This is a genomic window from Enterobacter sp. Ag1 (genome assembly GCA_000277545.1).
GTDB lineage: Bacteria > Pseudomonadota > Gammaproteobacteria > Enterobacterales > Enterobacteriaceae > Cedecea.
In genome coordinates, this window is record AKXM01000031.1 from 1 (window position 1) to 57,671 (window position 57,671).

A 57,671-nucleotide genomic window follows, 5' to 3' on the forward strand; every position below is an offset into this window, starting at 1 on the left:
ATTGTTAAAGAGCAGTGAGTCAGTCGCTTTCGCTTGCTAACTCGAGGTGGCGTATATTACGCTTTCCTCTTTCAGAGTCAAGCGTTTATTTTCGCTTTCGTCTGACTGACTACCGGGTTGTGAAGCCGCTTTCGAAGCCGCTTCGCCGTGTCAGTGGAGGCGCATTATAGGGAGTTCTCAGAGCCTGACAACCCCTAATTTGAAAAAACTTTCTGACCGCTCACTTTCCAGGCAAAAAGAATAAAACCCAGCCAGCAATGGCTGTTTTACAAACAAAAACGAGCCCAAATGGGCTCGTTTTTTACGTTGAGTGACTTACTGCACAGCCACAATGCGGTCGTCTTTGACTTCCAGCTTGATTGTTTTTCCAGGAATCAGCTCACCGGAAAGGATTTGCTGAGCCAATGGGTTTTCAATTTGCTGCTGAATAGCGCGTTTCAACGGACGAGCACCGTAGACCGGGTCGTAACCGTTCTCGCTGATGAGCTTCAATGCGTCGTCAGAGATACTTACGCCATAGCCACGCTCTTCCAGCCGTTTGTACAGACGCTGCAGCTGAATCTGAGCAATAGAAGCAATGTGGCGCTCCCCAAGAGGATGGAAGACAACAACCTCATCAATACGGTTAATGAACTCCGGACGGAAGCTTTGACTAACAACGCCCAGCACCAGATCCTTCATATGGCCGTAATCCAGTTCACCGAAACGCTCCTGAATTAAGTCTGAACCAAGGTTAGAGGTCATAATGACAACCGTATTACGGAAATCAACAGTACGGCCCTGCCCATCGGTAAGACGGCCGTCGTCCAGAACCTGCAACAGAATGTTAAACACATCCGGATGCGCTTTCTCTACCTCATCCAGCAGAATAACGGAATAAGGACGGCGACGAACGGCTTCCGTCAAATAGCCACCTTCTTCATAACCGACATAACCCGGAGGCGCACCCACTAGCCGCGATACGGAGTGTTTCTCCATAAACTCGGACATGTCGATACGCACCATCGCATCGTCACTGTCGAACATAAAGTTCGCTAACGCTTTGCACAACTCAGTCTTACCTACCCCGGTTGGCCCCAGGAACAGGAACGAACCTATTGGGCGATTAGGATCGGACAATCCAGCACGGCTACGACGAATCGCGTTAGAGACAGCTTCGACGGCTTCATCCTGGCCAATCACACGCTGATGAAGCTCTTTTTCCATACGTAATAGCTTGTCGCGCTCACCTTCCAGCATTCTGGCTACCGGGATCCCGGTCCAGCGAGCCAGGACTTCAGCGATTTCTGCATCCGTCACTTTATTACGCAGCAGACGCATGGTTTTCCCTTCGCTTTGGGTTGCCGCGGCCAGCTGTTTTTCCAGCTCTGGAATTTTGCCGTACTGCAATTCAGACATCCGCCCAAGGTCACCCACGCGGCGAGCCTGCTCGATTGCTATTTTCGCCTGTTCAAGCTCAGCCTTAATGGTCTGCGTACCTGACAGCGAGGCTTTCTCCGCCTTCCACTCTTCTTCGAGCTCCGAATACTGACGCTCTTTATCTTCCAGCTCTTCATTCAACATGCTGAGGCGTTTCTGACTGGCTTCATCAGATTCTTTCTTCAACGCCTGTTGTTCCAGCTTGAGCTGAATAATACGGCGGTCAAGACGATCAAGCTCTTCCGGCTTGGAGTCTATCTGCATACGAATGCTGGATGCGGCCTCGTCGATGAGGTCGATGGCTTTATCCGGCAGCTGACGATCGGCAATATAGCGGTGGGACAGCGTAGCTGCCGCGACAATCGCCGGGTCGGTAATTTGTACATGGTGATGCAGCTCATAGCGTTCTTTCAGCCCACGCAGAATCGCAATGGTGTCTTCTACAGAAGGCTCTGCTACAAACACTTTTTGGAAACGACGCTCAAGCGCGGCATCTTTCTCTATATATTGACGGTATTCGTCGAGCGTGGTTGCGCCAACGCAGTGCAATTCACCTCGAGCCAGGGCTGGCTTAAGCATGTTCCCGGCATCCATTGCGCCGTCGGCTTTACCTGCGCCAACCATGGTATGTAGCTCATCAATAAACAGAATGACGTTGCCTTCCTGCTTAGCAAGATCGTTGAGCACACCTTTCAGACGCTCTTCAAACTCACCGCGATATTTGGCACCGGCCACCAGCGCGCCCATATCCAGCGCAAGCACGCGCCGGCCTTTCAAGCCTTCAGGTACTTCGCCATTAATGATACGTTGTGCAAGCCCTTCGACGATGGCTGTTTTACCCACGCCCGGTTCACCAATCAGTACCGGGTTATTTTTGGTACGGCGCTGCAATACCTGGATAGTACGCCGAATTTCTTCATCACGGCCGATTACCGGGTCCAGCTTGCCTTGTTCAGCTCGCTCAGTTAAATCAACGGTGTATTTCTTCAATGCCTGACGTTGATCTTCGGCACCTTGATCGTTCACGTTCTCCCCTCCACGCATTTGCTCAATCGCGGCGGTTACGTTGGCTGGCGTTGCGCCTGCCGCTTTCAGCAGGTCGGTCAGAGTGCCGCGTGAGTCAAGTACCGCCATAACAAACAGTTCTGACGAAATAAAGTTGTCGTTTCTTTTTTGTGCAAGTTTGTCGCACAGGTTCAGTACACGCACCAAATCCTGAGAAGGCTGAACGTCGCCGCCGGTGCCTTCTACCTGTGGCAGGCGGCTTAATGCCTGCTCGATGTCGGTACGTAATTTGCCCGCGTTGACTCCCGCAGAGGTCAGTAACGGACGCACAGAGCCCCCTTCCTGATTGAGCAGAGCGCTCATCAGATGCAGAGGTTCGATGAATTGATTGTCGTGCCCAAGAGCAAGAGATTGGGCATCGGCGAGAGCAAGCTGGAATTTATTGGTAAGACGATCCAGACGCATAACTCCTCCCATAAACAGGTCAAATTTGCTACTGGAGATTAAATGAGGTCATCCCTCAATTATTCAAGGTTAATGACCTGAAATATATGAAGCGCGAGCGACACGCACTGGATCGTCTTGATTCGATAGGTTATATCAGCCAGATGAAACTTGCCATACGACCCGTTGTTCTGTCGCGACGGTATGAGAAGAAATCGCAACTTTCGGTCCAGGTACAGCGGTCACCGCCGTACACCTGCGTAACACCCACGTTCGCCAGCCGCTGCCTTGCAAGCTGGTAGATATCAGCATAGTACTTTTCGCCCGCTGCGCTAAAAGCGTTTGCCGCTTTTTCGTCCTTCGCCATAAAGGCTTCGCGAACTTCCGGCCCCACTTCGAACGCCTGAGGGCCAATTGCCGGCCCTAGCCAGGCGCGAATATTCTGTGGGCGATCCTGGAAACAGGCTACCGTCTCTTCGAGCACGCCTTCACATAAACCGCGCCAGCCAGCATGCGCTGCCGCAACTTCAGTTCCGGCCTCATTACAAAACAGCACCGGCAGACAATCCGCCGTCATCACCGCGCAAACCGTCCCCGGCGTATTGCTATAAGAAGCATCCGCTCGCTTTGAGGGATATGGCTCGCCCGTTAGCTTCAACACAGTTTTCCCGTGAACCTGCTCAAGCCAGACCGGCTTCGAAGGCAAGCCTGCGGCTGCGTAAAATAGCCGACGATTCTCTTCAACATCAGCCAGATCGTCGCCGCAATGGGCACCCAGATTCATCGAGTCATACGGTGCGACGCTAACGCCACCCACCCGGGTTGAGCTACAGGCAGCAACGCCTTCAGGAAGAGGCCAGTGCGGGACGATCGTTTTGGTCATAGCCAGTCCAGTTGGTCTTTATGGGTTTCGGTATCAGCGCGTAAAGCTTCGATCAGTTCAACCATATCCTGTGGGATTGGCGCGCTCCACTCCATCAGAATACCACTGATAGGATGGTACAGGCGCAGCATGGTTGCGTGTAAGGCCTGGCGATCAAACTTGCGCAGTACGCTGACGAACTCTTCCGATGCGCCTTTCGGCGGACGAGGACGGCCACCGTAAAGCTGATCGCCCACCAGCGGATGGCTGATATGCGCCATGTGAACGCGGATCTGGTGAGTACGGCCGGTTTCCAGACGCAAACGCAGGCGCGTATGCACGCGGAAGTGCTCCATAATGCGATAGTGAGTGACCGCCGGTTTGCCCATTGGATGCACTGACATGTGGGTACGTTTAGTTGGATGGCGGCTGATTGGTTCTTCAACCGTACCACCGCCTGTCATATGACCAATTGCAACGGCTTCGTACTCACGGGTAATTTCTCGCAGTTGAAGGGCTTCAACCAGGCGAGTTTGCGCCGGGACAGTTTTTGCCACAACCATCAGGCCGGTGGTGTCTTTATCCAGACGATGAACAATGCCCGCGCGAGGCACATCCGCAATTGGCGGGTAATAGTGCAGCAGCGCATTGAGCACAGTACCGTCCGGATTGCCTGCACCGGGGTGCACAACGAGGTCGCGTGGCTTGTTGATCACCAGAATATCTTCATCTTCGTAGACGATATTCAGCGGGATATCCTGAGCCTCCCAGCGGACCTCTTCTTCAATTTCAGCATTGATGGTTACGCTTTCGCCACCCAACACTTTCTCTTTCGGCTTGTCCCAGACAACGCCGTTGACCGTAACTCGCTGGTCAAGAATCCATTCTTTTATGCGCGAACGCGAATAATCCGGGAACAATTCGGCCAATGCCTGATCTAAGCGTTGACCCAGTTGTGAATCGGACACCGTTTCGGTGAGTTGTACTAGTTGTGCCATAGACAGCTTCTTTCGTTAACGTTGGGTTTTACGGCAATGCCGTTTAATATAATGTGCTATTGTAGCTGGTCTTTATCGGGAGCCGGAACACGAACTCTCCCGGAAATAACATTACTTAGGAAAGTCAAACGTCATGACGCGCATGAAATATCTGGTGGCAGCGGCCACGTTGAGCCTGGCTTTGGCTGGTTGCTCCAGTTCCAAGGATGAGGTTCCTGATAATCCGCCTTCTGAGATCTACGCGACTGCCCAGCAAAAGCTGCAGGACGGTAACTTTAAAGCGGCGATAACGCAACTGGAAGCGCTGGATAACCGCTATCCATTCGGCCCGTACTCTCAGCAAGTGCAGCTCGACCTGATCTACGCCTACTACAAAAATGCGGACTTACCGCTGGCTCAGGCGGCGATCGATCGCTTTATGCGCCTCAATCCAACGCACCCAAACATCGACTACGTACTTTACATGCGTGGCCTGACGGACATGGCGTTGGATGACAGTGCGCTGCAGGGCTTCTTCGGCGTTGACCGTTCCGACCGGGATCCACAGCACGCACGCGATGCCTTTAACGACTTCTCGAAGCTGGTGCGCGGCTACCCGAACAGCCAGTACGTTACCGATGCGACTAAACGTCTCGTGTTCCTGAAAGATCGCCTGGCGAAGTATGAGCTTTCCGTGGCGCAATATTACACGAAACGCGGCGCGTGGGTGGCAGTAGTTAATCGCGTAGAAGGTATGCTGCGTGATTATCCTGACACTCAGGCCACCCGCGATGGCCTGAAGCTGATGGAAAATGCCTACCGCGAGCTGCAGATGCCGGGTCAGGCAGAGAAAGTCGCGAAGATCATTGCCGCCAACAGCAGCAACACCTGATCGACAATATAACAAGAAAAACGGCAGCCTCGGCTGCCGTTTTTTTATCTGCCGACGCGAAAACTGAAACGGTTTAGCGTCAGGTCATCCCATCCAATATGGACGTGATTTCTGATAACCACAAGCCTTAAAAGCACATATCCTGTCCTGCCTCACAAAAAGGTCTCCTTGACAAAAAGTGACAAAATAACGTGATTTACATCACACATTTTGACATTAAGAACGGTATGCTGGAGTTACCAAGACGGCAAAGACAAGAGGTAAATTTATGACAATGAACATTACCAGCAAGCAAATGGAAATCACCCCAGCTATTCGCCAGCATGTCGCCGACCGTCTCAGCAAACTGGACAAGTGGCAAACTCATCTCATTAATCCACATATTATCTTGTCCAAAGAGCCTCAAGGTTTTGTGGCTGATGCCACGATTAACACACCGAATGGGCACCTCGTAGCCAGTGCCAGACATGAAGATATGTATACGGCTATCAACGATTTGATCAACAAACTGGAGCGGCAGTTAAATAAAGTGCAACACAAAGGTGAAGCACGTCGCGCAGCAGGTTCAGTGAAAGACGTGTCCTTCGCAGAAGCAGAAGCTGACGAAGAGTAATACATCACTCTCCTTCCACTCACCGCAACGCGCCTCCGGGCGCGTTTTTTATTGACAGAACGAAAACAGAGCAGGTACTTTACCTCTCAGATTCCTCAGGAAACCTGACATGAAACTTTTCCCGTTCTTCTTCGCATTCTTTTTTACCTTCCCCTGACTGGGAGGCAATTCGTCGTGTGATAAAGAATGCGAAGACGAACAAACAAGCCTCCCAACCGGGAGGCTTTTTTTATGGACACCGAAAAGGTAGCGTTATGACCGAAATTAATCCGTTGCTGACCCTGCGCGATAAAATCAGCGCGCTGGATGAAAAGCTGTTAGCCCTGCTGGCAGAGCGCCGCCTGCTAGCGGTTGAAGTTGGCAAAGCCAAACTCGCTTCTCACCGCCCGGTACGCGATATCGATCGTGAAAGAGATTTACTGGAACGCCTGATTACTCTCGGTAAAGGTCACCATCTCGATGCCCACTACATCACGCGCCTGTTCCAGCTCATTATTGAAGATTCTGTTCTGACCCAGCAAACTCTGCTGCAGCAGCACCTGAACAAAACGAACCCTCACTCTGCCCGCATCGCTTTCCTCGGCCCCAAAGGTTCTTATTCTCATCTTGCTGCGCGCCAGTATGCCGCACGCCACTTTGAGCAGTTCATCGAAAGCGGCTGTGCCAAATTCCACGACATCTTCAATCAGGTGGAAACCGGCCAGGCCGATTACGCTGTCGTGCCAATCGAGAACACAAGTTCCGGGGCCATTAATGACGTCTACGATCTACTGCAGCACACCAGCCTGTCGATTGTTGCCGAAATGACCGTGCCGATTGACCACTGCGTACTGGTTTCCGGTTCCACCGATCTCGAGGAAATCCAAACGGTTTATAGTCATCCTCAACCTTTCCAGCAGTGCAGCCAGTTCATTAATCGTTATCCACACTGGAAAATTGAATACACCGAAAGTACATCTGCCGCGATGGAAAAAGTCGCTCAGGCCAACTCTCCTCGCGTTGCCGCTTTGGGCAGCGAAGCCGGCGGCGCACTTTATGGCCTGCAGGTGCTGGAACGTAACCTCGCGAACCAGACCCAGAACATCACCCGCTTCATCGTTCTGGCCCGTAAGGCCGTCGAAGTGTCCGATCAGGTACCAGCGAAAACTACATTGCTGATGGCGACTGGCCAGCAGGCCGGTGCCCTGGTAGAAGCACTTCTGGTATTACGCAACCACAGTCTGATCATGACTAAGCTGGAATCGCGTCCAATCAACGGCAACCCGTGGGAAGAGATGTTCTATCTGGATATTCAGGCAAACCTGAAAGATGAGAGTATGCGTAAGGCGCTGCGCGAGTTGGGGGAAATTACTCGCTCTCTGAAAGTGCTCGGCAGCTACCCAAGCGAAAACGTGGTACCGGTCGACCCGGCCTGATCACAATGCCAGCCCGGCTAAAACCGGGCTGCACAAATCACACTTCCCGAAACTTCAGTTTTTCCATTCCGGCCACCGCAACGCGGAGGGTGAAAAGCGCCCCGGAAAGCGGTAATCGGGCCACTTCATCTTCGTCCATATTTTCTCTGGTGGTGGTAATAAACAGCGTTTTCATATCCTCGCCGCCAAAACAGACCATCGTCGGGCAACGCACGGGCAAGCGATGCTCTTCCACAATCTCACCCTGAGGAGAAATGCGCACAATGCGGTAGCCATCAAACAACGCCGTCCAGTAATAGCCCTCGCAATCCATCGCCGCGCCATCAGGAATGCCCTCACCTTCGGCAAACCGCCTGAAGACTTCACGTCGGCCTGGCTCGCCTTGCTCATTCAGCGGCGTGCGGTAAATCACGGCATTGGGCGTGTCAGAGGTATACATCCATTTGCCGTCCGGGCTAAATGCAAGCCCGTTTGCGCCATGAATATCATGCTGAACTACATGCGGCGTCAAATCGTTATCCACCCGGCAAAGTAACGCGCCGTTGTAATCCCCTGGCCCCCAGAACGTGCCGGCATAAAAACGCCCCTGCCTGTCGGTGCCGCCATCGTTGAAACGCGCCAAATCCGGGTTGCTCGGGTTATCACAGACTTTGCCCACGATCAGCCCAGTATTATTGGTTAGCCAGATACCGCTTCGCATCGCCACGATAAATCCGCCGGACTCACGCAAGGCAAAACAGCCTACTTCTTCAGAAAACTGAATAACGTCATGTTTGCCGCTGGCCAGATGGTAGCGGTGGATTTCATTCTCCAGAATATCCGTCCAGTAGAGGCTGCCTTCTTCTGCACTCCACGTAGGGCATTCGGGTAAGTGACCGGTATAGTCGAACAGCAACTGCGGCTCAGCCATTTCAGGGATCCTTTTGACAAACAAAAAAGCCAGCGGGCAAACTCCCACTGGCTTTTGATTATAAGACCTTTTGGCACTTACTGACGGTTATCATTTGCCTGCCGTAACAGAACGCGGCTCTCATTCTGGAAACGCTGCGCGTAATCCCCGAACCAGTGCTCCACTTTCCGGAAGCTGTCGATAAACGCCTGCTTGTCGCCATGTTCCAGCAGGCCGATCGCCTCGCCGAACCGTTTATAATAACGCTTGATCAGCGCCAGGTTACTTTCCGACGACATGATGATGTCGGCATAAAGCTGTGGATCCTGGGCAAACAGTCGGCCCACCATCGCCAGCTCCAGGCGGTAAATCGGCGAAGACAGCGCCAGCAGCTGTTCAAGCTGCACATTTTCTTCCGCCAGATGCAGGCCATAGGCGAAGGTCGCGAAGTGGCGCAACGCCTGAATAAACGCCATGTTCTGGTCATGCTCAACCGCGCTGGAGCGGTGCAAGCGCGCACCCCATACCTGAATCTGTTCCAACAGCCACTGATAGGCTTCAGGCTGACGACCATCACAGTAGACCACAACCTGTTTTGCCAGGCTGCCGCTATCCGGGCCAAACATCGGGTGCAGGCCAAGAACCGGGCCCGAATGTACGGCAAGCATCGCCTGCAGCGGGCCATTCTTCACCGACGCTAAATCCACGAGGATGCAGTCCGCCGGCAGCGGAGGCAGCTTAGCGATAACCTGCTCGGTGATATGAATCGGTACGCTGACAATCACCATGCCCGCATCGGCCAGCAGCGCCGGTGCTTTGTCCCAGTCTTCTTTTTCAAGAATACGAACCTGGTAGCCGGAAAGCGTCAACATTTTTTCAAACAGACGGCCCATCTGGCCACCGCCGCCAACAATCACCACCGGACGCAAAGCAGGATGCAGGGTTTTAAAGCCCTTGTCGTTCTCGCTGGAGTACGACTCGCGCATCACGCGGCGCAGCACGTCCTCAATTAAATCCGGCGGAACGCCCAGAGCTTCGGCCTCTTTGCGGCGAGACGCCAGCATGGAGGTTTCTCGCTCCGGCACATAAATCGGCAAGCCGAAGCGGCTTTTTACTTCACCCACTTCCGCTACCAGTTCCAGCCGCTTAGCCAGCAAATCCAGTAGTGCTTTATCTACTTCGTCGATTTGATCGCGCAGTGCGGTCAATTCAGCCACCATAGTAAACCTCTTATGCCTGACGAGCCGCCAGCACGCCGCTCAGATCTTTGTGGATCTCACGCAGCAGGCTGTCCGTAGTTTCCCAGTCGATGCATGCATCGGTAACGGACACGCCGTATTTCATTTCGCTACGCGGCTGCTCTGATGATTGATTCCCTTCATGGATATTACTTTCAATCATCAGGCCAATAATAGAGCGGTTACCATCTTTAATCTGGGCAATGGCGGATTCGGCCACGCCCGGCTGGCGACGGAAGTCTTTATTTGAGTTGCCGTGGCTGCAATCGATCATCAAGGACGGACGCAGGCCTGCTTTCTGCATTTCGACTTCACACTGGGCAACATCCGCCGGGCTGTAGTTAGGTGCTTTACCGCCGCGCAGAATCACGTGCCCATCCGGGTTACCCTGAGTCTGCAGCAGGCAAACCTGCCCTGCCTGGTTAATGCCCACGAAGCGGTGCGGCATTGCCGCGGCGCGCATCGCGTTAATCGCCGTGCCCAGACTGCCATCAGTCCCATTTTTAAAACCAACCGGCATAGAAAGACCGGAAGCCATTTCGCGGTGAGTCTGGGATTCAGTGGTACGGGCACCAATTGCAGACCAGCTAAACAGGTCACCCAGGTATTGCGGGCTATTGGGATCCAGCGCCTCGGTTGCCAGCGGCAGCCCCAGGCTTACCAACTCAACCAGCAGGCGACGCGCAATTTTCAGCCCTGCTTCCACATCAAACGAGCCATCCATGTGCGGGTCGTTGATAAGCCCTTTCCAACCCACGGTCGTACGAGGCTTTTCAAAATAGACGCGCATCACGAGGTACAGACTATCGCTAACTTGTTCAGACAGAGCTTTAAAACGACGAGCGTATTCAATCGCAGCTTCCGGATCGTGGATCGAGCAAGGTCCACAAACAACCAGCAGGCGCGGATCGCGGCCAGCAATAATATTGGAGATCGTCTGGCGGGACTGCTCAATTTGCGCTTCCTGAGCCGCAGTGAGTGGAAATTCCGCTTTAAGCTGATCCGGCGTGATGAGTATCTGTTCGTCAGAGATATGAACGTTGTTAAGCGCGTCTTTTTGCATGATGTCTGCCCTGTATTTAGCTCGTTTGCGATAGTCGTTTCCTCGTAGAGGAGGCCTTACTGTAACCGCCGACAGTAAAGATTGCAATCCATTATACGTAAATTAATCGTTACACAACCAATTAAATGCCGCATACAATCGCCAAATTCGTAAACAAAAGATTACACAAAACATAAAAATGCACATTTTACGGTCAAACCTGCATGACTAAACAAAAGCGCGCGTAAAAATTCATTCCACCTTCTATGCTGATATTATCCCCTACGTGTGCGTTTTTCGTGGGGAAACCGATAACGATTTACAGCATCATTCCAGGGTTATTCTCGTTATTATTTTGGATAATCAGGAATATCATCACACCTGGGAATGAATGACGGAAATACGTGGGAGTGATATGCTCAAAGGCAACATCATAAATAATAAAGACTGGCTTCACCGGCCAGGATGCTTTTGGGCTGGTGGCACGTGAAAACCACGTCTCAACTCCGCGGGCTGACGTTATTTTTAACGTTTATCGTCCTCGCGCTAACGATATTCAGGATGCAGGCTGCACAGGCAACAAGCCCCGTGCTGCCCGACAAAGTCCGCACTACAGTGGCCGGGATTGTCAGCTACACCCGCTGGCCTCAGCTACAGGGGCTTCCAAAGCTCTGCATATTTTCAACGGCAGCCTATGCCACGACGCTAAGCACAAAAAATAGCGATATTTCATATCAACCCCTCCTCGTTCAGTCATCAGACGAGGCATTGCGAGCGAACTGCGACGGGATATATTTTGGTAACGAGTCACCACAACAGCAGTTGCAATTAATAGAACGTTATCAATCCCGGCCTTTATTGTTAATTGCCGAGCAGAACCCACAATGCATAATTGGCAGTGCTTTCTGCCTGAATATTCATAATGACGCAGTTTCTTTTTCGGTAAACCTTGATGCCCTCAGCCGCAGCGGCGTCAGGGTTAGTCCGGATGTATTACTGCTGGCTCGGCCAGGGAATAATAGTCATGAATAAGGATTTGACTACGCCGTCACGTCCAACGTTTAAAGGAACGTTACGTAGAATTAGCATAATCAGCGTGGTTATTGCCATGCTGGCTGTCTGGCTGCTGCTTTCCGTCGCTTCGATGCTGACGCTAAAACAGTATGCGCAAAAAAACCTCGAATTGCTGGCGGTGACTGTAAGTCATAGCCTGGAAGCCGCCGTTGTTTTCCGTGATGGCACCGCGGCCAATGAAACCCTGGCCGTGCTGGGCAAGCAAGGGCAATTCACCGCCGCAAAGGTGGTAGATGTTAATGGTCAGGAGCTCACGCACTGGCAGGCAGATAAGCCGTCTCAGCATGACATGGTGAGTGGCCTGGTGACCCGGTGGCTATATCCTCATCCGATCAGGCAGCCTATCTGGCATAACGGGAAAATCATCGGGGAAATGCGGCTGATAGGCACGGATGCTACCGTGACTTTGTTTGTCTGGCTCTCATTAGGCGTGCTGACGGCCTGTATTTTACTCGCGTCAGTTATCGCCTTAGGCATTTCACGCCATTTACATCGCGATATTGATGCCGCGCTGCAGAATATTACTGACGTTGTCCACGACGTTCGCAGCAACCGTAACTTTTCTCGCCGCGTATCACCGGAAAAAATTGAGGAGTTTCACCTCTTTGCCCAGGACTTCAACAGCCTGCTTGATGAGATGGAAGAATGGCAAAAACAGCTTCAGCTGAAAAATGCTTCGCTGCAGAAAACTGCCCTGCAGGACTCATTAACGGGCCTGGCAAACCGAGCAGCCTTCCGAACCGCGCTGGATAAACTGATTGCAGATCCCGAAATACTCCAGAACAGCGCCTTGCTGTTTATGGACGGCGACAACTTCAAATTTGTTAACGATACCTGGGGACATGCGGCCGGGGATGCTGTGCTTATTGAAGTCGCAAAACGGTTACAGGTGTATGCCAATACGCGCCACCTCGCCTTCCGTCTCGGCGGGGACGAATTTGCCATGCTGCTTCATTCTGTGAACAGCGAAGAACAGGCCGCTTCCGTGCTGGAACAGTTAAAAGAAATGGTCGAGCAGCCGATCCTTTTACCAGGCGAGCACTGGGTCACCATGACCCTAAGCATCGGCGTTGCGCTCGCGAAAGATATCACCTCAGCGGAAAGCCTGATGGAAACTGCTGATCGCAATATGTACATAGAAAAACACAAGCAACGTGAGTTGCTAATAAAACCGCCCCAAAGGGATACATTATGAAAGCTTCACGCTTATTTGCACCGGCAATCCTCTTCTCGTTTCTGTTAACTGGCTGTCAGGCACCGCCATCGACGTTCTCTCCTGAACAGGTTGCCGCGATGCGCTCGTACGGATTCTCTGAGTCAAACGACGGCTGGTCACTTGGACTGTCAGACAAGATCCTGTTTGGTAAAAACCAGTACAAGCTGCAGCCTGAAAGCTACCAGACCATCCAGAGTATGGCCGCTAAACTCTCTGCGACCGGCCTGAAACACGCCCGCATGGATGGTCACACGGATAACTACGGTGAAGACGGCTACAACGAACAGCTCTCCCTCAAGCGCGCTAATATCGTGGCTGATGCCTGGGCCGAAGGTGCTCACATCCCACGCAGCAACCTCACAACCCAAGGTTTGGGTAAGAAATACCCGGTGGCCAGCAACAACACCGGCGAAGGTCGCGCGGAAAACCGCCGCGTCGCGGTCGTCATCACCGCCCCATAATCAAGGCCGATTTAGAGCATAAAAAAGGGCTGCCAGATGGCAGCCCTTTCCGTCCGGTGACAAACAGCCGAAAAACGTGGTTTTCGACTGTTTGGGGCAAACAACAAAACACAATTCACATGTTTTTCAGCCAGAGTGATGACCTTTACAAGCGCACGATGCTTTCTTTTTCCCATAAAAAAGGGCTGCCAGATGGCAGCCCTTTTATTTGGATGTCGCCTAAGCGAATCTTAGTTAAGACGCTCTTTGATACGAGCAGACTTACCAGTACGCTCACGCAGGTAGTACAGTTTAGCTTTACGAACGGCACCACGACGTTTAACAGTAATGCTGTCGATTACTGGGGAGTGAGTCTGGAATACACGCTCAACACCTTCGCCGTTGGAAATTTTACGAACAGTGAATGCAGAGTGCAGACCGCGGTTACGGATAGCGATAACCACGCCCTCAAATGCCTGCAGACGTTTTTTAGAACCTTCAACGACCCATACTTTCACTTCCACGGAGTCGCCCGGACGGAAGGAAGGTACATCCTGTTTCATCTGTTCTTGTTCAAGTTGCTTAATAATATTGCTCATAATTTATCTCTTATCCTGGGTAAACTGATATTTCCCCGTCATATTTGAAGCTGCATCTGCGCTGGCTGCTCTCCTTCACCCAAATCACTTACTGAAGTAAGCTCATCGGGATTCACTCGCTTGCCATCTTGCTGCAACTCCAACTATTTTGGGGTTAAGGGGGCTTACGCCTGCCCATCATGTTTATGTTGCTGTTGCGTATGTTCTTTTTTGAACTCCGCCAGCAACCTTGCTTGCTCTTCAGTCAGAGCCAGGTTTTCCAAAAGTTCAGGTCTTCTAAGCCAGGTGCGGCCCAGCGACTGTTTCAGGCGCCAACGGCGAATCTCCGCATGGTTCCCCGACAATAACACTGCCGGTACTTCCATGCCATCCAACACTTCAGGACGGGTGTAGTGAGGACAATCCAGCAACCCTTCAGCAAACGAATCTTCGGTTGCCGATGCTTCATGCCCCAGAACGCCCGGAATAAAACGGGAGACTGAGTCAATCAGCGTCATCGCTGGTAGCTCACCGCCGCTGAGAACGTAATCGCCGATTGACCATTCTTCGTCAATTTCGGTTTGGATCACGCGCTCATCGATCCCTTCGTAACGGCCACAAACCAGAATTAACTTCTCATTTGCTGCCAGTTCACTGACGCCCGCTTGATCAAGCTTGCGCCCCTGAGGTGAAAGATAGATAACCTTAGCACCTTCCCCTGCCGCTGCTTTCGCTGCGTGGATAGCTTCCCGCAAAGGGTTAACCATCATCAACATTCCCGGTCCGCCACCGTAAGGACGATCGTCCACGGTACGGTGCCGGTCATAGGTGAAGTCGCGCGGACTCCAGCTTTGAATGCTCAGCAGGCCATTTTTTACTGCCCGGCCAGTTACCCCGTAATCGGTAATTGCGCGGAACATCTCAGGAAACAGGCTAACGACACCAATAAACACAAGCCAATCCCCACTATGCTAGCGACTACCGTATGATTTCGGAGTTTTAAAAACCAGGATCCCAGTCTACTTCAATGGTTTGAGTAGCGAGATCGACTTTCTTGATAACCTGCCCATCGAGGAACGGAACCAGCCGCTCCTTGATACCAAATGCATCCTTCAGGTTTGCCTTGATGACGAGAACGTCATTCGAGCCGGTTTCCATCATGTCGATGACTTTACCGAGCTGGTAGCCCTGAGTGGTCACTACCTGGCAGCCCATAAGGTCTTTCCAGTAGTAGTCACCCGCTTCAAGAGCCGGCAGCTGCGTTGAATCCACGACAATTTCGCAATTGGTCAGAAGATTCGCGGCATCCCGATCGTCAACGCCTTGCAGCTTGATGATCAGATCCTGATTGTGGTGCTTCCAGCTTTCCAGCTGTACTTGCTGCCACTGACCGCCGCGCTGGATAAACCAGGGCTGGTAGTCAAAAATGCTTTCGGCGTCTTCGGTGGAGGAAAACACTCTGAGCCAACCACGAATACCGTAGGAGGAGCCCATCTTGCCCAACACAATTGGGTTAACAGGAACCTGTGCGGCGAGTTGCTTGCTCATCATGACCACCGTGACAGATTAAGCTGCTTTCTTAGCTTCTTTGATCAGCGTAGCAACGCGATCAGAAACGGTTGCGCCCTGGCCAACCCAATGTGCTACACGATCCAGATCCAGGCGAACGCCTTCTTCTTTCTCGTTAGCGATAGGGTTGAAGAAACCAACGCGCTCAATGAAGCGACCGTTACGTGCATTACGGCTATCAGTAACGACAACCTGGTAGAACGGACGCTTTTTAGCGCCGTGACGTGCTAAACGAATAGTTACCATAACATCCTCTTTAGTGAATAAAACGCCGGGCCCCATCGAGGGATGGAGCCCGGTGTCATATTAAAAGCCCGAAAATTTTACTCATTTCTAGCTAAAAAGCAATCAGCACTTAATAAACTTTGCCTTTTGTGACCGTCGGTGTCGCGGTCAGTTTGGCGTCGGCGTGCGCGCAGAAAGCTGAGCGTACACCCGGTACGTGAGCATTTTGATCACATCCCGGCGTCAAAATGGCAAGTAAACTAAGTCAATCAGCGGCCAGGGAAACCTGGTGGCATCATCCCTTTCATACCGCGCATCATTTTGGCCATGCCGCCTTTCTTCATTTTCTTCATCATGCGCTGCATGTCGTCAAACTGCTTCAGTAAGCGGTTAACGTCCTGCACCTGCATGCCGGAACCCTGCGCGATACGGCGCTTGCGGGAGCCTTTGATGATGTCCGGCTGCGCGCGTTCTTTCAGCGTCATCGAGCTGATAATCGCCTCCATACGCACCAGCACTTTGTCGTCCATCTGGGATTTGACGTTATCCGGCAACTGGCCCATGCCCGGCAGCTTGCTCATCATGCTCGCCATGCCGCCCATGTTCTTCATCTGCTTGAGTTGTTCAAGGAAGTCGGTCAGGTCAAAGCCATCGCCTTTTTTCAGCTTGCTGGCGAGCTTCTCAGCCTGCGCACGGTCAACCTTGCTTTCGATATCTTCAATCAGCGACAGCACGTCGCCCATGCCGAGGATGCGGGAGGCAATACGGTCCGGGTGGAACGGCTCCAGCGCTTCGGTTTTCTCCCCCACGCCGAGGAATTTGATTGGTTTGCCGGTGATATGACGAATAGACAGTGCCGCACCGCCGCGGGCGTCGCCGTCCACTTTAGTCAGCACAACGCCGGTCAGCGGCAGCGCTTCGTTGAAGGCCTTCGCGGTATTCGCCGCATCCTGACCGGTCATGGCATCGACCACAAACAGCGTTTCTACCGGCTTAATCGCGGCATGAACCTGTTTGATTTCGTCCATCATTGCTTCGTCGACGTGCAGACGACCAGCGGTATCCACCAGCAGCACGTCGTAGAACTTCAGCTTCGCTTCTTTCAGCGCGGCGTTAACGATATCGACAGGCTTTTGCTGCGCATCAGACGGGAAGAAGTCCACCTCAACCTGCTGGGCCAGAGTTTCCAGCTGTTTAATCGCCGCAGGGCGATAAACGTCCGCTGAAACCACCAACACTTTTTTCTTCTGCTTCTCGCGCAGGAATTTACCTAATTTACCGACGCTGGTGGTTTTACCGGCGCCCTGCAGGCCAGCCATCAGCACAACTGCCGGTGGCTGAGCCGCGAGGTTCAGGCTGCTGTTCTCTTCGCCCATCGCGGAAACCAGTTCAGCGCGAACGATTTTGACGAACTCCTGGCCCGGGGTCAGGCTTTTATTGACTTCATGCCCCACCGCTTTTTCTTTAACGCGGCTGATAAAATCACGCACTACCGGCAGCGCAACGTCCGCCTCCAGCAGCGCCATGCGCACTTCGCGCAGTGTCTCTTTAACGTTTTCTTCGGTTAGCCGCCCACGGCCGCTAATATTGCGTAGGGTACGCGACAGACGGTCTGTTAAATTATCAAACATGGTATTTTGCCTAACGTGGTAACTGGGGCCGCTGCTCGCGACACAAAACTGAATTTGGCGGATTATATCATGAAGCCGCCTCGGGTGTGATCCAACGGTTGGAGCAGGCGGCAGGTAACGTTATACTGGCTTTTTTGTTCTCTGGCCAATTTGACCGACATCTTACTATGCCCGTTTTCGCCATTCTTGCGCTTGTAGCCTACTCCGTCAGCCTGGCGCTGATCATTCCCGGTCTTCTGCGGAAGAACAGCGGATGGCGCCGCTTTGCCATTTTGTCCGCCGCTATTGCCCTGGTCAGCCATGCGCTGGCGCTGGAAGCGCGCTTCTTTACCGTCGATGGCGGGCAAAACCTGAGCCTGCTGAACGTAGGCTCCCTCGTCAGCCTGATGATTTGTACGGTCATGACCATTGTCGCCTCTCGTAATCGCGGCTGGTTGCTGTTACCGATTGTTTACGCCTTTGCGCTGATAAATCTGGCGCTGGCGACCTTTATGCCCAACGAATTTATCACCCATCTCGAAGCCACGCCGGGAATGATGGTGCATATCGGCCTATCGCTCTTTGCCTATGCGACGCTGATCATTGCCGCGCTGTACGCTTTGCAGCTGGCGTGGATTGACTACCAGTTAAAGAACAAAAAGCTGGCCTTCAGCGCGGAAATGCCGCCGCTGATGGTGATCGAGCGTAAAATGTTTCATATCACCCAGGTGGGCGTTGTCCTGCTGACGTTGACGCTGTGCACCGGCCTGTTTTACATGAAGAACCTGTTCAGCATGGAAAACGTCGATAAAGCCGTGCTGTCGATTCTCGCCTGGTTTGTCTACGTCGTTCTGCTGTGGGGGCACTATCATGAAGGATGGCGCGGCCGCCGCGTAGTCTGGTTCAACGTTGCCGGCGCGGGCATTTTAACCCTCGCTTATTTTGGCAGCCGTGTCCTGCAGCAGTTCGTTAGCTAATCTCTTAAAGGAAATCACTTTTGGAACACATCTCAACCACCACGCTGATCGTCACCCTGATCATCATGGTGGTGGTGTCCGCGTACTTCTCCGGGTCAGAAACCGGCATGATGACGCTAAACCGCTACCGCCTGCGCCACCGCGCCAAACAGGGCAACCGGGCAGCGAAGCGCGTTGAAAAACTCCTGCGCAAGCCAGACCGCCTGATTAGCCTGGTGTTAATCGGGAACAACCTGGTCAATATTCTGGCTTCTGCATTAGCGACTATCGTCGGCATCCGCCTTTACGGTAACGCAGGCGTGGCAATAGCAACCGGTGTTTTAACCTTTGTCGTGCTGGTGTTTGCCGAAGTCCTGCCTAAAACCATCGCCGCGCTGTATCCCGAAAAAGTCGCCTATCCAAGCAGCTGGCTGCTCGGCCCGCTGCAGTTCCTGATGATGCCGCTGGTCTGGCTGCTGAATACTATTACCCGTCTGCTGATGCGCATGGTTGGCATCAAGGTTGACAACATTATTAGCACCGCCCTCAGCAAAGACGAGCTGCGAACCATCGTGCATGAATCCCGCTCGCAAATTTCGCGGCGCAACCAGGATATGCTGCTGTCGGTCCTGGATCTGGAAAAGGTCAGCGTCGACGACATCATGGTGCCGCGGAACGAAATCGTCGGCATCAATATTAATGACGACTGGAAGTCCATCGTCCGCCAGTTAACGCACTCCCCGCACGGCCGCATCGTGCTGTACCGCGACAATCTGGATGATGCCATCGGCATGCTGCGCGTCCGCGAAGCCTACCGCCTGATGACTGAGAAAAAAGAGTTTACCAAAGAGGTGATGCTGCGCTCCGCCGATGAGATTTACTTTGTGCCGGAAGGCACCCCGCTCAGCGTGCAGCTGGTGAAATTCCAGCGTAATAAAAAGAAAGTTGGCCTGGTGGTAGATGAATACGGCGATATCCAGGGCCTGGTAACCGTAGAGGATATTCTGGAAGAGATCGTCGGTGACTTCACCACGTCCATGTCCCCTACGCTTGCGGAAGAAGTGACGCCGCAAAACGACGGCTCGGTTATTATCGAAGGCAGCGCCAACGTGCGAGAACTCAATAAAGCCTTTAACTGGACGCTGCCGGAAGACGACGCCCGCACGGTAAACGGGATGATTCTGGAAGAAATTCAGGAAATCCCGGCGGCTGGAACCCGCATCCGGCTCAGTCAGTACGACATCGATATTCTAGACGTACAGGACAACATGATTAAGCAGGTGCGCGTCACGCCGGTAAAGCCTTTGCGGCAAAGCGTTGAGCAATAGACGTAAAAAAGCCAGCCTCCGGGCTGGCTTTTTACTTTCGGCAATAAATCAGGCTTTGGCTACGGAAACCATCGCGGCACGAATAGTACGGCCGTTCAGGGTGTAACCTTTCTGCATCACCATCAGCACGTTATTTGGTGCAACGTCGGCAGATTCAACCATCGCAATCGCCTGGTGCACGTCCGGGTTAAAAGGCACGTTAGTTTCGCCCACCACTTCCACGCCGAACTTGCGAACCACATCCAGCATCGACTTCTGGGTCAGCTCGATGCCTTCGATCATTGGGGCTAAATCCGGGTTGGACTTGTCGGCTACTTCCAGCGCGCGATCCAGGCTGTCGATAACCGGCAGCAGTTCGTTCACGAACTTTTCCAGGGCGAACTTGTGCGCTTTCTCGATATCCTGTTCGGTACGGCGACGCAGGTTAGCTAAATCAGCCTGGTGGCGTGGCTCAATTTCACGCTCGCGCTGCTTCATTTCTGCCAGTTGAGCCTGCAGATTTGCAATCTCTTCGTCGCGCGGATCCACGACATCGGCACCTTCTACGGCCTCGACTTCTTCGTGCTGATCCATGACGATATCTTCCGGGGCTTGCTCGTTAGGTGTTTTCTGTTCTTTACTACTCATGAAATTCTCCGCGTTTTTAGCATTCATCTCGCTGCTTCGCTTATTATGGGGATCAGTTTCAGGGTTTCAAGGGAACCTGTCATATTGTCGCAGGAACGTCTGCGAATAAGGACCACCAGGATAATGAACAAACATTTCAACTGCATCGGTATTGTCGGGCATCCGCGTCACCCCACCGCTCTGACCACGCATGAAATGCTCTATCGCTGGCTGTGCGCCAAAGGCTATGAAGTGATGGTGGAACAGCAAATCGCCCAGGAGCTAAACCTCAAGCAGGTGAAAACCGGCACGCTGGCGGAGATAGGCCAGCAGGCTGATTTGGCCGTGGTCGTCGGCGGGGATGGCAATATGCTGGGCGCCGCTCGGGTGCTTGCTCGCTATGACATAAAAGTCATTGGCATCAACCGTGGCAACCTGGGTTTCCTGACCGACCTTGACCCGGACAATGCCCAGCAGCAGTTGGCGGACGTTCTTGAAGGGCATTACATCACCGAACGCCGCTTCCTGCTCGAAGCCCAGGTCTGTCAGCATGATACGCCTACGCGCCTCAGTACAGCGATAAACGAAGTGGTGCTTCACCCCGGTAAAGTCGCGCATATGATTGAGTTCGAAGTCTATATCGACGAAATCTTTGCGTTTTCACAGCGCTCTGACGGGCTGATTATCTCCACGCCGACCGGCTCGACCGCCTACTCGCTTTCCGCTGGCGGCCCGATTCTTACGCCTTCGCTGGATGCTATTACGCTGGTGCCGATGTTCCCGCATACGCTGTCTGCGCGCCCGCTGGTGATCAACAGCAGCAGCACCATTCGCCTGCGTTTTTCCCATATGCGAAGTGACCTTGAAATCAGCTGCGACAGCCAGATTGCTTTGCCTATTCAGGAAGGTGAAGACGTACTCATTCGCCGCTGCGACTACCACCTCAATCTGATTCACCCGAAAGACTACAGCTATTTCAACACATTAAGTTCGAAACTCGGCTGGTCAAAAAAATTGTTCTAAAAAACCACCTGGCCACTTTACTGTATATAAAACCAGTTTATACTGTATGAAAACACAGTTATGATTTTTCATACAGGAGAGTGGTCATGCTCGCTCAACTCACCATCAGCAATTTCGCTATCGTTCGTGAACTTGAAATAGACTTTCATCACGGGATGACGGCCATTACCGGGGAAACCGGTGCCGGTAAATCTATTGCCATAGATGCGCTGGGCCTGTGCCTGGGCGGTCGCGCGGAAGCGGATATGGTGCGTTCAGGTGCAAATCGCGCGGATCTCTGCGCCCGCTTTTCCCTGAAAGACACCCCGGCTGCGCTACGTTGGCTGGAAGAAAACCAGCTGGAAGACGGCAGCGAATGCCTGCTTCGCCGCGTGATCAGCAGCGATGGCCGCTCCCGGGGCTTTATCAACGGTACCGCCGTGCCCCTTTCCCAACTGCGCGATCTCGGTCAGTTGCTTATCCAGATTCATGGCCAGCACGCCCACCAGCTGTTGCTCAAGCCCGAGCATCAAAAAACACTTCTGGACGGCTATGCCGGCGAGCAGGCGCTGATTCAACAAATGGCAGAACGCTACCGCGAATGGCACCAAAGCTGCCGTACTCTGGCGCAGCATCAGCAACTGGCTCAGGAGCGTTCAGCCAAAGCCGAACTGCTTCACTACCAGCTCAAAGAGCTGAATGAGTTTTCTCCCGTTGCCGGTGAATTCGAACTGATTGATGAAGAGTACAGGCGCCTCGCCAACAGCGGCCAGCTGCTCTCCACCAGCCAGCAGGCGCTGGACGTGCTGGCCGACGGGGAAGAAAGCAATCTACAAAGTCAGCTTTATACCGTGCGCCACCTCGTGGGTGAACTGGTGGGCATGGATAACAAGCTCTCTGGCGTACTGGATATGCTGGAAGAAGCCGCCATTCAGATTTCCGAAGCCAGCGACGAACTACGCCATTACTGCGATCGTCTGGATTTGGATCCAAACCGTCTTTATGAACTGGAACAGCGTATTTCTCGTCAGATCTCTCTGGCACGTAAGCACCACATCACGCCTGAAGAGCTACCCGATTTCCACCAGAAGTTGCTGGATGAACAGCAGTTACTGGATGAGCAAACCGGGTCGCTGGAAGCGTTGCTGCAGGCCGTTGCCCAGCATCATCAGCAGGCGCTTGCCGTGGCGCAGGCGCTGCACCAAAGCCGGGCCAAACATGCCAATGAACTGTGCCAGTTGATTACGGAAAGCATGCATTCGCTCTCCATGCCGCACGGAAAGCTCGCCATTGACGTCGAATTTAACGAAAACCACCTCACCGCTGAAGGCGCTGACCGCATTGATTTCCGCGTCAGCACCAACCCAGGGCAGCCGCTGCAGCCGCTGGCAAAAGTGGCCTCGGGCGGCGAGCTTTCTCGCATCGCGCTGGCGATTCAGGTGATCACCGCCCGTAAAATGGAAACACCGGCGCTGATCTTCGATGAAGTCGACGTGGGGATCAGCGGCCCGACCGCCGCGGTGGTGGGTAAACTGTTGCGTCAGCTAGGCGAGTCTACTCAGGTGATGTGCGTCACTCACCTGCCGCAGGTTGCCGGCTGCGGTCACCACCATTTCTTCGTCAGCAAAGAAACCGACGGGGAAATGACCGAAACGCATATGCAGCCGCTGGACAAACGTTCTCGCCTACAGGAGCTTGCTCGTCTTCTCGGCGGCAGTGAAGTGACACGCAACACGCTGGCCAATGCCAAAGAGCTGCTGGCCGCCTGAGGCTTACAATGCACGGTGTATCCTGCGCCGTGCATTGTGCAAAAAACACCCACCCCACTCGCTAATCCGACTTTCTGCCACCTTTTCAACCAACTTTTTTATGCTCCCACTGTCAGAGTTGAGCGCCTTGAGGTTTTAAACTGCTTAAAGGTCTATTATCATCGGCATAATACGAATGAGCCACGCACTACTCCGGCCCGAAAAGGAATCAAATCACTATGCGTTGTAAAATGCTGACTGCTGCCGCAGCGGTTCTTCTGATGTTGACCGCAGGCTGTTCCACTCTGGAGCGAGTGGTTTACCGCCCAGACATCAACCAGGGTAACTATCTGGCACCTAATGATGTGTCCAAACTCCGCGTGGGCATGACCCAACAACAGGTGGCCTACACCCTAGGGACGCCAATGATGTCCGATCCGTTCGGCACCAATACCTGGTTCTATGTCTTCCGCCAGCAGCCGGGCCACGAGAACGTGACTCAGCAGACGCTGACCCTGACCTTTAACAGCAGCGGCGTGCTGACCAACATCGACAACAAACCGGCCCTGACCAAAGGGGAATAAGGCTGGATCGATGCATAAAAAAAGGTGCCTCAGGCACCTTTTTTTGTCACTTTCACACAGAATTATTTCTGGGCAGAACGTTCCGCACGCTGGCGACGTAATTCTTTCGGGTCGGCAATTAGCGGCCGGTAAATCTCAACCCGATCGCCGTCATTCACTTTATCCCCCAGCTTTACCGGGCGGCTGTAAACACCGACTTTGTTTTTCGTCAGATCGATATCGTCACGAAGTTCAAGGAGGCCAGAGGCGACAATCGCCTGCTCAACCGTGCAGCCTTCCTCAAGCTTAACCTGGCGCAGGTATTGTTTTTGCGGCAGGGCATAAACCACCTCAACCTGAATCTCACGCGGCACGGTAAACCTCTTTGGCGCGGGTAGTGAATGCCTGAACCATGCTGCCGGCAAGCTCTTTAAAGATACGGCCAAAGGCCAGCTCAATAAGCTTATTGGTAAATTCGAAATCAAGCTGGAACTCAATCCGGCAGGCATCTTCACTGAGCGGCGTGAACTTCCAGCCACCCATCAGCTTTTTGAAGGGGCCATCCACCAGATGCATCAGGATGCTCTGATTGTCGGTCAGGGTATTTCGGGTAGTAAAGGTTTTGCTGATCCCGGCTTTTGAAACGTCGACCGCCGCCGTCATCTGATTAGCCGATGCGTCAATCACCCGGCTACCGGTGCAGCCAGGTAAAAATTCCGGGTACGAATTCACGTCGTTCACTAACTGGTACATCTGCTCGGCGCTGTAGGGCACCAAAGCAGTACGGCTAATCTGCGGCATAACAATTCCTGGGAGTCATAAATCGGACAAATAATAACATTTATCACCGCGCAAACAAAAACTCTCTGCCGCTCATGCTAAGATAAGCGCTTCCTCCTCGCGCAGGCCGCGGGGTGTCTTTGAACTCCTGGATTACATATACTGAGCAGCACTATGACTAAGAAAAAAGCACACAAACCAGGCTCAGCCACCATTGCGCTAAACAAGCGTGCCCGCCACGAATACTTTATCGAAGATGAGATTGAAGCGGGTCTCGCGCTGCAAGGCTGGGAAGTAAAATCATTACGTGCCGGGAAGGCAAACATCGGCGACAGCTACGTTATCTTTAAAGATGGCGAAGCTTATCTGTTTGGCGCCAACTTCACGCCGCTGACCGTCGCCTCCAGCCACGTCGTCTGCGATCCTACCCGTACCCGCAAACTGCTGCTTAACCAGCGCGAGCTGGACAACCTGTTCGGTAGCGTCAGCCGCGACGGTTATACCATCGTCGCCCTGTCCCTCTACTGGAAGAACGCCTGGTGCAAAGTGAAAATCGGCGTAGCGAAAGGTAAGAAGCAGCATGATAAGCGTTCCGATGCGAAGGATCGCGAATGGGCTGTAGATAAAGCCCGCATCATGAAAAACGCCGGCCGTTAAGGCGATTCTTTCAGCCCCGCACTCCACTGGCTCTTCTTCTGAAGAGCCAGTATAAAAAAACACACGCAATTTTAATTATCAGCTATTATTGCGCAGTCAAATATTAGAGCATCTGAATGAGTTAAGCGACACTAAATAATATATGCTACTTTCCTTCACAATTATCTTCCCCACTGAAAACCACAAACTCATAGATATATAATATTTCCTGCCTCAGCGACCATCTATATACACTTCACAAAATAGATAATTTCTTCCATACCTTTCTTCTTTACAAAACAAAATAACCCACCAAAAAAGGCACTATATCCCTTTCAGACTCAGGGATTTTTATGCCTGAAGTCTCAATTCATCCGGGATAATACAAAAACACGGCTAAAACTTATCTTAAATCTTTCAATGCAATAAGCACAACGGCACCTGACATACACCATGGAAACTAGCTTCAGCCGTTTGGGTGATCCCGCTACGTTCACTGGTACTTTAGAGTGACTTACATAGTGTTAAATATGGCTTAAGTTGCGCTTTCATTTTTTCCTGTCTATATCATCAATAGTCTCTATTTAATAAACGACGAGCCTATGACCCTGAGAATTAACTAATTTCGATTCCGCACCGGAAACGCCCTGTTTATTAACAATCACTGTCATCAATTTTTTGATACAGGCCTTTTTTCGCCAATACATCGCGAAGGGCCTTTTACACCTAAAAATTTTGCTTTCGGTAATCAACACATTACGCCGGGCAACTGACTACCACCACGTTCATCGCGAATGGAGTGATAACAATGCGTTCAATTTTAATTATCTCTAAATTAACCGGCGTTAAAAACAACGTCGAAGCCTCTGAAATCACCTTAAAAGGCCCTTCAATTGTCGAGCTAAAAATTGAACGTGAAGAGGTCGCCAGCTACACGCGTTCAGGCCAGGATCTGGTGATCAAACTCCATTCCGGCGAAACCATTACCATCAAAAACTACTACGCCTTTGCCGATCAGGGTGGCAACCAGCTAGTGTTGGAAGGCCATGACGGCGTGCTTTGGTGGGTTCAGGATCCAGAAACCGCAGCTCACTATGAGCAAATTGCCAATATTGACGCGATCATGACCGCCACCGGCGCACATGCCGAAGGCGGCGCCCTCTGGCCGTGGGTGCTGGGCGGGCTGGCCGTTGCCGCAGGCGGTGCCATTGCTGCCGCCTCTAGCGGCGGCGGCGGGCACTCTGACAGCGGAACCAACCCAGGCAATCCTGGCAGACCAGACGTTACTCCACCGCCGGCACCTACCGGCCTTGCCGTCTCCGCAGACGGCAGAACCGTTACCGGTAATGCCGAAGCGGGCTCCACGGTCACGGTAAAAGATGCCAGTGGCAACGTTATTGGCACCGGTACTGCTGGCACCGACGGCAGTTTCACCATCACCCTCACCTCGCCACAGATAACAGGCGAAACGCTGACCGTCACGGCAACAGATCCTTCTGGCAACACTGGTCCAGGCGCCACTATTACCACACCGACTATTCCGCTGCCTGACGAACCTGGCATTACAGGTATCACGAACGATCATCCGAATGCGCCTAACGGCGGTAATATCGGCAATAACTCACCAACCAATGACAACACGCCAACGCTGAACGGCACCGGTCAGGCCGGTACCACGGTGCATATTTACGACAACGGCGTGCAGATTGGCACCGTTGTGGTCGGCGCCAATGGGACCTGGAGCTTCACGCCAGGCACTGCCTTGGCTGACGGCACCCACTCTTTCACCGTCACGGCGACAAATGAAAGGGGCGAAAGCGCAACCTCTCCGGCCTATACCATCACCATTGACACCGTGCCACCTGCGGCTGCAACCGATCTGGCCGTTAGCCCAGACGGTGATACCCTGACCGGCCATGCTGAAGCAGGATCCACAGTTACGGTAAAAGATGCCAATGGCAACGTGATAGGCACTGGCACGGCGGGCACCGACGGCAGCTTCACTATTACTTTGACCACCCCGCAGATAACCGGCGAAATACTGACCGTCACGGCGACCGATCCCTCAGGTAATAGCAGTCCTGGTGCCACCATTACCGCACCGAATATCCCGCTGCCGGATGAGCCAGCTATCACCGGCGTAATTAACGATAACCCGGGTGCGCCTAACGGCGGCAACGTAGGCAATAACTCCCCAACCAACGACAATACTCCCACGCTGAACGGCACCGGCCAGGCTGGCACGACCATTCACATCTACGATAACGGGGTACAGATTGGGACGGTCGTGGTAGGCGCCGGCGGAACCTGGAGCTTTACCCCGGGTAGCGCGCTGGCCGACGGCTCCCATGTGTTTACTGCCACGGCGAGTAACGAAAGGGGCGAAACCGCCCCATCCCCGGCGTATACCGTCACCATTGACACCGCTCCTCCGGGGCCGGCAACCGGTCTGGCCGTTAGCCCGGATGGGGAAATCGTTACCGGTCATGCCGAAGCGGGCAGCACAATAACCATCAAAGACCCGAACGGCGTAGTCGTCGGGTCAGGTACTGCCGATAACAATGGCAACATCAGCATCACCCTGACCACGCCGCAGGTAGACGGTGAGACACTGACCGTGGTCGTCACCGATCCGGCGGGCAACAACAGTCCTCCGGCCAACGTGACCGCGCCGGACGTACTCCCGCCGGTATTGCCGGTGATTACCGGCGTTCTTGACGACGTCGCGCCAGTCACCGGTAACGTAGGGAACGGGCAGTCAACCAACGACAACACGCCAACCCTGCAGGGGAGTGGACAAGCCGGGGACACCATTCATATCTATGCCAACGGGAGTGAGATCGGTACCACTAAGGTCGGCCTGGACGGCACCTGGAGCTTTACGCCAACCACACCGCTGGTGGATAACGCCTACATTTTCACCGCTATGGCATCTAACGTTCGGGGAGACAGCGGCACGTCAGTCAGCTATACCGTGACTGTAGATACCGCCGCGCCTTCCGAACCGACCGGCCTGCTTGTCAGCGCTAATGGCGACATAGTGACGGGGATTGCCGAGGCAGGCAGCACCGTCACCATCAAAGATGCGAACGGGAACGTGATTGGTACCGGTACCGCTGCGCCTATTACTGGCGTATTCAGCATCACCCTGACCACGCCGCAGCTTGACGGCAGTCACCTCCAGGTCACGGCTACCGATGCAGCAGGCAACGTCAGCCCGCCGGGAGAAGCCACCGCGCCGTTCTTCCCGCTGCCGACCATCCCTGTGATTACCACCATCATTGATGACGTCCCGCCGATCGTTGGCACCGTACCCAACAATCAGCCAACCAACGATCAGACCCCAACCCTGCAGGGGACAGGCGTCGTCGGCGAGACGATTCATATCTTTGATAATGGCGTAGAGATCGGCACCACCATCGTGCTCGTGGGGGGGATCTGGACCTTTACCCCCGTCGCCAATCTGCCCGACGGCCCGCATAGCTTCACCGCCACGGCCTCGAATATTCGCGGCGATAGCGGAAGCTCCACGTCCTACACCGTCATTGTCGATACCGTCGTGAATCCGCCGGTACTCGATCAGATCCTCGACACGGTCGGCTCTATCACCGGCCCTATCGGCAACAACGGTATTACCGATGATAATAAACCGGCCTTCAGCGGCACCGGGGAAGCAGGCAGTACACTGACTATCTTTGATAATGGCCTGCCCATTGGGCAGGTTACCGTGGGTAGCGACGGCAAATGGAGCTTTACGCCTTCTATCGCCCTGGCCGATGGCCCGCACGCGATTACGCTGCAGCAGACCGACCTCGCGGGCAACATCAGTAGCGTGACCGTCGGCCCAACCTTCACAGTGGACACCCTTCCACCGGTGGCGGTCACCATTGACACCGTGAGCCAGGACGGCACAACCGTGACCGGGACAGGTGAGGCCGGTGACACCGTGAAAATTGTCGGTCCAAACGGCGTGCTACTGGGTACGGCACAAATTGACCAAACCGGGCACTTCACCCTGACCCTCACCCCGGCCCAAACGCATGGCGGCACGCTGACTGCCCAGGTGCAGGATGCGGCGGGTAACATGGGGCCGGATACCACCTTCCCGGCGTCAAACTCCGGCTTCCCGACCATTCCGGTTCTGATTTCGGTCACTGACGATGTCGGCCCGATCCAGGGGCCGCTGACGAACGGTCAACCAACGGATGACAACCGTCCGACCCTGAAAGGCACCGCCGAGGCGGGATCGACTATCACTATTTTCGACAATGGCTTATTCATTGGTGCCACCCTGGCTGATGCGGGTGGCAACTGGAGCTTCACTCCTCTCCTGCCGCTGCTTGATGGCCCCCACAACTTTACGCTTTCGGCCACGAATACTAACGGCACCAGCGGGATATCCTCACCGTTTGGCGTCGTCGTGGATACCACGCCTCCGATACTGCCCACCGGACTGGCCGTCTCTAACGACGGGACAACGCTCACCGGGACAGCAGAAGCCAACAGCAAGGTCACCATCACAAACGCCAGCGGCACCGTGCTCGGTACGGCCACGGCGGACGGTACCGGTCACTTCAGCGTGACGCTCAACCCACCTCAGCTTAACGGGGAGATCTTAACCGCCAAAGCGACCGACGCGGCGGGTAACACTGGCCCTGGTGCCGCTATTCCTGCCCCGGATCACACGCCACCGAATGCCCCAACCGGGCTGGCCGTGAGCGCTGATGGCCTGCATGTGACCGGTACCGCCGAACCGAACAGTACCGTCACCGTCTGGGACGGTAACGGCAATGTGATTGGCGTTGGTATCGCCAGCGGCACGGGCACATTTGATATTTCCCCGCTCACGCCACCGCAGCTAAACGGCCAGACGCTGATGGTCACCGCGACGGACGCCGCGAACAACGTCAGTACGCCTGCCGCCGTCATTGCCCAGGATCATACGCCGCCTGCGCTGCCGACCAACCTCACCTTCAATGAAGACGGCTCGGTACTGACCGGTAAAGCCGAGGCTGGCAGCACGGTGAAAGTGACCGACGCGCTGGGCAATCCGTTGGGCCAGGCCGTTGCCGGACCGGATGGCAGCTTTAGCATCACCCTGACAACCCCGCAGGCGAACGGCCAGCTGGTGGAAGTGAACGCCACGGATGCCGCAGGGAATATCGGCCCGAACGCCCCGGTCACCGCCCCGGATATCACCCCACCGAATATGCCGATCATCGGTTCCGTGGTCGACAATGTGCCTGAGCATACCGGTAACCTGAACAACGGCGATCTGACTAACGACGATAAACCGACGATCTCCGGTACGGCTGAAGCTAACTCAACCGTGAAGATTTACGACAACGGGACGCTGATCGGCACGGTCAGCGCCAACGGCAGCGGAGCCTGGACCTTTACGCCGACCACCTCTATTGGCCAGGGCCTGCATAGCCTGACGGTGACCGCCACCGATGCCGCAGGCAACGTCAGCCAGCCGAGCGCCGCCTTTAACATCAACGTAGACTCCATCGCCCCTACCGCCCCAACGATTACCCAGGTGTATGACGATGTGGGCACCGTGACCGGGCCGGTCAGCAATAACGGCGCCACCAACGATCCGACGCCAACCCTGAGCGGCAGCGGCGAACCGGGATCTATCATCACGGTTTACGACGGACTGGACGTCCTGGGCACCACCACCGTTAACGGCAACGGCACCTGGACATTTACGCCAACCACGCCGCTGCTGGACGGGCCACATTCCTTTACGGTCACGGCTTCGGATGCCGCAGGCAACGTCACCGCACATTCCCCGGCGTGGGACATCAATCTGATTACTACGCTGCCGGCCACGCCGGTGATTGGCGAAATTCTGGATACCGTCGGGAGCGTCACCGGGCCAGTCCTGCCGGGCACCTCTACCGACGATACCAAACCGGTTATCAGCGGCACCGCCGGGGCTAACGCAGTCGTGAATATTTACGATGGCAACACGCTGATCGGCACCGTGACGGCAAACGGCAGCGGCGCATGGACGTTTACGCCAACCCAGCCGCTAAGCGAAGGTTCGCACACCATCAATGTGTACGTGACCGATGCCGCCGGGAATACCAGTAATGCCGCAACCCAGATTGTTATTATCGATACGACTCCGCCGGGAGCGCCTTCCATCGACGGGGCGCTGGGTAACGTCGCAAACACGCAGACTCCGCTGATTAACGGCGGCAGTACCCAAAGTACGGAACCCGTGTTCTCAGGCAAAGGTGAAATTGGGGCCACTATTACCCTGTACGTCGACGGGGGGACAACGCCAATTGGCACGGCCACCGTAGACGCGACCGGGAGCTGGACAATCACCCCAACCTCACCGCTGGGCAGCGGGACGCACGTGTTTACTACCGTGGCAACGGATCCGGCGGGCAACACGGGGATGCCTTCTTCTGGCTTCACGCTCTCGGTTTACGCGACGCCTCCGGCTCAGCCAGCGGCACCAGTCGTGACCGATAATGTGCCTCCGGTGGTCGGTCCCGTCGCTCCGGGCGGCAGTACCAATGACACCACGCCAACCTTTAGCGGGACCGGCATCGCGGGCTCAACCATCAACGTCTACAACAACGGGAACGACCTGATAGGCACCGCCACCGTGCGCTCCGACGGGACCTGGAGCGTGACCCCGTCAACGCCGTTTACCGAAACGACCTACAACATTACCGTCCAGGTGACCGATCCGGCGGGCAACATCAGCCTGCCGTCAGCCCCGATCGCGATCACCGTAGACACAACGCCGCCGGCGGCACCGACTATCGGTACCGTAGATGACGGCGTGGGTCCGGTGACCGGGCCAATTACCAACGGCATTACCGATGACACGAAGCCGGTGTTCCACGGCACGGGTGAAATCGGCGCGACCGTCACGCTTTACAACGGCAGCACGGCGATAGGCTCTGCGGTAGTGGATGGCTCGGGTAACTGGACCATTACGCCGAATACCGCACTCAACAACGGCGTGAATACCATCACCGCCGAACAAACCGATAAAGCCGGGAACGTCAGCGGGCCATCCACCGATTATGTACTGACCGTCGATACCGTGCCGCTCACCGCGCCGGTCGTCGTGGAAATCATTGATAACGTGGGCCCGATCCAGACCCCGCTGGTCAACGGCAGCTTCACCGATGACACCACGCCAACCTTTACCGGTACCGGCAAAGTCGGCAGCACAATCACGCTGTACGACACCAATGGCACGACGATTCTGGGTACCGGTGTCGTGGCCGCCAATGGCACATGGAGTATCACCACTTCCGTGCTGCCGGAAGGTGCACACAGCATTACCATCAAAGCGGTGGATGACGTAGGCAACAGCGTGGGGCCTTCTGTGCCAATTGTGATTAACGTCGATACCACTCCGCCACCAAACCCTGTGGTGCTGCCGATCACCGACCCTACCGGTACGCTTGTAGCCGGTACCGCTGAACCGGGGGCAACGGTTATCATCAAAGACTCCAGCGGCAACGTGCTGGGCACCGGCGTGGCTGACCCGATTTTGGGTACCTGGACCGTTACGATGTCACCGGCTCAAACCACCGGCGCAACCCTGACGGCTATTGCTCAGGATCCAGCGGGTAACCAAAGCGCGGGCATTAACTTCACCGCAACCAGCTCCATCCTGCCGCATCCGCCAACCATCGATCTGGTAGACGATAACGTGGGCGCCATAACCGGTAACGTCGGCAACGGGAAATCGACCGATGATACTTTACCTACCCTGAGTGGTTCAGGTGCCTCCGCGGGCGGTGTCGTGCATGTTTACATTGATGGCGTGCTGTTCACTTCTGTGCCCGTCGGCGCCGGCGGCACATGGACGTATCAGCTCACCACCCCGCTGACTCAAGGCCCGCATACCTTTGCCGTCAGCCAGACCGTCGGTCTTGAGACGAGCGGCCTGTCTCCGCTCTACACCATCATTGTCGACACCACGCCACCAGCCCAGCCGGTGATTGTCTCCGTGGTAGACGATGTAGTAGGCGGCGTAGTCGGGCCGTTGACCAATGGCCAGGCCACGAACGACCCAACGCCAACCCTGAGCGGCACGGCGGAAGCTGGCAGCACGGTGAACATTCTCGATAACGGCACCATCATCGGTACCGTCACCGCGAATGCCCTCGGCATCTGGACCTTTACGCCAGGCACTAACCTTGGCGAGGGTTCTCACACCCTGACCGTCACGGCGACAGACGCCGCCGGGAACGTCAGCCTGCCGTCCACCGGCTTTGTGGTCAATGTGGATACTGTCGCCCCAACAGCACCGGTGATATCAACCGTCATCAACGATGTCACATCGCAGCCAGTCATCTCCGGCCAGCCGACTAACGACAATACGCCAACCTTCAGCGGTACAGCCGAGGCCGGGACCACGCTGACCTTCAAGGACGGAAACGTCGTGATCGGCACCGTAACGGTACCGGTGGGTGGGAACTGGAGCTTTACCCCAACGGTTCCGCTACTGGATGGCAGCCATAACATCACCGTGACCGCCATGGATGCGGCAGGCAACGTCAGCGGCCCAAGCACAGGGTTCAACGTGGTGGTCGATACCGTGCCGCCTGTAGTGCCAGTCATTCTTTCGGTCATCGACGACCAGACTCAGCCGGGCACTAACCTGCCGCTGATCAACGGCCAGTTGACGAAGGACACTCAGCCAACCCTGAGCGGCACGGCGGAAGCCAACGCCACCATCACGGTGAAAGACGGCAATAACGTGCTGGGAACCACCCAGGCGGATGCGCTGGGCGCCTGGACATTCACCCCGTCCGCACCGCTGGGCCAAGGGACACATACCCTGAACGTCACGGCGACGGATGCCGCTGGCAACGTCAGTAACGCGGCTTCGTTTGGCGTGAATATTGACTCTGTCGCCCCGAACCCACCGGTGATCGTCACCGTGCTGGACAATACCGCGCCGGTTCTGGGGCCAATCACCAACGGCCAGGCCACCAACGAAACCCGCCCTTCCCTGAGCGGAACGGCGGAAGCTGGCGCCATTATTAAAGTTTACAGCGATGGCAACCTGATCGGCACCACCCTTGCCAACGGTTCCGGGGCATGGAGCCTGACGCCGGTGGCGGCACTCGGCAATGGCGCCCATACGTTAACCGTCACCGCGACCGATGCAGCCGGCAACGTCAGTAATCCGTCCAGTGGCTTTGCGCTGACGGTGGATACTATTGCTCCGAACGCGCCGGTCATCAGCACCGTGGCGGATGCCGTCGGCCCAATCGTCGGCAACTTGTCTAACGGCCAGGTCACCGACGACACCCGTCCGGTGCTGACCGGTACCGCTGAGGGCAATGCTACCGTCAGCGTGTACGACAACGGCGTTCTGCTTGGCACCGTCCAGGCAGATGCTGGCGGGGCGTGGAGCTTCAGGCCTGGCACCGCACTGATTAACGGCGGCCATGCGCTGACCGTGACCGCGACGGACGCTGCGGGCAACGTCAGCCTGCCGTCAACACCGTTTAACGTGGTGGTGGATACCATTGCGCCTACTCAGCCGATTGTGGTTCAGGCCTTCGATGACGTTGGTCCGGTTCAGGGGCCATTGGTGAGCGGACAGACAACGGACGACACTCAGCCAGCTCTCAGCGGGACAGCGGAAGCTAACTCCACCATTAATATTTACGATAATGGCAACCTGATTGGCACCGTAACGACCAGTGCCCTGGGAGCATGGACCTTCACGCCTGGGACCGCGCTGCCTCTCGGCCAGCACGTATTCACCGTCACCGCGACCGATGCGGCAGGCAACACCAGCGTACCTTCGGCTGGCTTTACCCTGACCATCGCCAGCGGCGTGTCGAATACGCCGGTGCTGACCTCTGTGGTGGACGATGTCGCCGGTGGCACGGTCGGGCCATTAACCAGCGGCCAGGCCACTAACGATGCACGCCCAACCCTGAACGGAACGGCAGATGCCAACAGCACCATCAAGATTTACGATGGCGGCAACCTGATTGGCACCGTGTCGGCTAACGCCTTGGGCGTTTGGGTCTTTACCCCGCCGACCGCGCTGGCAAACGGCTCGCATACCTTTACCATCACCGCGACCAACGGTGCAGGCGTAATCAGTAGCCCAACGGCAGGCTTCACCATCGTGGTGGATACCGTGGCGCCTAACCAGCCTGCGATAACCTCTGTGGTAGATGATGTCGGCCCGATCACTGGCCCGGTAGGTAACAACCAGCCAACGGACGATACACGCCCAACCCTGAACGGGACCGCCGAAGCCAACGCCACGGTCAATATCTTTGATAACGGCGTGCTGCTGGGTACCACAACGGCAAACGGCAGCGGCGTCTGGACGTTCACGCCAACGCTGCCTCTGCTTCAGGGCAACCACTCGTTCACCGTCACCGCAACGGATGCGGCGGGTAACGTCAGCGTTCCGTCCGTACCGGCCGGTATTATTGTCGATACCGTCCCGCCGCTGGCGCCAACAGGTCTGACGGTCAACGCCACTGGTACAGTTGTTACCGGCGTTGCGGAAGCCAACAGCAAAGTGACCGTTACCTCGGCGACGGGTACCGTTCTGGGTACGGCTCAGGCTGACGGCAACGGGAACTTCAGCATTACGCTCTCCCCTGCGCAAACCAGCGCCCAGCCGCTGCTGGCCTTCGCTCAGGATGCCGCCGGGAACATCGGCGTTTCCGCCAGCTTCACCGCACCGTTTACCGGTGTGCCAGGGCTGCCGGTGATCACCAGCATCGTGGACGATGTTCTGCCGAAAACCGGCGTGGTGGGCAACGGGCAGAGCACCAATGACACCCAGCCGACGATCAACGGCACCGCCGAAGCCAACGCCACCGTCAAGATCTACGACAACGGTGCGCTGCTGGGGACGGTCACCGCCAACGCGAGCGGCGTCTGGACGTTTACCCCAACCGGTGCGCTGGGTGATGGCGTGCACGCCTTTACCGCCACAGCAACCAACGCCAACGGGACGGGCGGGGCGTCTCTGCCGACCTCGGTGATTGTCGATACTATTCCACCGCTGATCCCAACCGGGGTTATCAGCGCAGACGGGTCGACGATCACTGGCGTCGCGGAAGCTAACAGCACCGTAACCATCACGCTGCCGGGCGGGATCACCGTCACCGGCACGGCGAATGCGTCCGGCGCGTTCAGCATCACCCTGCCGACTCGCCAGATTGAAGGGCAGTCGCTGTCAATATCTGCCGCGGATGCGGCGGGTAACGTCTCTCCATCGCTCTCGATCACCGCGCCGATTCTGCCACTTTCGGCCAGCAGCAACGTGGTCGATCTGGCGCTGACCAGCAACGCAGACATCACCACCTCGCACTACAGTGGCTATGGCAACCTACTGATTGGCGCGCTGGGGAACGTGGCGTCGGTTCTGGGCAGCAATACCGCCCAGGTCGGCTTCACCATCGGCAGCGGAGCAACGGGGCATATCACCATTAATGCCGCCGCCACCGGCGTGGTACTGTCATTGCTGAATACGCTGGAAATCGCTATTCAGAAATTTGACGCGACCACTAACTCCTGGACGACGGTTGTCGACTCTTCACTGCCGCAGTTCCTGAACCTGCTGACCCTGGGCGCTACCGGCGTTACCCTGAACCTTGACGGACTGGGCGAAGGGCAATACCGCGTGCTGGGCTACAACACCAGCCTGCTGGCAACAGGTGCAGCGACCAACCTTGCGGTGACCGTCGAGCAGACCAGCGCCGGCGTGGTCAGCGGAACCACCACCTCAAGCGGGAACGTCATTACCGATCCGGGTCCTGGTGGGGCTGTGGACAACGCCCCTACCGGCACCGTGGTCACGGCTATTACCGATGGCCAGGGCGTCTCCCATACGGTTGGCGCTGGCGGACTGGATATTCAGGGTAAATACGGCACCCTGCATATCAACCAGGACGGCAGCTATACCTACACCTTAACCAACACCTCAGCCGCGGTGCTGGGCCGTACCGAGAACTTTACCTACACCATTACCCAAAATGGCATCAGCGACTCTGCGCAGCTGATTGTCACCCTGGGCAACGGTGCCCCGGCCAGTACGGTCACCGCCACGGATAACACCGGTTCGCTGACCTTCGGCACCGATGTTGTCGCCGTTGACCACGGGGCTTCACAGCAAACGGGTCTGTCGGTGCTGAGCGTCGGTCTGGGGAATGTGGTCAACCTCAACCTGTTGGCTAACATGAGCAACCCGATTCTGTTTGATGTCGCAGACGGATCGACGCGCACCATGACGCTGCAGGCCAGCGTGGGCGGGGTGGCGCTGCTCTCCACCTTCGACCTGTACATCTACAAGTTCAACGTGGCGACCCAGCAATACGAGCAGTTCCAGGTGCAGAAAACCTGGCTAACGGCTCCGCTGTTGGGCGGCACCTCAGGCCAGTTGACCGTCACCCTGGGCGGCGGGGACTACCTGTTCCTGCTGATGAACGCGAGCGGTGTCTCACTGCTGACCAGCTACACGCTGAATATCCTCCAGGATCATACCTACGCGGTGGACAGCCTGGCGGCCTCAACTGCCGGGAACGTGATGCAGGACGATGTCGCGCCAGCAGGCAGCTTGCTGACGGCGGTGAACGGCGTGGCAGTTTCCGCGACCGGTACCACCACCATCAACGGTAAGTTCGGGACGCTGACCATTGATGCCCACGGCAACTACACCTACACGCTGAAATCCGGCGTGGGAGCTGACAGCATCAATACGCCAGACAGCTTCGTGTACACCGTGACCGCGCCAAACGGGGATACCGGTACCGCGTCGCTGAACATCACCGCCACACCGCATACCGTGGATGCCGTGAACGATATCAGCTCCATCATGGCTATCACGTCGACGCAAAACACTGCGGCTTACGCTAGCGCCAACGTTGGGTCAGCCTCCTGGAACACGGCGCTGCTGGCCTCTACCCACGGCAACGGCAGCGGCACCTTTAACATTGCGGATAACACCGTGCTTAGCGGGGCCAACATTGTGTTCAAAGTGGCTTCCGGTCTGGTATTGGGTGGACTGTCCGTCAGCTGGACGCTAAGCGACGGCCAGGGTCACACCTATACCGGCACCTTTAGCGGCAGCGCCCTGCTGGGCGGCACGGCAACCATTCCAATCACAGATCTGCACTCAGGCACCTGGACGCTGAGCTATGTCGGGAACATGGGGCCATTGGGGCTGGGCACGATCACCATCACGCCAACGGTCACCGGGACGTCAAACCTGCTGGATAGCTTCACGGCGCAAAGCACCATCGTACACGGCAACCTGTACGACGGGACTGACTCCGCAGGTGCGTCTGACCAGCTTGGCAGCGTGCATACGCTGATGACAATTACCGGCGCCAACGGCAGCTCGGCCACGCTGAACCCGATGAGCAACAGCGACGCGGTGGCCACGATACAGGGGCAGTACGGCGCGCTGAAAATTGGTATCGGCGGCGACTACACCTACACCCTGAATCCGGGGGTATCGCCGGGGTCAATCACCAACAAAGAGGTCTTTACCTACGCTCTGAACGATCAGAACGGGCATACGGACACCGCCACCCTGACCATTAACATGAACCCGCAAATCGTCAGTACCGCATATGGGGACATTATCACCGGTTCTTCGGCCTACGCCGATACGCTGGTGTACCACGTCCTTGCAGGCGGCTCGGCCGATGGCACCGGCGGCAACGGATCGGACGTCTGGAAGAATTTCTCGCTCGCCAACGGGGACCAGATCAACATCCACGACCTGCTGGTCGGCTGGAACGGGCAGACCTCATCGCTGGGTAATTACCTGAGCGTGGCAAGCGTCGGCAACAACACGGTGATTTCCATCGACCGTGACGGTACCGCCGGCACATACCACTCAACCACTCTTGTCACTTTGGAGAACGTGCACACCACACTCGATGAGCTGATCCAGAACAACCACATTGTTGCCTGATAGTAGTTGCGATAAATCCCCGGGCGCACAGACGCCCGGGGAATAAGACAAAAACGCAGTGCCATTTATTAGGGAAAAAATATGGGAAAATTACGGCCTGTTGCGTTATGGCTGGCTTGCGGTCTGTTTTCACTCCAGGCCTGGGCCGACGACGCGCCTACTTCTATTACGACTCAGGGTCTGGCTCAACAACAAGAGCTGCCCTCACTCGATGGCTCCACTGCCCTCCCGCTGAATGCCCCTGCGCCCGGAACCTTAACGCTGAACGACGCGGTCAACCGCTCCGTCACCTGGCACCCCAGCATTCGCGAAGCTATTGGCAAACTCTCCAGCCAGTCTGAACAGATTAACGTCGCCAAATCGAAGTACTACCCGCAGATCAGCGCCGGCATGAACAACGGCTACACCAATACTTACACCAACAGCGGCTACAGCCCGTCGCTGGTGCTTTCTCTGTCCCAGATGCTCTATGACTTCGGCAAAGTCGCAAGCCAGGTCCGCGCGGAAACCGCAGGGGAAGCCCAGGCCCAGGCCAACGTGCTGGTGAGCATTGACACCGTCGGGCACGACACCGCCTCGGCGATGGTGCAGGTGCAGCTCTGGCAGCAAATGGTCGACATCGCCAAAGAACAGCTGGACGCGCTGACCGCCATTGGCCGCCTGACTCAGGAGCGGAACGACCAGGGCGCAACCTCGATGTCCGACGTGGTGCAAACCGACGCGCGTATCGAATCCGCCCGCTCGCAGCTGATCCAGTATGAATCCAACCTCGACAGCACCCAGGCGACGCTGATGAGTCAGCTTGGCTGGACCAGCCTCAACAAAGTCAGCCCTGATTTTCCGCAGAAGCTGAATAACAGCTGTAACGTGGCGAAGCCGGACGACCGCCTGGTGCCCGCTGTCCTTGCCGCCTGGGCGCAGGCCAACGTGGCGCAGGCTAACCTCGACTACGCCAACTCGCAGATGACGCCGACCATCTCGCTGGAGCCGTCCGTGCAGCACTACCTGAACAACAACTATTCCGGCAGCGAAGTACTGAACCGCACGCAATACTCGGCGTATATCCGCGTCGAAATGCCGATTTACCAGGGCGGTGGCCTGACGGCACGCCGCAACGCCGCCAGCCATGCGCTGGAAGCGGCGCAGTCCGGTATCGACCGGGTTCGGCTGGACGTGCGCCAGAAGCTGCTGGAATCCCGCAGCCAGGCCATTAGCCTCGCCACCGCGCTCCAGGTGCTGCAGCGCCAGGAACAACTGAGCGCCCGCACCCGCGAGCTGTACCAACAGCAGTATCTCGACCTGGGCTCCCGCCCGCTGCTGGACGTGCTCAACGCCGAGCAGGAAGTCTTCCAGGCGCGCTTCGCCCAACAACAAACGCTGAGCCAGCTCCATCAACTGCAGCTTAACTGCCTGTATAACACCGGCAAATTACGCACCGCATTTGGTCTGGAACACCGCAACATCCAGTCCCTGGAGATTCAGCCATGAGCCAGACAGCCTCTCCCAATGAGGAGTTTTTAAGCGAACAGGCCCTGACCCAATGGGCCCACGCCATCAGTCACGTCGCCGGGCACTACCGCGTGGTTTGCTCCCCCGGCACCATTCAGGCCAACGCCCCATGGTTCAAAGACAAAACTAAAGTCGCCGCGCTGACCCATCTTTCGCGCCAGGCCGGGCTGTCCTTCCATATGCTGGGCAACACCGAAAAAGCGATATCCCAATGGCGGCTGCCGGTGGTGGTGGACTTAGCCAACGGCCAGATCGCGGTGTTCGAGCAGTTTGACGGCGAAGACACCGTGGATATTTGCTACTTCGACGACGAACGCCACACCAACCGCCAGTCGCTCAGCAAGCTGCTGCCGGAGATCCGCTTTGTGGCCGCCCTGCGCCCGCTCTCGGCGCTGAAAGACAGCCGCGTCGACGCCTATATCTCACGCTTCAGCCCGGACTGGATGAAAGAGCTGATCATGCTGGACATTCGCCCTTACGGCCCGGTAATGCTGGCAGCTTTTTGGGTGAACGTGCTGTCGCTGGCCGGGATCCTGTTCTCGATGCAGGTATACGACCGGGTGATCCCGGCTCAGTCATACCCGACGCTCTACGTGCTGGCGACCGGGGTGCTGATCGCCGTGGTGTTCGGCTTCATTCTGAAAGTCACGCGCAGCAACATCATGGACGTGCTGGGCAAGCGGGCCGACATGCGCATTTCGGATCGCGTCTTTAGCCACGCCCTGCGGCTGCGCAACAGCGCCGTGCCCCGCTCCACCGGCAGCTTTATTTCTCAGCTGCGCGAGCTGGAGCAGATCCGCGAGATGATCACCTCCTCAACCATCTCGACGATCGTCGATCTGCCGTTCTTTATCTTGTTTGTTGGGGTGCTGGCGATCATTGCCCCGCAGCTGGCGTGGATCGCGCCGGTTGCCGCCATCGTGATGGTGCTGCCTGGCCTGCTGCTGCAGAAAAAGCTCGCCACGCTGGCCAACCAGGCCGCCCACGAATCCACCCTGCGCAACGCCGTGCTGGTGGAAAGCGTGCAGGGGCTGGAGGACATCAAGCTGATGCAGGCGGAAAACCGCTTCCTCCAGCAGTGGAACAGCTACATCCGCATTACCGCCGAATCCGGTCTGAAAACCCGCGAACTCACCCAGGGCTTAATCAGCTGGGGGATCACCATTCAGAGCCTGGTGTTTGTGGTAGTGGTGCTGTTCGGCGCGCCGCTGGTAATTGAAGGTGAAATGACCACCGGGGCCATGGTCGCCGCCTCGATGCTGGCCTCAAGGATGATTGCCCCGATGGCCAACCTGTGCGGCGTCCTCGCCCGCTGGCAGCAGGTCAAAGCCGCCAAACAGGGGCTGGACAGCATCATGCAGCTGCCGGTGGAAACCCAGCGCGATGAAAACCTGATCCATAAAGACATCCTCCACGGCCACTACCTGTTTGAAAGCGCGCAGTTCAAATACCACAGCGAAGATCCGCGCATTCCGCTGCGCATTGCCCGCCTTGAGATCCAGCGCGGCGAGCGCATTGCCGTGCTCGGGCGCAACGGCGCGGGGAAATCCACGCTGCTGCAGGCGCTTGCCGGCGGGGTCGATCTCGCCAGCGGCGAAGCCCGGCTCGACGATCTCGCGATGTCGCAAATCGACATGGCGGATCTGCGCCGCAACATCGGCTTCCTGAGCCAGAACGCGCGGCTGTTCTACGGCACGCTGCGGGAAAACCTCACCTTGGGTGCGCCGCACGCCAGCGACGAGGCTATCTTCGAGGCGCTGGACGTGAGCGGCGCGAGCAACTTCGTGAAGCACCTGCCCAAAGGCCTGGATCATCCGATCATGGAAGGCGGCAGCGGGCTTTCCGGCGGGCAGCGGCAGTCGATCCTGCTGGCGCGGATGCTGCTGCGCTCGCCCAACATCGTGCTGCTCGACGAGCCCACCGCCTCGCTGGACGACCATACCGAACGGGAATTTATTCAGCGGCTGAACCAGTGGCTCGGGCATCGCACGCTGGTCGTCGCCACCCACCGCGTGCCGGTGCTCGAACTGGTCGAGCGCGTGCTGGTGCTGAAAGACGGCCAGCTGGTAATGGATGCACCGAAGGCGCAGGCGCTCGGCGCCGCAAGACCGGCACAGGCTCAGGCCCCGGCCGCCGCCCAGACACCACCGCGGGAGTGGAACAATGAAAACCAGTCAGCATGACGTCACCATGGATGACCCGGACATCCAGCGCGAAAGCGAATTTTCCGGGGCGAGCCGCATTATCCTGCTCATCACGCTGCTGTTTGCTCTGTTCGGCGTCTGGGCGTGGTTCGGCACGCTGGACGAAGTCTCCACCGGCACCGGGAAAGTGGTGCCGAGTTCCCGCGAGCAGATTTTGCAGTCGCTGGACGGCGGGATAGTCACCGAGCTGCTGGTGCACGAGGGCGATAAAGTGCAAGCCGGACAAATCGTCGCCCGCCTCGACCCGACCCGCTCCGAGTCCAACGTCGGGGAAAGCACGGCTCGCTATCGCGCCTCTCTCGCCTCCAGCGCGCGGCTTTACGCGGAAGTAAATGACCAGCCGCTGAAGTTCCCGGACTCGCTCAAAGCGTTTCCGGATCTCCTCGCCTCCGAAACCCGGCTGTATAAAACCCGCCGGGCGCAGCTGAACGACTCCGAAGCCGAGCTGCGGGACGCGCTAACGTCGGTCAACAAGGAGCTGGATATCACCCAGCGACTGGTGAAAAGCGGCGCGGCGAGCCACGTGGAAGTGCTGCGCCTGCAGCGGCAGAAAAGCGACCTGGGCTTAAGGATCACCGACCTGCGCTCGCAGTATTACGTGCAGGCGCGCGAGGCGCTGTCGAAGGCCAATGCCGAAGTGGACATGCTGGACGCCATCATCAAAGGCCGTGAGGATTCGGTGAACCGCATGACCGTGCGTTCTCCGGTGCGCGGCATCGTGAAGAACATTCAGGTCACCACCATCGGCGGCGTTATTCCGCCAAACGGTGAGATGATGGAGATTGTGCCGGTGGACGATCACCTGCTGATTGAGGCGCGGCTCTCCCCTCGCGACATCGCCTTTATTCACCCCGGCCAGCGCGCGCTGGTGAAAATCACCGCCTACGATTACGCCATTTACGGCGGGCTGGAAGGCACGGTAGAAACCATCTCCCCGGACACCATTCAGGACAAAGTGAAGCCGGAAATCGTCTACTACCGGGTGTTTATCCGCACCAACCAGGACTACCTGGTGAACAAAGTGGGCCACCATTTCTCCATCTCACCGGGGATGGTGGCGACCGTGGATATTAAAACCGGGCAGAAAACTATTGTTGAGTACCTGATTAAGCCGTTCAACCGCGCCCGCGAGGCGCTACGCGAACGTTAATTAACCGCCTATCCCGCTGGTGCTGAAGGAATTTTGTACGAATGGCACTCTGCGGGATTTCTCTGCAGACGGCTGGTCACGCACGTAATAAATCTGTTATACTCGCCGGTACACATTGGGGCTGATTCTGGATTCGACGGGATTTGCGAAACCCAAGGTGCATGCCGAGGGGCGGTTGGCCTCGTAAAAAGCCGCAAAAAAATAGTCGCAAACGACGAAAACTACGCTTTAGCAGCTTAATAACCTGCTCTGAGCCCTCTCTCCCTAGCTTCCGCTCTTAAGACGGGGATCAAAGAGAGGTCAAACCCAAAAGAGATCGTGTGGATGCCTTGCCTGGGGTTGAAGCATTAAAACTAATCAGGATAGTCTGGTAATGGCGTGTCTGTCCGCAGTTGCCCGGCGAATGTAAAGACTGACTAAGCATGTAGTACCGAGGATGTAGAAATTTCGGACGCGGGTTCAACTCCCGCCAGCTCCACCAAAATCCTTTGTTGACGGTTACCAGAGCCCGATACAAAGTCCTGAAAGCCCGCATGGCGAAAGTTATGTGGGCTTTTTTGTGTGTCTAGTACCCTGACTCCAACATCTCATAGTTTTTTATTAAAAACCCCTGACGATTCTTTAGCACGGACAATTCATTAACTTTCAAATTGGCTACTGCCTCTATCTTGTGTTTTATTTCAATGACATACCCATAGCGGAGTGCTGTGCTCAGCTGAATCCGCAAAGATATATTATCGAACGCTTCGCTCTATAAACCTTACTTTAAGCATATTATGTCCAATTGATCTAATAAGGCTTTACAATATTAACAACTTATTCTACGCACTTGCTGGGTAAGAAGTGTGACTTAAAATAGAATAAGTCACCTTCAAGAACCTTGTATAAGGTAAAAGCAAAACACCTACAAAAATAAGAGGTTATTTTTATTAATTTAATCAGCTACCTGCCTACATCAACAGGTTTATCAACCCATAAACATTACAATTAATTACAATATGATTTGTATTTTGTAATAATTTTCACGTCCAACCTGGAGTTATCGACTACTATAAAACCACAGCCTCAGGATTTAACCCTGAATACTGTAATTTAATTTTTAAAAAATTTCCTCTCACTAGTTCAGAGTATATATCCTTACCACCTCTGCATTGAGGTTGATAATGTCTTGCTTTTTCAATCCATTTGCCGTGCGTAAAAATACAACCTGCGCCGGAATGCAATATTAAATAAAGGAAAATAGACATGACCCACATGTATGATCAACCTGAAATTAAAAATCAGAATACAGAGACCAACTTCCCCCCGCCCTCTGTATACGTAAACAGTGCAGTTTCATGGGGTGCGATCTTTGCGGGAGCGGTCGCAGCGGCATCACTGGCATTGATTATGCTGATGCTGGGTGCCGGCTTAGGATTAACCTCTATTTCTCCTTGGGGAAATCATGGTGTTAGCGCTGAGACTGTGGGGATAGCGGCTATAGCGTGGTTAACGTTCACCCAAATAGTGGCTTCAGGAATGGGTGGTTACTTAGCGGGGCGACTTCGGACTAAACGTGTAGATGTTCATACAAATGAAATTTACTTTCGCGATACAGCACATGGATTTCTAACATGGGCAGTCGCCTCACTGATCTCCGCGATGCTTCTAACAACTACCATCGGTTCAATTCTGGGGGGAAGTGCCAAAGTTGTAGGTTCCATTGCCGGTGGTGCTGCAACAGCAGCTTCTGTAGCAGGCGCATCCGGAATGGACCGTAGTTCGTCTGCACTTTCAGGTTCACCAATGGAATATTTTATTCATTCGATGTTCAGGACAGGCAATGCAACATCAACGGATGGCAATCAACCAGCCCCTCAACAAGATATTTCAGCAGGTCAACTGGGGGAAGTGACGGGTATCTTTGCCAATAGTATTGGCAGTGGTTCATTACCCCAGGAAGACCTTCAGTATGTTTCAAAGTTGATTGCTCAGCATACGGGCATCAGTCAACAAGAAGCCGAACAGCGCGTGCAAGCCAGTTATGAAAAAGTCCAGATGAAATTAAAAGAAGCAAAAGTAAAAGCACAACAGGCCGCAGATACTGCACGAAAAACGACAAGTTACGTCATGCTGTGGACATTCATCTCATTGCTGATTGGTGCTTTCATCGCCAGTTTATCTGCGACCTTTGGTGGTCGCCAACGTGATTTGTAACTCACTATATTAAGGAGATTTCAATGCGCTCATTATTACTTCTTTTTCTAGGCGTTCCCATTCCAATAATTATTCTGATTGCTTTGTTTGTCCATTAACATTATGGACAAGATAGCGAAAAATATTATTGAGAGCACCTAAAAAATAGTCAAGCCTGAATTTTTCAATAGAAAATCAGGCCTGACGATTTCAACCACTCATTAAAAATCTCATTCCCTTTTACAATTGAGAAGCAATAACAATTGTTGACAGTCGATTATCACTAAGTTCAACGTGTCACAAAAAATATAAATCAGTTAAAAGAGAGAGGTCTTATGCTGTGGCTTGAAAAGGGTCTTTATGTACGAATCGTAGAATTAGAAAATGGTCCTCGTCCACTTCCATTAAGCAGCGGTTTCAACTGCGAATTGGCTTACAGGGTACTGGGCTGTTTCAATGCTTCTGAGAGCTCAGATGCATTTTACATTCTGGCCAATGATCGAGATGAGATCTGGTATATATGTAACAGACACTTACGCGTGTTAGGGCTCTTCCCTGATAAGAAAGACTTTCGCTTAGAAATAATCAACGGGCTACGCCATTGACGAACCAAATCAGAAGTTTGAACGTCTGTTAAAAGACGCTCAGAGCCTGACGGAACTGCAGTGAGAAACACATCAACATACTAATAATAAATTCACCGTCTTTTCTGCGAGTCGGATTTCATTTATCCCACCCATTTCTCAGCCAAATCTGGCCAGGCGGCAACCCGCCCTAACCGCTAATCACAACCAACTAGTGGGAGCAGTTCATAACTGATGAGCATAATAAGCCGAAGAAAAAAATCAACATAAATACAATTACTTATATTGTGCGCCACATTCGGGATTCGAAAAAATTCCAGCCTTCACCCGCCATTACGCTAAGTGGATTCTGGCTTGCAGAAGCAGGTCAAAGCGTTTATCGAGGATGTTGTCGCGCCGAAGCCGCGCGGAGTCTGACTGATGACGCAAACCCCGGTGTCAGCGCCGGGGTTTGTCGTCGGGTAAAGGCAAAAGCATAAAGCGGGTTTCCCGCGCGGAGAAAACCTCAGGCCCCATAGCGGTTCCCGGTGTGCGCCAGCTGCCGACGCCATACGCCCGGCGCGATGCCGTACTGGCGCTTAAAGCTGCGGTTGAAAGACTGCTGGGAGTCAAAGCCCAGGGAGATCGCCACGTTCAGGATCGGCTCTGCGGTGCGGCTCAGGCGCTCAGCGGATTTTTTCAGCTTCTGCGCGCGAATGTACTCGCCCAGGTTGTAGCCGGTGTGCTGCTTGAAGATCCGCTGCAGGTGCCACTTCGAGTACCCGGCCCGCGCTGAAACGGTATTGATGTCGAGGCGGCTGTCGAGGTGGGTATCAATCCAGCCGAGTAAATCATGCATGAAGGCATCGGTGCTCATTGTCTCTCTCCCCTGCGGGTTTGTTAAAAGCATCTTTATCAGTTGCATTTAAATCTGACCTGCTTTGACAATAATTGCAAGTTTTATTGTTACATTAAATCCTCGTTACAAATGGGCCTTTTTCGAATGGCACAAATAGCACAGAAAGTGCAACAATTATTCTTGCACTTAGTTCTACGCCTTCCTACAATCGCCGCGATACTGTATTCGTAATTGATACACATTTTGTGCCGATGAGCGACACAAATGGCCTCAGGTCAGCCCGGACAAAGGAAGTGGCGCGGCACCCTCCGCTGCGTCTTGCCCGGCCGACTTCAACTATCGGAATAAGAATAATGAGCCTGCAAAAACATTGGGTTAGCCTTCATCTGCGCGTGTTGGGGCCGGTACTGCTTGCCGCGCTGCTCGCCGGATGCGACCGGGGAGTCGCACAAAACGCCGTGCCGCAGGCACCAGCCGTGAGCGTCGCCGACGTGGTGGTGAAACCCGTTAGCCAGTGGGATAGTTTTAACGGCCGCATCGAAGCGGTGGAAAGCGTTCAACTCCGCCCCCGCGTCTCCGGCTATATCGACAAAGTGAACTACACCGACGGCCAGGAAGTGAAGAAAGGTGAAGTCCTGTTCACCATCGACGACAGAACCTACCGCGCCGCGCTGGAACAGGCGCAGGCGGCGTTGATGAGAGCCAAAACCCAGGCCAGCCTCGCCCGCAGCGAAGCCAGCCGCACCGACAAGCTGATCGGCACCAACGTCATTTCCCGCGAAGAGTGGGAACAGCGCCGCTCCGCCGCCATCCAGGCCGACGCCGATATTCGTGCGGCACAAGCGGCGGTTGACGCGGCTCAGCTTAACCTCGACTTCACCAAAGTCACCGCCCCGATTGACGGCCGCGCCAGCCGCGCGCTGATCACCAGCGGCAACCTGGTCACGGCGGGCGACAGCGCCAGCGTGCTCACCACCGTGGTGTCTCAGAAGACGGTTTACGCCTACTTCGACGTGGACGAATCCACCTATCTGCACTACCAGAACCTCGCCCGCAGCGGCCAGGGCGCGTCCAGCGACCATAAGGCACTGCCGGTTGAAATTGGCCTTTCCGGCGAAGAAGGTTACCCGCATCAGGGCACCGTGGACTTCCTCGACAACCAGCTCACCGCCAGCACCGGCACCATCCGCATGCGCGCCCTGCTGGATAACGCCCAGCGTCAGTTCACGCCGGGGCTGTTCGCCCGCGTTCGCCTGCCGGGCAGTGCAGAGTTCCAGGCGCTGCTGATCAACGACAAAGCGGTGCTGACTGACCAGGACAGAAAATACGTCTACATCGTGGATAAAGACGGCAAGGCCCAGCGCCGCGACATCACGCCGGGCCGCCTGGCCGCCGGGCTGCGCATCGTGCAGCAGGGGCTGAACCCTGGCGATAAAGTCATCGTCGACGGGCTACAGAAAGTGTTTATGCCGGGCATGCCGGTGAACGCGAAACCTGTCGCCATGGCCGCTACCAGCGCTGCCGTTAACTGATCCCTTACCAGAGAATCCGACGCATGGACTTTTCCCGCTTTTTTATCGACAGGCCGATTTTTGCCGCGGTGCTGTCGATTCTGATTTTTATTACGGGGCTTATCGCGATCCCGCTGCTGCCGATCAGTGAATACCCGGACGTAGTGCCGCCAAGCGTGCAGGTCCGGGCGGAATACCCTGGCGCCAACCCGAAAGTGATCGCTGAAACCGTGGCGACGCCGCTGGAAGAAGCGATTAACGGCGTCGAAAACATGATGTACATGAAATCCGTTGCTGGCTCTGACGGCGTGCTGGTGACAACCGTGACCTTCCGTCCGGGTACCGATCCGGATCAGGCGCAGGTTCAGGTGCAGAACCGTGTTTCCCAGGCCGAAGCTCGCCTGCCGGAAGACGTTCGCCGCCTCGGCATCACCACCCAGAAACAATCGCCGACGCTGACCCTGGTGGTGCATCTGTTCTCGCCGAACGGCAAGTACGACTCGCTGTACATGCGTAACTACGCCACGTTGAAAGTGAAGGACGAACTCGCGCGCCTGCCGGGCGTCGGGCAGATCCAGATTTTCGGCTCCGGCGAATACGCCATGCGTGTGTGGTTGGATCCGAACAAAGTGGCGGCGCGTGGCCTGACGGCCTCTGACGTGGTCACGGCCATGCAGGAGCAGAACGTGCAGGTCTCTGCCGGTCAGCTCGGGGCTGAGCCGCTGCCAAAAGCGAGCGACTTCCTGATCTCCATTAACGCCCAGGGCCGCCTGCACAGCGAAGAAGAGTTCGGCAACATCATCCTGAAAACCGCCACGGACGGGTCGCTGGTTCGCCTGCGTGACGTGGCGCGTATCGAGCTGGGTTCAGGCAGTTATGCCCTGCGCTCCCAGTTGAACAACAAAGATGCGGTCGGGATCGGTATCTTCCAGGCCCCCGGCGCCAACGCCATCGATCTGTCTAACGCCGTGCGCGCCAAGATGGCCGAGCTGTCCACTCGCTTCCCGGAAGACATGAAGTGGGCGGCACCTTATGACCCGACCGTGTTCGTGCGCGACTCCATTCGGGCGGTGGTGCAAACCCTGCTGGAAGCCGTGGTGCTGGTTGTGCTGGTGGTGATCCTGTTCCTGCAAACCTGGCGCGCGTCGATTATCCCGCTGATTGCCGTCCCGGTTTCAGTGGTGGGGACGTTCAGTATTCTTTATCTGCTTGGCTTCTCGTTGAACACGTTGAGTCTGTTCGGGCTGGTGCTCGCCATCGGTATCGTGGTGGATGACGCCATCGTGGTGGTGGAGAACGTCGAGCGTAACATCGAAGAAGGGCTTGCCCCGCTGCAGGCGGCGCATCAGGCCATGCGCGAGGTTTCCGGGCCGATTATCGCTATCGCCCTGGTGCTGTGCGCGGTGTTCGTGCCGATGGCGTTCCTCTCCGGCGTAACCGGGCAGTTCTACAAGCAGTTCGCGGTGACCATCGCCATTTCGACGGTGATCTCGGCGATTAACTCCCTGACGCTCTCCCCGGCGCTGGCGGCCCTGCTGCTGAAGCCGCACGGCGCGCCGAAGGACATGCCTACCCGGCTGATCGACCGCCTGTTCGGCTGGCTGTTCCGCCCGTTCAACCGCTTCTTCCACCGCAGTTCGGACGGCTACCAGGGCCTGGTGAGTAAAACCCTTGGCCGCCGTGGCGCGGTGTTTGCGGTGTACGTGCTGCTGCTGTGTGCTGCCGGAGTGATGTTCAAAACCGTGCCGGGCGGGTTTATTCCGACCCAGGATAAGCTCTACCTGATCGGCGGCGTGAAGATGCCGGAAGGCTCTTCGCTGGAGCGCACCGACGCGGTGATCCGCAAGATGAGCGAAATCGGGATGAACACAGAAGGCGTGGATTACGCGGTGGCATTCCCTGGCCTCAACGCGCTGCAGTTCACCAACACGCCGAATACCGGCACGGTGTTCTTCGGCCTGAAGCCGTTCGGTGAGCGCAAACATACCGCGGCGGAAATTAACGCCGAGATCAACGCCAAAATCTCGCAAATTCAGGAAGGCTTCGGCTTCTCAATTCTGCCGCCGCCAATTCTGGGCCTGGGCCAGGGTTCCGGCTACTCGCTGTATATCCAGGATCGGGCGGGCTTAGGCTACGGGGCGCTGCAAACCGCGGTGAACACCATGTCCGGCGCGATCATGCAAACGCCGGGGATGCACTTCCCGATCTCCACCTACCAGGCGAACGTGCCGCAGCTGGATGTGCAGGTAGACCGCGACAAAGCCAAAGCCCAGGGCGTGTCTCTGACCGATCTGTTCGGCACGCTGCAGACTTATTTGGGCTCGTCCTACGTGAACGACTTCAATGAGTTTGGTCGTACCTGGCGCGTGATGGCCCAGGCCGACGGGCAGTTCCGCGACAGCGTGGAAGACATCGGCAACCTGCGTACCCGCAACAGCCAGGGTGAAATGGTGCCGATCGGCAGCATGGTGAAAATCACCACCACCTACGGACCGGACCCGGTGATCCGCTACAACGGCTACCCGGCGGCGGATCTCATCGGCGATGCCGATCCACGTGTGCTTTCCTCCGCTCAGGCAATGAGCAAACTGGCCGCCATGTCCGGCCAGGTATTGCCGAACGGGATGAACATCGAATGGACGGATCTGAGCTACCAGCAGGCGACCCAGGGCAACACGGCGATGATCGTCTTCCCGGTGGCGGTGCTGCTGGCGTTCCTGGTGCTCGCCGCGCTGTACGAAAGCTGGACGCTGCCGCTGGCGGTGATCCTGATCGTGCCGATGACCATGCTGTCCGCGCTGTTTGGCGTCTGGCTGACCGGGGGCGATAACAACGTGTTCGTGCAGGTCGGGCTGGTGGTGCTGATGGGCCTGGCCTGTAAGAATGCCATCCTGATCGTCGAGTTCGCTCGCGAGCTGGAGATGCAGGGCAAAGGCATTATGGAGTCCGCGCTGGAAGCCTGCCGCCTGCGTCTGCGCCCTATCGTGATGACCTCGATTGCCTTTATCGCCGGGACTATCCCGCTGATTCTGGGCCATGGCGCGGGGGCAGAAGTGCGCGGCGTGACCGGGGTGACGGTGTTCTCGGGCATGTTAGGGGTGACGCTGTTTGGTCTGTTCCTGACGCCGGTGTTCTACGTCACGCTGCGTAAGCTCGTTACGCGCGGCAAAACCCAGGCAAAAACTGTCGAGGCGTGAATGCCCTAAATCAGGCGGTGTAAAAACTGCCTGATGAGCCCAATAAAAAACCGCCTTTCAAAGAGGCGGTTTTTTTATTTCTGCGGAAAGTGGCTGCGGCGCTTAATGGCCTTTTTTGTATAGCGCCTCTAGCTCAGGCACAGGCTGGCAGCCGCTGGTATCGCTCTTTTTCACTTTCTCCAGCGCGCTGGCCACGGTATGGCGAGCCAGCACCGCCAGCGACGCCTCTTCGGCTTCTTCCGCAATCGTTTTAAAGTACCAGCAGGCGTTGGCGCTCACCACGCAGCGGGCAGGCACGTCCGGGCGGGAAGCCCAAATCTTTTTGTCTTCAATCACCGACAGGTAAATATCTCGCAGGGTTATCTCTTCGGCCGGGCGGCCAAGATGAATGGAACCGTTGCGCCCCAGCGTCGAGACAATAATGCCGTCGCGCGTGAGGGGAACCATCAGTTTACGGATAAAGCTCGGGTTGGCTTCCAGGCCGTAGGCGAGGATTGCACTGGTCGAACGTTCACCCATTTGCTCCGCCATCGCTACGCTGAGAACCATCTGCAAAGCTGTCGGGAAGCGGTAATCTAACATTTCATTTTCCTGGGTCGCGGTGGATCTTGTTCTTTTTGGCACCGCTTAGGTGAATAAGCAATCAGCACAATATAACAAATGTCAGGTTTTTTTTGAAGCAATCTGAGCTTTCCCTGGGACCCAGCTCAAAATAATCGAAAGCTCATTTTCAATAAGTTACGGGAGTAAACTATTCAATAAATGAATTCTGGCAGGCCGGTAAATTAATACAAGTCTTTGCCATGCTGAATAATAAGTCATGCCGCTGAGGTTTAATAAAATGCCCCGGCCTGATTCGACCGGGGACCCGGGTTAGCGGCACTCCGCTTTCCAGTTTAACGCCTGCAATGCCGCCATATCTTTGTCGTTATCCGCCTTAATACGCTTCACCATGTCGTTTTCGGTTACTTTCGCGTCGGCGGGATACTGGCGGGCAAACTGCAGGTTGACGATGCCGCCGCAGGCCTCACGGGCGAGCCACACGTCAGACTCGTAGCCGCTTTGCTTTGCGTCCCCCGGCTTCGGCAGATAGATAATCCGAACCTCGGCCACGTCGCCATTTTTCGCTATATCGAAATGTGGCTTCGGCACCGTGCGGTTTAACTCCACCGCCGTCGCCTGCATCCAGCGGTCAAGCGGGGCATTGAGTTTGATCTGGTTAACCGTAATCAGCCGGGTCCACTGCCAGTTTTCGGCTTTTTCACCGTCGGTGGTGTATTCCCACACCGCCTGCTGCGGCGTTGAGCGAGTGAAGGATTGCCCGTAGGTTTTGCCGGCAAAAGCGATGCTTTGCGGGGCGGTCAGGTCTTTAATTTGCGATGTTTTTGCCGACTGCGGGCCAGCACAGGCGGCCAGCAGAAAAACAGATGCCAGGGTAACGATATGATAAGTTTTCAAAACGAGATTCCTTTTAGTCTTTATTAAAATATTCCAGAGGCAGGTACCCGGAAAATACTCGATCATTCTCCGATCTCAGACCATAGAAGGAAGTGCACTAGATTTCAATTCAGTAAGTCTGAAACTGGCGGGGGATCAAATAGATCGTTTATTCATCTTCAAATAATTTTTCAATCGACCTGGTTGGATAAAAAAGCGAATTAGCGTTTTTCCCCACCAGCGCAATAAAGCCTAATTTTTGATAAAAGTGCTTCGCATTGTCGTTAATGGCATCGACAAAAATCCCATGAACGCCCACCGCCTGTGACGCTAAATAAACCACTCTCATCGCGTGAGCCACAAGCGTTGAACCCCATTCCTTGCCCTGCAGATCTTTATGAATAGCCAGTCGCCCCAGCGTCACGCTGGGCACATTGGCATAAGGAATTTTTCGTTTCTGGCTATTCGACGGAAGCGCCTCTTTTTCAAAACAGCTGCCGGATAAGGTGTAGTAGCCCAGGACTTTGGGGTTGGCGTCTTTGGTCACGAGAAGATAGCCACGTAAAAAGCGGCCATTGTGCTGGCGAATAAAGTGTTCGGCGAGAAAAGCATTCAGAGACGTTTCTCCGCAGTCAAAGCCGTGAAAATCATAGGCGGTGTCTGCTGAAAACAATTCAATAGTCAGGTCGGCCACGGCTTACTCCATGTCTTTCAGACGCCTTGCTGCACATTTTAGCCTGTCATCCGGTTCAGGCGGGTTACTAATGGCATCCATCACTCGGTTCCACGATGCTTCATTTAGCACCAGGCGGCGATGCTGTTCGATCACTTCCGCAGCGCGAGCCGACGCACAGGCAATCATAAACTGGGTGATCGTCTGATTGGACATGGCTGCCGCCTCTTCGATCATGCTTTTGTCGTCGTCACTCAATCTGAGGTCGATACGCTGTTTTTTTAAAGCTGACATCCTGTATTTACTCCCCGACCTGCCGCAGGTGTCAGCAGGAGGATGAAATCAATGAACACCTTAAGGTGTACGGAAAAAAACCGTACATAAACAATACGCCTGTCGGGATAAATTTTCAACAGCGTCCGAGGCTTAAGGTGTCATAAATTCTGGCCAGATCCCTGGCCCGAAAAAACCCGCCATCACCGCCCCACCTTCCCGCAACGGGCCTATACTTATCGGCGACACTTTTCCGCACATTCTGTTCTGCATGCACCGATTTATGCGAGATAACGCTATGGAATTAAAGGATTATTACGCCATCATGGGCGTGAAACCGACGGACGAACTCAAAACCATCAAAACCGCCTACCGCCGCCTGGCGCGCAAATATCACCCCGACGTCAGCAAAGAGCCCGACGCAGAAGCCCGCTTTAAAGAAGTGGCGGAAGCCTGGGAAGTGCTGAGCGACGAGCAGCGCCGCGCCGAGTACGACCAGATGTGGCAGCACCGCAACGACCCGCAGTTTAATCAGCAGTTCCACCAGGGCGGCGAGCAAAGCTACAACGCCCAGGACTTCGAAGATATCTTCTCGTCTATGTTTGGCCAGCAGGCCAGGCATTCTCGCCAGCCGCACGCCGCGCGCGGCCACGATTTAGAAATCGAAGTTGCCGTATTCCTCGAAGAGACGCTGGCCGAACACAGCCGCACCATCAGCTACAAGCTGCCGGTCTATAACGTGTTTGGTATCGTCGAGCAGGAAATCCCGAAAACGCTGAATGTAAAAATCCCGGCAGGCGTCGGAGACGGGCAGCGCATCCGGCTCAAAGGCCAGGGCACACCGGGTGAAAACGGTGGGCCAAACGGTGACCTGTGGCTGGTGATTCATATCGCGCCGCATCCGCTGTTCGACATCGTCGGCCACAACCTTGAAGTCGTGCTCCCGCTGGCCCCGTGGGAAGCCGCGCTGGGGGCAAAAGTCGAGGTTCCTACGCTCAAAGACAGCATTCTGATGACCATTCCTGCCGGCAGCCAGGCCGGGCAGAAGCTGCGTATCAAGGGCAAAGGGCTGGTCAGCAAACAGCACACCGGCGACCTGTTCGCGGTGATCAAAATCGTGATGCCGCCTAAGCCGGATGAAAACGCTGCGGCGCTTTGGCAACAGTTGGCAGACGCCCAGTCGGCGTTCAATCCGCGCAAAGATTGGGGGAAAAAATAATGGCTAACGTCACCGTCACTTTTACCATCACCGAGTTCTGTCTGCACACCGGCATTCAGGAGGAGGAACTCAATGAGATCGTCGGTCTTGGCGTCGTCGAGCCTTACGATTTTGAGGTCAGGCCGTGGCAGTTTGACGACCACGCGATCAACATAGCGCAGCGGGCATTGCGGCTACGACGAGAATTAGAACTCGACTGGCCGGGCATCGCCGTGGCGCTCACCCTGCTGGAGGAGAACGAACGCCTACGCCAGGAGAATCGCCTGCTCCGGCAGCGTATAGGGCGTTTTATTCGCCACCCATAAGCCTATCTTCTGGTGGATTATTCAGCAGAATATATCCACCAGCCGTGAACATCCTGAATCATTTAGGAATATTACCTAAGGCAACATCCGCTTCGCTGTGCCAGGCTTACTCACGGTCATAAGGACTGATAACGTTTGTTGAGGATATTATGAAAAAAACGATCATCGCTTTATCTGCAATTCTGCTGGTTGCCCCTGTTTTTGCCGCGACCACCACACATGCAACCGATGAGACCGTCGCTGCAGCACACGAAGGCGCGAACACCGCCAAAGAGAAACTGCACGAGGCAGAGAACAAAGGCGAAGAGCTGAAGCTTAAGTCGAAACACGCCGCCGAAGGGAAGAGCGACAGCACGGGCAGCAAGATAAGTGAAGGCTCCCAGAAGGCGTGGCATAAAACCAAAGAAGGCACCGAGAAAGGTTGGGACGCAACCAAAGAAGGTGCTGAAAAAGGCTGGAATAAGACCAAAGAAGGCGCTGCTGACCTGAAGAAAAAGGTCACTGAATAATTAGCTTTCTTTAAACAATAAGCCGCGAAAGCGGCTTTTTTATTGCCTCAATCTGTCCGTTTTTCAGCAAAATATCGTCCCGGCGTTTTCCCCAGCGCTTTTTTAAACACGCCAGAAAAAGCCCCAGGGCTGCTGTAGCCTAAATCCAGCGCAATGCGCGTGATCGCCTCCCCTTCACCTAACCGACCTATCGCCGCCAGCAGGCAGGCCTGTTGCCGCCATGCTACAAAGCTGATGCCGGTCTGCTGCCTGAACTGGCGGGTAAAGGTTCGGCGGCTCATGCCCACGCGCGCAGCCATATCATCGACTGACGTTTCCAGCGAAGGTGCCAGTAAGAACGCCCGACAGGCCGCCTGCAGACGAGGTTCGTCGGGCAGCGGGGCATTGAGAGAAAGCGCGGGCATCGAGGCAATTTCATAGAGCAGAAAATCAAGCAGGCTCCGGTCTCGCCCTTCAGGTTGGGAAGCCTCAGCCAGAGCCACGGCCTGCGCAAGCAGCTCACGTAGCAGTATTGACACGCCAAAAACCTGGCTCGTCTGCGGCAGACTAAGCCTGTGCGCTGCGGCATCACTGATATAGCCGTTAAGCATGATGACCGGCCCGCGCATTTGCATGGCGTGAACCAGGCCGCCCGGCACCCAAATGGCGCACTGCGGCGGCACTGCCCAGTTTCCATCTGGCGTCTCCACGGAGATGACGCCGCTTGCGGCGTAGGCAAACTGCCCGCGATCGTGGCTGTGCACCGGGAAGCAATCCCCATCGGCGAAGTGCTTTTCCGTGACGATGATTGCCTGAGGCGAATCCTGATAAACTGCTGTGATGTTATTTTGCATGGCCCAATTTTAACAAAAATTGACCCGTTAATAAAAGCAGGCCAATTCGGGAAGCGCTACAGTCCCGGCGACACTTTTCACCGGACACAGACATGCAGCGCAAACACCTTTTTCTCGCCCTGGCCGTCACCGCCGCCTGGGGAATTAACTTTCCTCTTACCCGGCTCGGGCTGGCC

General features: G+C 55.5%; 45 protein-coding genes, 1 other RNA gene and 1 other annotated feature (1 of these 47 running past the window's edge). Of the genes, 26 read left to right on the forward strand and 20 right to left on the reverse strand.

The genetic code is table 11. The features are described 5' to 3' along the window. Nucleotides 1-315: 315 nt before the first annotated feature. From clpB to rluD, 3 genes are all read right to left on the reverse strand, one after another. Nucleotides 316-2,889 (reverse strand): ATP-dependent chaperone ClpB, encoded by a 2,574-nt coding sequence (gene clpB / locus A936_RS12025; RefSeq protein ID WP_008458153.1) that lies wholly within the window; start codon nt 2,887-2,889, stop codon nt 316-318. A gap of 130 nt (nt 2,890-3,019) precedes the next feature. After that, nucleotides 3,020-3,751 (reverse strand): purine nucleoside phosphorylase YfiH, encoded by a 732-nt coding sequence (gene yfiH / locus A936_RS12030; RefSeq protein WP_008458155.1) that lies wholly within the window; start codon nt 3,749-3,751, stop codon nt 3,020-3,022. After that, nucleotides 3,748-4,728 (reverse strand): 23S rRNA pseudouridine(1911/1915/1917) synthase RluD, encoded by a 981-nt coding sequence (gene rluD, locus A936_RS12035; protein ID WP_008458156.1) that lies wholly within the window; start codon nt 4,726-4,728, stop codon nt 3,748-3,750. Before rluD ends, yfiH begins: the two co-directional genes overlap by 4 nt. 133 nt (nt 4,729-4,861) lie before the next feature. Between rluD and bamD the strand changes: the two genes are divergently transcribed. The 4 genes from bamD (at nt 4,862) to pheA (ending at nt 7,627) form a co-directional block, all read left to right on the forward strand. Then, nucleotides 4,862-5,599, forward strand: a complete 738-nt coding sequence (gene bamD / locus A936_RS12040; RefSeq protein ID WP_008458157.1) for an outer membrane protein assembly factor BamD — start codon at nt 4,862-4,864, stop codon at nt 5,597-5,599. Between the two features lie 268 nt (nt 5,600-5,867). Next, the gene (gene raiA / locus A936_RS12045; protein ID WP_008458158.1) at nt 5,868-6,212 is read left to right on the forward strand and encodes a ribosome-associated translation inhibitor RaiA; all 345 of its coding nucleotides are present in this window, start codon (nt 5,868-5,870) and stop codon (nt 6,210-6,212) included. A 108-nt stretch (nt 6,213-6,320) separates the two neighbouring features. Beyond that, nucleotides 6,321-6,445: a sequence feature (Phe leader region), on the forward strand. Then, nucleotides 6,322-6,369 (forward strand): pheA operon leader peptide PheL, encoded by a 48-nt coding sequence (gene pheL / locus A936_RS23645; RefSeq protein WP_193216298.1) that lies wholly within the window; start codon nt 6,322-6,324, stop codon nt 6,367-6,369. Its footprint overlaps the feature before it by 48 nt. Before the next feature lie 21 nt (nt 6,446-6,466). Then, entirely contained in the window at nt 6,467-7,627 is a 1,161-nt protein-coding gene (gene pheA / locus A936_RS12050) for a bifunctional chorismate mutase/prephenate dehydratase (protein WP_008458159.1), read from the forward strand. Between the two features lie 37 nt (nt 7,628-7,664). Here the strand turns inward: pheA and A936_RS12055 are convergent, their stop codons facing one another. The 3 genes from A936_RS12055 to aroF all read right to left on the reverse strand — a co-directional run bounded on the left by A936_RS12055 (nt 7,665) and on the right by aroF (nt 10,817). After that, nucleotides 7,665-8,537, reverse strand: coding sequence for an SMP-30/gluconolactonase/LRE family protein (locus A936_RS12055; RefSeq protein ID WP_008458160.1), 873 nt, complete (start codon nt 8,535-8,537; stop codon nt 7,665-7,667). Nucleotides 8,538-8,614: 77 nt separating this feature from the next. Then, entirely contained in the window at nt 8,615-9,736 is a 1,122-nt protein-coding gene (gene tyrA / locus A936_RS12060) for a bifunctional chorismate mutase/prephenate dehydrogenase (protein ID WP_008458161.1), read from the reverse strand. Nucleotides 9,737-9,746: 10 nt separating this feature from the next. After that, nucleotides 9,747-10,817, reverse strand: a complete 1,071-nt coding sequence (gene aroF, locus A936_RS12065) for a 3-deoxy-7-phosphoheptulonate synthase AroF (protein WP_008458162.1) — start codon at nt 10,815-10,817, stop codon at nt 9,747-9,749. A gap of 540 nt (nt 10,818-11,357) precedes the next feature. Between aroF and yfiR the strand changes: the two genes are divergently transcribed. The 3 genes from yfiR to A936_RS12080 are packed head-to-tail and all read left to right on the forward strand — an operon-like array spanning nt 11,358 to nt 13,547. Beyond that, a complete protein-coding gene (yfiR, locus tag A936_RS12070; RefSeq protein ID WP_157141415.1) occupies nt 11,358-11,828 on the forward strand; it encodes a regulatory sequestration protein YfiR in 471 nt (156 codons plus the stop codon). Next, nucleotides 11,821-13,065, forward strand: a complete 1,245-nt coding sequence (gene dgcN, locus A936_RS12075; protein WP_008458165.1) for a diguanylate cyclase DgcN/YfiN — start codon at nt 11,821-11,823, stop codon at nt 13,063-13,065. Before yfiR ends, dgcN begins: the two co-directional genes overlap by 8 nt. Next, on the forward strand, nt 13,062-13,547 hold the full coding sequence (locus A936_RS12080; protein WP_008458166.1) for an OmpA family protein: 486 nt from the start codon (nt 13,062-13,064) through the stop codon (nt 13,545-13,547). Before dgcN ends, A936_RS12080 begins: the two co-directional genes overlap by 4 nt. Nucleotides 13,548-13,777: 230 nt before the next feature. Here A936_RS12080 and rplS read toward each other — a convergent pair whose 3' ends face one another. From rplS to ffh, 5 genes are all read right to left on the reverse strand, one after another. Continuing rightward, nucleotides 13,778-14,125 carry a 50S ribosomal protein L19 gene (gene rplS, locus A936_RS12085; protein WP_008458168.1) on the reverse strand — a complete coding sequence of 116 codons (348 nt, stop codon included), beginning with the start codon at nt 14,123-14,125 and terminating at the stop codon, nt 13,778-13,780. A gap of 164 nt (nt 14,126-14,289) precedes the next feature. Then, on the reverse strand, nt 14,290-15,057 hold the full coding sequence (gene trmD / locus A936_RS12090; RefSeq protein ID WP_008458169.1) for a tRNA (guanosine(37)-N1)-methyltransferase TrmD: 768 nt from the start codon (nt 15,055-15,057) through the stop codon (nt 14,290-14,292). A gap of 46 nt (nt 15,058-15,103) precedes the next feature. Next, complete coding sequence (rimM, locus tag A936_RS12095) at nt 15,104-15,652, reverse strand: ribosome maturation factor RimM (protein ID WP_008458170.1); 549 nt, start codon at nt 15,650-15,652, stop codon at nt 15,104-15,106. Between the two features lie 18 nt (nt 15,653-15,670). Beyond that, complete coding sequence (gene rpsP, locus A936_RS12100; protein WP_008458171.1) at nt 15,671-15,919, reverse strand: 30S ribosomal protein S16; 249 nt, start codon at nt 15,917-15,919, stop codon at nt 15,671-15,673. A 248-nt stretch (nt 15,920-16,167) separates the two neighbouring features. Further along, a complete protein-coding gene (gene ffh / locus A936_RS12105) occupies nt 16,168-17,529 on the reverse strand; it encodes a signal recognition particle protein (protein WP_008458172.1) in 1,362 nt (453 codons plus the stop codon). Between the two features lie 167 nt (nt 17,530-17,696). Between ffh and A936_RS12110 the strand changes: the two genes are divergently transcribed. Next, nucleotides 17,697-18,485: a cytochrome C assembly family protein gene (locus tag A936_RS12110; RefSeq protein ID WP_008458173.1), complete on the forward strand. Its 789-nt coding sequence runs from the start codon at nt 17,697-17,699 to the stop codon at nt 18,483-18,485. 20 nt (nt 18,486-18,505) lie between these two features. Continuing rightward, the gene (locus A936_RS12115; protein WP_034808997.1) at nt 18,506-19,792 is read left to right on the forward strand and encodes an HlyC/CorC family transporter; all 1,287 of its coding nucleotides are present in this window, start codon (nt 18,506-18,508) and stop codon (nt 19,790-19,792) included. Nucleotides 19,793-19,840: 48 nt separating this feature from the next. Here the strand turns inward: A936_RS12115 and grpE are convergent, their stop codons facing one another. Continuing rightward, nucleotides 19,841-20,419, reverse strand: a complete 579-nt coding sequence (gene grpE / locus A936_RS12120) for a nucleotide exchange factor GrpE (RefSeq protein WP_008458175.1) — start codon at nt 20,417-20,419, stop codon at nt 19,841-19,843. 123 nt (nt 20,420-20,542) lie between these two features. Here grpE and nadK point away from each other — a divergent pair, with 123 nt between their 5' ends. From nadK to bamE, 3 genes are all read left to right on the forward strand, one after another. After that, nucleotides 20,543-21,421, forward strand: a complete 879-nt coding sequence (gene nadK / locus A936_RS12125; protein WP_008458177.1) for an NAD(+) kinase — start codon at nt 20,543-20,545, stop codon at nt 21,419-21,421. An 86-nt stretch (nt 21,422-21,507) separates the two neighbouring features. Further along, nucleotides 21,508-23,169, forward strand: a complete 1,662-nt coding sequence (gene recN, locus A936_RS12130; protein ID WP_008458180.1) for a DNA repair protein RecN — start codon at nt 21,508-21,510, stop codon at nt 23,167-23,169. Nucleotides 23,170-23,387: 218 nt separating this feature from the next. Beyond that, complete coding sequence (gene bamE / locus A936_RS12135; protein ID WP_008458182.1) at nt 23,388-23,732, forward strand: outer membrane protein assembly factor BamE; 345 nt, start codon at nt 23,388-23,390, stop codon at nt 23,730-23,732. Between the two features lie 62 nt (nt 23,733-23,794). Here bamE and A936_RS12140 read toward each other — a convergent pair whose 3' ends face one another. Together A936_RS12140 and A936_RS12145 are read right to left on the reverse strand one after the other, a co-directional pair. Further along, nucleotides 23,795-24,085 (reverse strand): RnfH family protein, encoded by a 291-nt coding sequence (locus A936_RS12140; RefSeq protein ID WP_008458183.1) that lies wholly within the window; start codon nt 24,083-24,085, stop codon nt 23,795-23,797. Next, complete coding sequence (locus tag A936_RS12145) at nt 24,075-24,512, reverse strand: type II toxin-antitoxin system RatA family toxin (RefSeq protein WP_008458184.1); 438 nt, start codon at nt 24,510-24,512, stop codon at nt 24,075-24,077. The genes A936_RS12140 and A936_RS12145 overlap by 11 nt, the downstream gene beginning before the upstream one ends. 153 nt (nt 24,513-24,665) lie before the next feature. Between A936_RS12145 and smpB the strand changes: the two genes are divergently transcribed. From smpB to A936_RS23760, 8 genes are all read left to right on the forward strand, one after another. Then, the gene (gene smpB / locus A936_RS12150) at nt 24,666-25,148 is read left to right on the forward strand and encodes an SsrA-binding protein SmpB (RefSeq protein ID WP_008458185.1); all 483 of its coding nucleotides are present in this window, start codon (nt 24,666-24,668) and stop codon (nt 25,146-25,148) included. 787 nt (nt 25,149-25,935) lie between these two features. Then, the gene (locus A936_RS12155) at nt 25,936-39,078 is read left to right on the forward strand and encodes a BapA/Bap/LapF family large adhesin (protein WP_008458186.1); all 13,143 of its coding nucleotides are present in this window, start codon (nt 25,936-25,938) and stop codon (nt 39,076-39,078) included. A gap of 81 nt (nt 39,079-39,159) precedes the next feature. After that, nucleotides 39,160-40,566 carry a TolC family outer membrane protein gene (locus A936_RS12160; RefSeq protein WP_008458187.1) on the forward strand — a complete coding sequence of 469 codons (1,407 nt, stop codon included), beginning with the start codon at nt 39,160-39,162 and terminating at the stop codon, nt 40,564-40,566. Then, nucleotides 40,563-42,770: a type I secretion system permease/ATPase gene (locus tag A936_RS12165; protein ID WP_008458188.1), complete on the forward strand. Its 2,208-nt coding sequence runs from the start codon at nt 40,563-40,565 to the stop codon at nt 42,768-42,770. Before A936_RS12160 ends, A936_RS12165 begins: the two co-directional genes overlap by 4 nt. A gap of 7 nt (nt 42,771-42,777) precedes the next feature. Next, nucleotides 42,778-43,941: an HlyD family type I secretion periplasmic adaptor subunit gene (locus A936_RS12170; RefSeq protein ID WP_085938905.1), complete on the forward strand. Its 1,164-nt coding sequence runs from the start codon at nt 42,778-42,780 to the stop codon at nt 43,939-43,941. A gap of 117 nt (nt 43,942-44,058) precedes the next feature. Next, nucleotides 44,059-44,422: a transfer-messenger RNA gene (ssrA, locus tag A936_RS22840) on the forward strand. Between the two features lie 764 nt (nt 44,423-45,186). Then, nucleotides 45,187-46,137, forward strand: coding sequence for a hypothetical protein (locus A936_RS12175; RefSeq protein WP_008458191.1), 951 nt, complete (start codon nt 45,187-45,189; stop codon nt 46,135-46,137). A 314-nt stretch (nt 46,138-46,451) separates the two neighbouring features. Further along, complete coding sequence (locus A936_RS23760) at nt 46,452-46,721, forward strand: hypothetical protein (RefSeq protein WP_071530498.1); 270 nt, start codon at nt 46,452-46,454, stop codon at nt 46,719-46,721. Between the two features lie 484 nt (nt 46,722-47,205). Here A936_RS23760 and A936_RS12180 read toward each other — a convergent pair whose 3' ends face one another. Continuing rightward, on the reverse strand, nt 47,206-47,556 hold the full coding sequence (locus tag A936_RS12180; protein WP_008458192.1) for a helix-turn-helix domain-containing protein: 351 nt from the start codon (nt 47,554-47,556) through the stop codon (nt 47,206-47,208). 335 nt (nt 47,557-47,891) lie between these two features. Here A936_RS12180 and oqxA point away from each other — a divergent pair, with 335 nt between their 5' ends. Next, on the forward strand, nt 47,892-49,070 hold the full coding sequence (gene oqxA / locus A936_RS12185) for a multidrug efflux RND transporter periplasmic adaptor subunit OqxA (protein ID WP_008458193.1): 1,179 nt from the start codon (nt 47,892-47,894) through the stop codon (nt 49,068-49,070). 23 nt (nt 49,071-49,093) lie between these two features. Beyond that, nucleotides 49,094-52,246 carry a multidrug efflux RND transporter permease subunit OqxB gene (gene oqxB / locus A936_RS12190; protein WP_008458194.1) on the forward strand — a complete coding sequence of 1,051 codons (3,153 nt, stop codon included), beginning with the start codon at nt 49,094-49,096 and terminating at the stop codon, nt 52,244-52,246. 102 nt (nt 52,247-52,348) lie between these two features. Here oqxB and oqxR read toward each other — a convergent pair whose 3' ends face one another. The 4 genes from oqxR to A936_RS12210 all read right to left on the reverse strand — a co-directional run bounded on the left by oqxR (nt 52,349) and on the right by A936_RS12210 (nt 54,650). Continuing rightward, nucleotides 52,349-52,828, reverse strand: a complete 480-nt coding sequence (oqxR, locus tag A936_RS12195) for an efflux pump transcriptional repressor OqxR (protein WP_008458195.1) — start codon at nt 52,826-52,828, stop codon at nt 52,349-52,351. A gap of 291 nt (nt 52,829-53,119) precedes the next feature. Beyond that, the gene (locus tag A936_RS12200) at nt 53,120-53,704 is read right to left on the reverse strand and encodes an HI_0983 family protein (protein WP_008458196.1); all 585 of its coding nucleotides are present in this window, start codon (nt 53,702-53,704) and stop codon (nt 53,120-53,122) included. A gap of 148 nt (nt 53,705-53,852) precedes the next feature. After that, nucleotides 53,853-54,377, reverse strand: coding sequence for a GNAT family N-acetyltransferase (locus A936_RS12205; RefSeq protein WP_008458197.1), 525 nt, complete (start codon nt 54,375-54,377; stop codon nt 53,853-53,855). A gap of 3 nt (nt 54,378-54,380) precedes the next feature. Further along, the gene (locus A936_RS12210; protein WP_008458198.1) at nt 54,381-54,650 is read right to left on the reverse strand and encodes a type II toxin-antitoxin system TacA family antitoxin; all 270 of its coding nucleotides are present in this window, start codon (nt 54,648-54,650) and stop codon (nt 54,381-54,383) included. Between the two features lie 277 nt (nt 54,651-54,927). On the opposite strand from A936_RS12210, the gene cbpA reads away from it, so the two are divergent. The 3 genes from cbpA to A936_RS12225 all read left to right on the forward strand — a co-directional run bounded on the left by cbpA (nt 54,928) and on the right by A936_RS12225 (nt 56,662). Beyond that, nucleotides 54,928-55,848, forward strand: coding sequence for a curved DNA-binding protein (gene cbpA, locus A936_RS12215; protein ID WP_008458200.1), 921 nt, complete (start codon nt 54,928-54,930; stop codon nt 55,846-55,848). Next, entirely contained in the window at nt 55,848-56,153 is a 306-nt protein-coding gene (gene cbpM / locus A936_RS12220; protein WP_008458201.1) for a chaperone modulator CbpM, read from the forward strand. Before cbpA ends, cbpM begins: the two co-directional genes overlap by 1 nt. Nucleotides 56,154-56,302: 149 nt before the next feature. Beyond that, nucleotides 56,303-56,662: a KPN_00521 family repetitive protein gene (locus tag A936_RS12225; RefSeq protein WP_008458202.1), complete on the forward strand. Its 360-nt coding sequence runs from the start codon at nt 56,303-56,305 to the stop codon at nt 56,660-56,662. Nucleotides 56,663-56,709: 47 nt separating this feature from the next. Here A936_RS12225 and A936_RS12230 read toward each other — a convergent pair whose 3' ends face one another. Beyond that, the gene (locus tag A936_RS12230) at nt 56,710-57,495 is read right to left on the reverse strand and encodes an AraC family transcriptional regulator (RefSeq protein ID WP_008458203.1); all 786 of its coding nucleotides are present in this window, start codon (nt 57,493-57,495) and stop codon (nt 56,710-56,712) included. A gap of 92 nt (nt 57,496-57,587) precedes the next feature. Between A936_RS12230 and A936_RS12235 the strand changes: the two genes are divergently transcribed. Next, a protein-coding gene (locus A936_RS12235; protein WP_008458204.1) for an amino acid metabolite efflux pump crosses the window boundary here: on the forward strand, nt 57,588-57,671 show its beginning. It continues 783 nt past the right edge of the window; 84 of the gene's 867 nt are visible here — the first part of the coding sequence; the start codon lies at nt 57,588-57,590; its stop codon lies off the right edge, out of view.

What these genes read in the sequence shown, in the direction of transcription:
- clpB (WP_008458153.1), bottom strand. Translation starts at nt 2,889, where the DNA reads ATGCGTCTGGATCGTCTTACCAATAAATTCCAGCTTGCTCTCGCCGAT.
- yfiH (WP_008458155.1), bottom strand. Translation starts at nt 3,751, where the DNA reads ATGACCAAAACGATCGTCCCGCACTGGCCTCTTCCTGAAGGCGTTGCT.
- rluD (WP_008458156.1), bottom strand. Translation starts at nt 4,728, where the DNA reads ATGGCACAACTAGTACAACTCACCGAAACGGTGTCCGATTCACAACTG.
- bamD (WP_008458157.1), top strand. Translation starts at nt 4,862, where the DNA reads ATGACGCGCATGAAATATCTGGTGGCAGCGGCCACGTTGAGCCTGGCT.
- raiA (WP_008458158.1), top strand. Translation starts at nt 5,868, where the DNA reads ATGACAATGAACATTACCAGCAAGCAAATGGAAATCACCCCAGCTATT.
- pheA (WP_008458159.1), top strand. Translation starts at nt 6,467, where the DNA reads ATGACCGAAATTAATCCGTTGCTGACCCTGCGCGATAAAATCAGCGCG.
- A936_RS12055 (WP_008458160.1), bottom strand. Translation starts at nt 8,537, where the DNA reads ATGGCTGAGCCGCAGTTGCTGTTCGACTATACCGGTCACTTACCCGAA.
- tyrA (WP_008458161.1), bottom strand. Translation starts at nt 9,736, where the DNA reads ATGGTGGCTGAATTGACCGCACTGCGCGATCAAATCGACGAAGTAGAT.
- aroF (WP_008458162.1), bottom strand. Translation starts at nt 10,817, where the DNA reads ATGCAAAAAGACGCGCTTAACAACGTTCATATCTCTGACGAACAGATA.
- yfiR (WP_157141415.1), top strand. Translation starts at nt 11,358, where the DNA reads ATGCAGGCTGCACAGGCAACAAGCCCCGTGCTGCCCGACAAAGTCCGC.
- dgcN (WP_008458165.1), top strand. Translation starts at nt 11,821, where the DNA reads ATGAATAAGGATTTGACTACGCCGTCACGTCCAACGTTTAAAGGAACG.
- A936_RS12080 (WP_008458166.1), top strand. Translation starts at nt 13,062, where the DNA reads ATGAAAGCTTCACGCTTATTTGCACCGGCAATCCTCTTCTCGTTTCTG.
- rplS (WP_008458168.1), bottom strand. Translation starts at nt 14,125, where the DNA reads ATGAGCAATATTATTAAGCAACTTGAACAAGAACAGATGAAACAGGAT.
- rimM (WP_008458170.1), bottom strand. Translation starts at nt 15,652, where the DNA reads ATGAGCAAGCAACTCGCCGCACAGGTTCCTGTTAACCCAATTGTGTTG.
- rpsP (WP_008458171.1), bottom strand. Translation starts at nt 15,919, where the DNA reads ATGGTAACTATTCGTTTAGCACGTCACGGCGCTAAAAAGCGTCCGTTC.
- ffh (WP_008458172.1), bottom strand. Translation starts at nt 17,529, where the DNA reads ATGTTTGATAATTTAACAGACCGTCTGTCGCGTACCCTACGCAATATT.
- A936_RS12110 (WP_008458173.1), top strand. Translation starts at nt 17,697, where the DNA reads ATGCCCGTTTTCGCCATTCTTGCGCTTGTAGCCTACTCCGTCAGCCTG.
- grpE (WP_008458175.1), bottom strand. Translation starts at nt 20,419, where the DNA reads ATGAGTAGTAAAGAACAGAAAACACCTAACGAGCAAGCCCCGGAAGAT.
- nadK (WP_008458177.1), top strand. Translation starts at nt 20,543, where the DNA reads ATGAACAAACATTTCAACTGCATCGGTATTGTCGGGCATCCGCGTCAC.
- recN (WP_008458180.1), top strand. Translation starts at nt 21,508, where the DNA reads ATGCTCGCTCAACTCACCATCAGCAATTTCGCTATCGTTCGTGAACTT.
- bamE (WP_008458182.1), top strand. Translation starts at nt 23,388, where the DNA reads ATGCGTTGTAAAATGCTGACTGCTGCCGCAGCGGTTCTTCTGATGTTG.
- A936_RS12145 (WP_008458184.1), bottom strand. Translation starts at nt 24,512, where the DNA reads ATGCCGCAGATTAGCCGTACTGCTTTGGTGCCCTACAGCGCCGAGCAG.
- smpB (WP_008458185.1), top strand. Translation starts at nt 24,666, where the DNA reads ATGACTAAGAAAAAAGCACACAAACCAGGCTCAGCCACCATTGCGCTA.
- A936_RS12155 (WP_008458186.1), top strand. Translation starts at nt 25,936, where the DNA reads ATGCGTTCAATTTTAATTATCTCTAAATTAACCGGCGTTAAAAACAAC.
- A936_RS12160 (WP_008458187.1), top strand. Translation starts at nt 39,160, where the DNA reads ATGGGAAAATTACGGCCTGTTGCGTTATGGCTGGCTTGCGGTCTGTTT.
- A936_RS12165 (WP_008458188.1), top strand. Translation starts at nt 40,563, where the DNA reads ATGAGCCAGACAGCCTCTCCCAATGAGGAGTTTTTAAGCGAACAGGCC.
- A936_RS12170 (WP_085938905.1), top strand. Translation starts at nt 42,778, where the DNA reads ATGGATGACCCGGACATCCAGCGCGAAAGCGAATTTTCCGGGGCGAGC.
- A936_RS12175 (WP_008458191.1), top strand. Translation starts at nt 45,187, where the DNA reads ATGACCCACATGTATGATCAACCTGAAATTAAAAATCAGAATACAGAG.
- A936_RS23760 (WP_071530498.1), top strand. Translation starts at nt 46,452, where the DNA reads ATGCTGTGGCTTGAAAAGGGTCTTTATGTACGAATCGTAGAATTAGAA.
- A936_RS12180 (WP_008458192.1), bottom strand. Translation starts at nt 47,556, where the DNA reads ATGAGCACCGATGCCTTCATGCATGATTTACTCGGCTGGATTGATACC.
- oqxA (WP_008458193.1), top strand. Translation starts at nt 47,892, where the DNA reads ATGAGCCTGCAAAAACATTGGGTTAGCCTTCATCTGCGCGTGTTGGGG.
- oqxB (WP_008458194.1), top strand. Translation starts at nt 49,094, where the DNA reads ATGGACTTTTCCCGCTTTTTTATCGACAGGCCGATTTTTGCCGCGGTG.
- oqxR (WP_008458195.1), bottom strand. Translation starts at nt 52,828, where the DNA reads ATGTTAGATTACCGCTTCCCGACAGCTTTGCAGATGGTTCTCAGCGTA.
- A936_RS12210 (WP_008458198.1), bottom strand. Translation starts at nt 54,650, where the DNA reads ATGTCAGCTTTAAAAAAACAGCGTATCGACCTCAGATTGAGTGACGAC.
- cbpA (WP_008458200.1), top strand. Translation starts at nt 54,928, where the DNA reads ATGGAATTAAAGGATTATTACGCCATCATGGGCGTGAAACCGACGGAC.
- cbpM (WP_008458201.1), top strand. Translation starts at nt 55,848, where the DNA reads ATGGCTAACGTCACCGTCACTTTTACCATCACCGAGTTCTGTCTGCAC.
- A936_RS12225 (WP_008458202.1), top strand. Translation starts at nt 56,303, where the DNA reads ATGAAAAAAACGATCATCGCTTTATCTGCAATTCTGCTGGTTGCCCCT.
- A936_RS12230 (WP_008458203.1), bottom strand. Translation starts at nt 57,495, where the DNA reads ATGCAAAATAACATCACAGCAGTTTATCAGGATTCGCCTCAGGCAATC.